The 55651-nt window shown below is 71.1% G+C and carries 56 protein-coding genes (1 of these 56 cut by a window edge); 27 read left to right on the plus strand and 29 right to left on the minus strand.

Annotated features, from left to right (window positions below; translation table 11 throughout):
* Positions 1–82: 82 nt before the first annotated feature.
* Both ABZT17_RS15395 and ABZT17_RS15400 read right to left on the minus strand, forming a co-directional pair.
* On the minus strand, positions 83–601 hold the full coding sequence (locus ABZT17_RS15395) for an RNA-binding S4 domain-containing protein (protein WP_356348616.1): 519 nt from the start codon (positions 599–601) through the stop codon (positions 83–85).
* A gap of 51 nt (positions 602–652) precedes the next feature.
* Entirely contained in the window at positions 653–892 is a 240-nt protein-coding gene (locus ABZT17_RS15400; protein WP_356348619.1) for a hypothetical protein, read from the minus strand.
* A 75-nt stretch (positions 893–967) separates the two neighbouring features.
* Between ABZT17_RS15400 and ABZT17_RS15405 the strand changes: the two genes are divergently transcribed.
* Entirely contained in the window at positions 968–1660 is a 693-nt protein-coding gene (locus tag ABZT17_RS15405) for a uracil-DNA glycosylase (RefSeq protein WP_356348621.1), read from the plus strand.
* Positions 1661–1739: 79 nt separating this feature from the next.
* Here the strand turns inward: ABZT17_RS15405 and ABZT17_RS15410 are convergent, their stop codons facing one another.
* Complete coding sequence (locus ABZT17_RS15410; protein WP_356348623.1) at positions 1740–2402, minus strand: GntR family transcriptional regulator; 663 nt, start codon at positions 2400–2402, stop codon at positions 1740–1742.
* A 163-nt stretch (positions 2403–2565) separates the two neighbouring features.
* Here ABZT17_RS15410 and ABZT17_RS15415 point away from each other — a divergent pair, with 163 nt between their 5' ends.
* The 3 genes from ABZT17_RS15415 to ABZT17_RS15425 all read left to right on the plus strand — a co-directional run bounded on the left by ABZT17_RS15415 (position 2566) and on the right by ABZT17_RS15425 (position 5867).
* Positions 2566–4026: an NCS1 family nucleobase:cation symporter-1 gene (locus tag ABZT17_RS15415; RefSeq protein ID WP_356348625.1), complete on the plus strand. Its 1461-nt coding sequence runs from the start codon at positions 2566–2568 to the stop codon at positions 4024–4026.
* Positions 4027–4031: 5 nt separating this feature from the next.
* Positions 4032–4778, plus strand: coding sequence for an aspartate/glutamate racemase family protein (locus ABZT17_RS15420; protein ID WP_356348627.1), 747 nt, complete (start codon positions 4032–4034; stop codon positions 4776–4778).
* 96 nt (positions 4779–4874) lie between these two features.
* Entirely contained in the window at positions 4875–5867 is a 993-nt protein-coding gene (locus ABZT17_RS15425) for an MBL fold metallo-hydrolase (RefSeq protein WP_356348630.1), read from the plus strand.
* Positions 5868–5933: 66 nt separating this feature from the next.
* Here ABZT17_RS15425 and ABZT17_RS15430 read toward each other — a convergent pair whose 3' ends face one another.
* The 3 genes from ABZT17_RS15430 to ABZT17_RS15440 all read right to left on the minus strand — a co-directional run bounded on the left by ABZT17_RS15430 (position 5934) and on the right by ABZT17_RS15440 (position 7267).
* Positions 5934–6419 (minus strand): GNAT family N-acetyltransferase, encoded by a 486-nt coding sequence (locus tag ABZT17_RS15430; RefSeq protein ID WP_356348632.1) that lies wholly within the window; start codon positions 6417–6419, stop codon positions 5934–5936.
* Positions 6416–6829 carry a RidA family protein gene (locus ABZT17_RS15435; protein ID WP_356348635.1) on the minus strand — a complete coding sequence of 138 codons (414 nt, stop codon included), beginning with the start codon at positions 6827–6829 and terminating at the stop codon, positions 6416–6418. The genes ABZT17_RS15430 and ABZT17_RS15435 overlap by 4 nt, the downstream gene beginning before the upstream one ends.
* Positions 6830–6904: 75 nt before the next feature.
* Positions 6905–7267 carry a hypothetical protein gene (locus tag ABZT17_RS15440; RefSeq protein WP_356348637.1) on the minus strand — a complete coding sequence of 121 codons (363 nt, stop codon included), beginning with the start codon at positions 7265–7267 and terminating at the stop codon, positions 6905–6907.
* A gap of 264 nt (positions 7268–7531) precedes the next feature.
* Here ABZT17_RS15440 and ABZT17_RS15445 point away from each other — a divergent pair, with 264 nt between their 5' ends.
* Positions 7532–9538, plus strand: a complete 2007-nt coding sequence (locus ABZT17_RS15445) for an FUSC family protein (RefSeq protein ID WP_356348639.1) — start codon at positions 7532–7534, stop codon at positions 9536–9538.
* A 139-nt stretch (positions 9539–9677) separates the two neighbouring features.
* Positions 9678–10649: a hypothetical protein gene (locus tag ABZT17_RS15450; protein ID WP_356348641.1), complete on the plus strand. Its 972-nt coding sequence runs from the start codon at positions 9678–9680 to the stop codon at positions 10647–10649.
* Between the two features lie 230 nt (positions 10650–10879).
* Here the strand turns inward: ABZT17_RS15450 and ABZT17_RS15455 are convergent, their stop codons facing one another.
* A complete protein-coding gene (locus tag ABZT17_RS15455; protein WP_356348644.1) occupies positions 10880–11836 on the minus strand; it encodes an endonuclease/exonuclease/phosphatase family protein in 957 nt (318 codons plus the stop codon).
* 487 nt (positions 11837–12323) lie between these two features.
* Between ABZT17_RS15455 and ABZT17_RS15460 the strand changes: the two genes are divergently transcribed.
* Together ABZT17_RS15460 and ABZT17_RS15465 are read left to right on the plus strand one after the other, a co-directional pair.
* Positions 12324–13505 (plus strand): cytochrome P450, encoded by a 1182-nt coding sequence (locus ABZT17_RS15460; RefSeq protein WP_356348822.1) that lies wholly within the window; start codon positions 12324–12326, stop codon positions 13503–13505.
* Between the two features lie 181 nt (positions 13506–13686).
* On the plus strand, positions 13687–13872 hold the full coding sequence (locus tag ABZT17_RS15465; protein ID WP_356348646.1) for a hypothetical protein: 186 nt from the start codon (positions 13687–13689) through the stop codon (positions 13870–13872).
* Between the two features lie 7 nt (positions 13873–13879).
* On the opposite strand, the gene ABZT17_RS15470 is transcribed toward ABZT17_RS15465, so the two are convergent.
* The 3 genes from ABZT17_RS15470 to ABZT17_RS15480 all read right to left on the minus strand — a co-directional run bounded on the left by ABZT17_RS15470 (position 13880) and on the right by ABZT17_RS15480 (position 17584).
* Positions 13880–15742 carry an ABC transporter ATP-binding protein gene (locus ABZT17_RS15470; protein WP_356348648.1) on the minus strand — a complete coding sequence of 621 codons (1863 nt, stop codon included), beginning with the start codon at positions 15740–15742 and terminating at the stop codon, positions 13880–13882.
* A gap of 661 nt (positions 15743–16403) precedes the next feature.
* Positions 16404–16811, minus strand: a complete 408-nt coding sequence (locus ABZT17_RS15475) for a hypothetical protein (RefSeq protein ID WP_356348824.1) — start codon at positions 16809–16811, stop codon at positions 16404–16406.
* Between the two features lie 23 nt (positions 16812–16834).
* The gene (locus tag ABZT17_RS15480) at positions 16835–17584 is read right to left on the minus strand and encodes an ATP-binding protein (RefSeq protein ID WP_356348650.1); all 750 of its coding nucleotides are present in this window, start codon (positions 17582–17584) and stop codon (positions 16835–16837) included.
* A gap of 238 nt (positions 17585–17822) precedes the next feature.
* Here ABZT17_RS15480 and ABZT17_RS15485 point away from each other — a divergent pair, with 238 nt between their 5' ends.
* Both ABZT17_RS15485 and ABZT17_RS15490 read left to right on the plus strand, forming a co-directional pair.
* Positions 17823–18683, plus strand: coding sequence for a helix-turn-helix transcriptional regulator (locus tag ABZT17_RS15485; protein ID WP_356348652.1), 861 nt, complete (start codon positions 17823–17825; stop codon positions 18681–18683).
* Positions 18684–18938, plus strand: coding sequence for a DUF397 domain-containing protein (locus ABZT17_RS15490; protein WP_356348655.1), 255 nt, complete (start codon positions 18684–18686; stop codon positions 18936–18938).
* 111 nt (positions 18939–19049) lie between these two features.
* On the opposite strand, the gene ABZT17_RS15495 is transcribed toward ABZT17_RS15490, so the two are convergent.
* Positions 19050–20516: a PLP-dependent aminotransferase family protein gene (locus ABZT17_RS15495; protein ID WP_356348657.1), complete on the minus strand. Its 1467-nt coding sequence runs from the start codon at positions 20514–20516 to the stop codon at positions 19050–19052.
* A gap of 47 nt (positions 20517–20563) precedes the next feature.
* Here ABZT17_RS15495 and ABZT17_RS15500 point away from each other — a divergent pair, with 47 nt between their 5' ends.
* Positions 20564–21058, plus strand: coding sequence for a carboxymuconolactone decarboxylase family protein (locus ABZT17_RS15500; protein ID WP_356348659.1), 495 nt, complete (start codon positions 20564–20566; stop codon positions 21056–21058).
* Between the two features lie 21 nt (positions 21059–21079).
* On the opposite strand, the gene ABZT17_RS15505 is transcribed toward ABZT17_RS15500, so the two are convergent.
* From ABZT17_RS15505 to ABZT17_RS15520, 4 genes are all read right to left on the minus strand, one after another.
* Positions 21080–22567 (minus strand): glutamate synthase subunit beta, encoded by a 1488-nt coding sequence (locus tag ABZT17_RS15505; protein ID WP_356348662.1) that lies wholly within the window; start codon positions 22565–22567, stop codon positions 21080–21082.
* Between the two features lie 126 nt (positions 22568–22693).
* Complete coding sequence (locus tag ABZT17_RS15510; RefSeq protein ID WP_356348826.1) at positions 22694–23173, minus strand: anthrone oxygenase family protein; 480 nt, start codon at positions 23171–23173, stop codon at positions 22694–22696.
* Positions 23174–23249: 76 nt separating this feature from the next.
* A complete protein-coding gene (locus ABZT17_RS15515) occupies positions 23250–23951 on the minus strand; it encodes a DUF2293 domain-containing protein (protein WP_356348664.1) in 702 nt (233 codons plus the stop codon).
* A 121-nt stretch (positions 23952–24072) separates the two neighbouring features.
* Positions 24073–24753: an NAD(P)H-binding protein gene (locus tag ABZT17_RS15520; RefSeq protein WP_356348666.1), complete on the minus strand. Its 681-nt coding sequence runs from the start codon at positions 24751–24753 to the stop codon at positions 24073–24075.
* 220 nt (positions 24754–24973) lie between these two features.
* Here ABZT17_RS15520 and ABZT17_RS15525 point away from each other — a divergent pair, with 220 nt between their 5' ends.
* The 4 genes from ABZT17_RS15525 to ABZT17_RS15540 all read left to right on the plus strand — a co-directional run bounded on the left by ABZT17_RS15525 (position 24974) and on the right by ABZT17_RS15540 (position 27063).
* Positions 24974–25333 (plus strand): helix-turn-helix domain-containing protein, encoded by a 360-nt coding sequence (locus ABZT17_RS15525; RefSeq protein ID WP_356348829.1) that lies wholly within the window; start codon positions 24974–24976, stop codon positions 25331–25333.
* A gap of 17 nt (positions 25334–25350) precedes the next feature.
* Positions 25351–25992, plus strand: a complete 642-nt coding sequence (locus ABZT17_RS15530; RefSeq protein WP_356348668.1) for a uridine kinase — start codon at positions 25351–25353, stop codon at positions 25990–25992.
* Between the two features lie 79 nt (positions 25993–26071).
* Positions 26072–26494, plus strand: a complete 423-nt coding sequence (locus ABZT17_RS15535) for a PPOX class F420-dependent oxidoreductase (protein WP_356348670.1) — start codon at positions 26072–26074, stop codon at positions 26492–26494.
* 140 nt (positions 26495–26634) lie between these two features.
* The gene (locus ABZT17_RS15540; RefSeq protein WP_356348673.1) at positions 26635–27063 is read left to right on the plus strand and encodes a CBS domain-containing protein; all 429 of its coding nucleotides are present in this window, start codon (positions 26635–26637) and stop codon (positions 27061–27063) included.
* A 10-nt stretch (positions 27064–27073) separates the two neighbouring features.
* Here ABZT17_RS15540 and corA read toward each other — a convergent pair whose 3' ends face one another.
* Positions 27074–28201 (minus strand): magnesium/cobalt transporter CorA, encoded by a 1128-nt coding sequence (gene corA, locus ABZT17_RS15545; RefSeq protein ID WP_356348675.1) that lies wholly within the window; start codon positions 28199–28201, stop codon positions 27074–27076.
* Between the two features lie 294 nt (positions 28202–28495).
* Here corA and ABZT17_RS15550 point away from each other — a divergent pair, with 294 nt between their 5' ends.
* Positions 28496–29290: a methyltransferase domain-containing protein gene (locus ABZT17_RS15550; protein WP_356348677.1), complete on the plus strand. Its 795-nt coding sequence runs from the start codon at positions 28496–28498 to the stop codon at positions 29288–29290.
* A gap of 295 nt (positions 29291–29585) precedes the next feature.
* Here the strand turns inward: ABZT17_RS15550 and ABZT17_RS15555 are convergent, their stop codons facing one another.
* A complete protein-coding gene (locus ABZT17_RS15555; RefSeq protein ID WP_356348679.1) occupies positions 29586–30509 on the minus strand; it encodes a sugar kinase in 924 nt (307 codons plus the stop codon).
* A 59-nt stretch (positions 30510–30568) separates the two neighbouring features.
* Positions 30569–31474, minus strand: a complete 906-nt coding sequence (locus ABZT17_RS15560; protein WP_356348831.1) for a pseudouridine-5'-phosphate glycosidase — start codon at positions 31472–31474, stop codon at positions 30569–30571.
* 102 nt (positions 31475–31576) lie between these two features.
* On the opposite strand from ABZT17_RS15560, the gene ABZT17_RS15565 reads away from it, so the two are divergent.
* Entirely contained in the window at positions 31577–32005 is a 429-nt protein-coding gene (locus tag ABZT17_RS15565) for a VOC family protein (RefSeq protein ID WP_356348682.1), read from the plus strand.
* A 67-nt stretch (positions 32006–32072) separates the two neighbouring features.
* On the opposite strand, the gene ABZT17_RS15570 is transcribed toward ABZT17_RS15565, so the two are convergent.
* Both ABZT17_RS15570 and ABZT17_RS15575 read right to left on the minus strand, forming a co-directional pair.
* Positions 32073–32627, minus strand: coding sequence for a methylated-DNA--[protein]-cysteine S-methyltransferase (locus ABZT17_RS15570; RefSeq protein WP_356348684.1), 555 nt, complete (start codon positions 32625–32627; stop codon positions 32073–32075).
* 72 nt (positions 32628–32699) lie between these two features.
* Positions 32700–33572, minus strand: coding sequence for a glycerophosphodiester phosphodiesterase family protein (locus ABZT17_RS15575; RefSeq protein ID WP_356348687.1), 873 nt, complete (start codon positions 33570–33572; stop codon positions 32700–32702).
* A gap of 280 nt (positions 33573–33852) precedes the next feature.
* On the opposite strand from ABZT17_RS15575, the gene ABZT17_RS15580 reads away from it, so the two are divergent.
* The 7 genes from ABZT17_RS15580 (at position 33853) to ABZT17_RS15610 (ending at position 42556) form a co-directional block, all read left to right on the plus strand.
* Complete coding sequence (locus ABZT17_RS15580; RefSeq protein ID WP_356348689.1) at positions 33853–34716, plus strand: MHYT domain-containing protein; 864 nt, start codon at positions 33853–33855, stop codon at positions 34714–34716.
* A 40-nt stretch (positions 34717–34756) separates the two neighbouring features.
* The gene (uvrB, locus tag ABZT17_RS15585; protein ID WP_356348691.1) at positions 34757–36892 is read left to right on the plus strand and encodes an excinuclease ABC subunit UvrB; all 2136 of its coding nucleotides are present in this window, start codon (positions 34757–34759) and stop codon (positions 36890–36892) included.
* Positions 36893–37054: 162 nt separating this feature from the next.
* Positions 37055–37633 carry a TerD family protein gene (locus tag ABZT17_RS15590; protein WP_356348693.1) on the plus strand — a complete coding sequence of 193 codons (579 nt, stop codon included), beginning with the start codon at positions 37055–37057 and terminating at the stop codon, positions 37631–37633.
* Positions 37634–37686: 53 nt separating this feature from the next.
* Positions 37687–39717 carry a TerD family protein gene (locus ABZT17_RS15595; RefSeq protein ID WP_356348695.1) on the plus strand — a complete coding sequence of 677 codons (2031 nt, stop codon included), beginning with the start codon at positions 37687–37689 and terminating at the stop codon, positions 39715–39717.
* 232 nt (positions 39718–39949) lie between these two features.
* A complete protein-coding gene (locus ABZT17_RS15600) occupies positions 39950–40951 on the plus strand; it encodes a TerC/Alx family metal homeostasis membrane protein (protein WP_356348697.1) in 1002 nt (333 codons plus the stop codon).
* Positions 40952–41079: 128 nt separating this feature from the next.
* Positions 41080–41394 carry a hypothetical protein gene (locus ABZT17_RS15605; protein ID WP_356348699.1) on the plus strand — a complete coding sequence of 105 codons (315 nt, stop codon included), beginning with the start codon at positions 41080–41082 and terminating at the stop codon, positions 41392–41394.
* Between the two features lie 61 nt (positions 41395–41455).
* Positions 41456–42556 carry a calcium:proton antiporter gene (locus ABZT17_RS15610; protein WP_356348701.1) on the plus strand — a complete coding sequence of 367 codons (1101 nt, stop codon included), beginning with the start codon at positions 41456–41458 and terminating at the stop codon, positions 42554–42556.
* Positions 42557–42583: 27 nt separating this feature from the next.
* On the opposite strand, the gene ABZT17_RS15615 is transcribed toward ABZT17_RS15610, so the two are convergent.
* Entirely contained in the window at positions 42584–43630 is a 1047-nt protein-coding gene (locus ABZT17_RS15615; RefSeq protein ID WP_356348703.1) for a S66 peptidase family protein, read from the minus strand.
* Between the two features lie 103 nt (positions 43631–43733).
* On the opposite strand from ABZT17_RS15615, the gene aroQ reads away from it, so the two are divergent.
* Positions 43734–44207 (plus strand): type II 3-dehydroquinate dehydratase, encoded by a 474-nt coding sequence (aroQ, locus tag ABZT17_RS15620; protein ID WP_356348705.1) that lies wholly within the window; start codon positions 43734–43736, stop codon positions 44205–44207.
* Between the two features lie 51 nt (positions 44208–44258).
* Here aroQ and ABZT17_RS15625 read toward each other — a convergent pair whose 3' ends face one another.
* The 5 genes from ABZT17_RS15625 to ABZT17_RS15645 form a co-directional block, all read right to left on the minus strand.
* Complete coding sequence (locus ABZT17_RS15625) at positions 44259–45011, minus strand: amino acid ABC transporter ATP-binding protein (protein WP_356348707.1); 753 nt, start codon at positions 45009–45011, stop codon at positions 44259–44261.
* The gene (locus tag ABZT17_RS15630) at positions 45008–45910 is read right to left on the minus strand and encodes an amino acid ABC transporter permease (protein ID WP_356348709.1); all 903 of its coding nucleotides are present in this window, start codon (positions 45908–45910) and stop codon (positions 45008–45010) included. Before ABZT17_RS15630 ends, ABZT17_RS15625 begins: the two co-directional genes overlap by 4 nt.
* Positions 45907–46791, minus strand: a complete 885-nt coding sequence (locus ABZT17_RS15635) for an ABC transporter substrate-binding protein (RefSeq protein ID WP_356348711.1) — start codon at positions 46789–46791, stop codon at positions 45907–45909. Before ABZT17_RS15635 ends, ABZT17_RS15630 begins: the two co-directional genes overlap by 4 nt.
* Before the next feature lie 348 nt (positions 46792–47139).
* On the minus strand, positions 47140–47796 hold the full coding sequence (locus ABZT17_RS15640; RefSeq protein WP_356348713.1) for an MBL fold metallo-hydrolase: 657 nt from the start codon (positions 47794–47796) through the stop codon (positions 47140–47142).
* Positions 47797–47806: 10 nt separating this feature from the next.
* Positions 47807–48529, minus strand: a complete 723-nt coding sequence (locus ABZT17_RS15645) for a maleylpyruvate isomerase family mycothiol-dependent enzyme (RefSeq protein ID WP_356348715.1) — start codon at positions 48527–48529, stop codon at positions 47807–47809.
* Between the two features lie 229 nt (positions 48530–48758).
* Between ABZT17_RS15645 and uvrA the strand changes: the two genes are divergently transcribed.
* Positions 48759–51791 (plus strand): excinuclease ABC subunit UvrA, encoded by a 3033-nt coding sequence (gene uvrA / locus ABZT17_RS15650; RefSeq protein WP_356348717.1) that lies wholly within the window; start codon positions 48759–48761, stop codon positions 51789–51791.
* Between the two features lie 84 nt (positions 51792–51875).
* Here the strand turns inward: uvrA and ABZT17_RS15655 are convergent, their stop codons facing one another.
* Positions 51876–52463 (minus strand): YceI family protein, encoded by a 588-nt coding sequence (locus ABZT17_RS15655; protein ID WP_356348719.1) that lies wholly within the window; start codon positions 52461–52463, stop codon positions 51876–51878.
* Positions 52464–52563: 100 nt separating this feature from the next.
* Here ABZT17_RS15655 and ABZT17_RS15660 point away from each other — a divergent pair, with 100 nt between their 5' ends.
* Entirely contained in the window at positions 52564–53418 is an 855-nt protein-coding gene (locus ABZT17_RS15660) for a helix-turn-helix domain-containing protein (protein ID WP_356348721.1), read from the plus strand.
* 58 nt (positions 53419–53476) lie between these two features.
* Here the strand turns inward: ABZT17_RS15660 and ABZT17_RS15665 are convergent, their stop codons facing one another.
* Positions 53477–54388 carry a carbohydrate kinase gene (locus tag ABZT17_RS15665; RefSeq protein WP_356348723.1) on the minus strand — a complete coding sequence of 304 codons (912 nt, stop codon included), beginning with the start codon at positions 54386–54388 and terminating at the stop codon, positions 53477–53479.
* Between the two features lie 423 nt (positions 54389–54811).
* A protein-coding gene (locus tag ABZT17_RS15670) for a hypothetical protein (RefSeq protein ID WP_356348725.1) crosses the window boundary here: on the minus strand, positions 54812–55651 show its 3' portion. 117 nt of this gene lie beyond the right edge of the window; the window shows 840 of its 957 coding nt (coding positions 118–957); its start codon lies off the right edge, out of view — the gene reads right to left on this strand; the stop codon is at positions 54812–54814.

Raw genomic sequence — 55651 nt, forward strand, 5'->3', positions numbered from 1 at the left:
GTTCTTTGCAAGGTGCGTGCCGGACCGGACGCCACCTCCGTATGCCCCGTGCATATGTCATCGGCCGCCGTGGCGGCTGTGGTCAGCGTCCGCTCGGTCGCGGCTTGCCGCTGCCCTCCGCGAGAGCCCTCAGCCGCTCCAACTCGCGCCGGTCGCGCTTGGTCGGCCGGCCGGCGCCGCGGTCGCGGATGCCGATCGGGGCGACGGCCTCGCGCGGGGGCGGGGGCGGCGAGTTGTCGACGTAGCACTGGGCCGCCACCGGGGCGCCGACGCGCTTGCGGATCAGACGCTTGACGATCACGATCCGCTCCCGGCCCTCGTGCCGAAGGCGCACCTCGTCGCCCACCCGGACGGTGTGGGAGGGCTTCACGTTCTGGCCGTTCACCCGCACATGCCCGCCCTTGCAGGCGGTGGAGCCGAGCGAGCGCGTCTTGATCAGGCGCACGGCCCAGATCCAGCTGTCGACGCGCACGGGTTCGCCGTTCGCCGGGCCGGCCGCCTCGGCGGCGGCGACCGCGGCGGCGACCGCGGGGTCCACGGCCTGTGGCGCGCCGGAGCCCCGCCCGTTCTCGTCCTCGTCCTCGTCAGCCTCGGAAACCATGTCCTCGACCTTAGCCCTCTCGGGGCGGGTGCTTCGCGCGGATTTCGAACGCTACGGTGCGCCGTCCGGCTGGTCCGGTCCGCCGTTCCACTCGTACGGTCCGCCGCCGCGCCACTCGATCAGCTCGGGGTCGTCGACGGCGTGGTCCTCGGCGGGGAGGCCCGCCTGGTGCACGAAATCGAGCACGTCGAAGAGGCTGTACGCGGTACCCGTGCGCTCGCCATTGATCGTCACCGCCCGTCCGCCGTCCGCGTCCGGCGGGAGCACGACCACCGTGGCCTGCGTATCCATACCCCCAGCATGCGCCGGAACGGGAGCGTCGGCAGTTCGCTGCCGCGAGGAGTTCCCCGGCCCTACGGTGGACGCATGGACAGCCTCGCCGGGCTCGACGCCCGTGTCACCGGATGCCGGGCGTGCCCTCGGCTCGTGCAGTGGCGTGAGGAGGTCGGCAGGGAGAAACGGGCGGCCTTCCGGGACTGGACGTACTGGGCGCGGCCCGTGCCGGGCTTCGGGCCGCCGGATGCCTCGCTGCTGGTCATCGGGCTTGCCCCGGCCGCGCACGGCGGCAACCGCACCGGCCGTATGTTCACCGGGGACCGCTCCGGGGACGTGCTGTACCGAGCCATGTACGACGTCGGACTCGCCTCGCAGCCCACTTCCGTCAGCGCCGACGACGGCCTGGAACTGCGCGGCGTCCGCGTCACGTCGCCGGTGCACTGCGCACCGCCCGAGAACAAGCCCACACCGGGGGAGCGGGACACCTGCCGGCCCTGGCTGGTGCAGGAGCTGAAGCTGCTGCGGCCCACCCTGCGTGCGGTGGTCGTGCTCGGCGCCTTCGGCTGGCAGGCCGCGCTGCCCGCGTTCGCCGAGGCGGGCTGGGCGGTGCCCCGGCCCCGGCCCGTCTTCGGCCACGGCACGCGCGTACCGCTCGACGGCCTCGACCTCTTCGGCTGCTTCCATGTGAGCCAGCGCAACACCTTCACCGGCAAACTCACTCCCGAGATGCTGCGCGACGTGCTGCGCACGGCGGCGAAGACGGCGGGCCTGCCCGCGAGATGAGCGGCCGTCGGACGATCCGGGCCGCCGCGACCGGGCGCACCGATGGAGCGTCGACTCCTCGAACAGGACGGTCTCGTCGTCACATCCCGGCGTCACCGAACAGATGCCGCACGGTGGAACGGTAGTTGGCCTGGACGTGGTTCAGCGCGTGGGCGCGGGCGCGGTCCGGGTCGCCGGAGGCGATGGCCTCGTACAACTCGCGGTGCTCGGTGAGGAGTTGGGGCCACTCCTCGTTCTGCCGGGTGAGCCAGCGCAGCCGGCCGTCGACCGGTTCCATGACGGAGATCAGCAGGCTGTTGCCGGCCAGGGCGAGGATGCTGTCGTGGAAGCGGGTGTTGACGTCGGTGATCGTCTCGCCGTCCCCGGCCCGGGTGGCGGCTGCCGCGGTCTCCAGCAGCTCGCGCAGCTCGGCCAGGGCCTCGGGGGTCGCCCGGGACGCGGCCAGCCCGGCCGCGTAGACCTCCAGCGCCTCCCGCAGCTCGAAGAGCTCCTTGACGTCGGTCGGCGTCAGTCGTCGTACGACCGTGCGGCGCGCGGACTCGAAGAGGACGAAGCCCTCCGCGACCAGCGCCCGGATCGCCTCCCTGACCGGTACCCGGGAGACCCCGAACCGCTCGGCCAGCTCGCGCTCCACCAGCCGGTCGCCCGGCAGCAGCCGACCGGCGATGATGTCCTGCCGGAGGGTCGCCAGGACGCGCTCGCGGACCGCGCCGAGGGGTTCGATCTTCGTCGGGGAACTCATGAGCCCATCTTCGCCGACCCCGGGAGTGTTTTACGGAGCGTTAACGGCAACGACATCGGTCGGAACGGTTGACGGGGGGACCATGACCGCAGTTTGGTATACCAAACGCATTCGCACTCCGGCCCGTAGTCCTCCTCCTCCGTCCCGTCGCCCTGGAGGCACTGTGTCCCTCGCCGATCGCGCCGAAGCCACCGGCGCCCCAGCGTTCGTCCCCGACCCCCGCCTCACCAACGAAGACCTGGCACCCGCCGAGAAGCGGAACTGGAAGGTCTTCGACCTCTTCGCCATGTGGATGTCCGACGTCCACAACCTCGGCAACTACACCTTCGCCGCCGGCCTGCTGGTCCTCGGCATGAACGTGTGGCAGGTCTTCACCTCGCTCCTCGTCGGCTTCGTGCTGATCTACATCGGCATGAACTGGATGGGCAGGATCGGCCAGCGCCACGGCGTGCCCTTCCCGGTCGTCAGCCGCATCAGCTTCGGCGTCTGGGGCGCCAACATCCCGGCCCTGATCCGGGCCGTGATCGCCATCATGTGGTACGGCATCCAGACCTACCTCGCCTCGGTCGCGGTGAACGTGATGCTGCTGGCCGCCTGGCCGGGGCTGAAGTCCTGGACCACCCACTCCTTCCTGGGGCTCGACGCCCTCGGCTGGGTCTCCTTCGTCTCGCTGTGGCTGATCCAGGCCGTGATCATCAGCCAGGGCATGGAATCGGTACGCAAGTTCCAGGACTTCTGCGGCCCCGCGATCTGGCTCGTGATGATCGCGCTCGCCGTCTGGGTCCTGTGGAAGGCCGACTGGAGCATCTCGCTCACCTCCACCCCGCACCCGGTCTCCGTCGGCGAGCAGTGGCGGCAGTGGTTCGGCGCGATCGGCCTGATCCTGGCCACGTACGGCACGCTGATGCTGAACTTCTGCGACTTCTCCCGCTTCGCGCCGGACTACCGGACGGTCCGCCGCGGCAACTTCTGGGGCCTGCCCATCAACTCCACGGCGTTCGTGGTGGTTTCGGTGATCGTGACGGCGGGCTCGCTGGAGGTGTTCGGTACGGCGATCACCGACCCGGCGGAACTCGTCGCGAAGATCGGCAACACCTGGGTCCTGGTCGTCGCGGCGTTCACCTTCGCCGTCGCCACCATGGGCGTCAACATCGTCGCCAACTTCGTCTCACCTGCGTACGACCTGGCGAACGTCTGGCCGCAGAAGATCACCTTCAGGGTCGGCGGCATGATCAGCACGGTCGCCGCGCTGCTCGTCACCCCCTGGAACCTCTTCTCCAACCCCACGGTCGTCAACTACTTCCTCGGCGGCCTCGGCGCCTTCCTGGGCCCGCTGTTCGGTGTGATCATGGTCGACTACCACCTGATCAAGCGCGGTCGGGTCAACGTGGACGAGCTCTTCGACGCCCGCCCGGGCTCCCGCTACTACTACCGCAAGGGCGTCAACCCCAAGGCCCTGGCGGCGTTCCTGCCCTCGGCGGCGGTCGCGGCGGTGCTGGCGCTGGTGAAGACCTTCAGCGACGTGGCCCCGTACTCCTGGTTCATCGGCACGGCGCTGGCGGCCGGCCTCTATCTGGTGATCTGCCGCTCCGAGCGCAGCGCTCCCGCTCCGGTGGAGGTCTGACGGACGTGCGGATCGTCGTCACCAACTGCAACACCACGCAGGAGATGACCGAGGAGATCGTACGAGGTGCCCGGGCCGCCGCAGGCCCGGGCACCACCGTGCTCGGCCTCACCCCCGCCTGGGGACCGGAGTCGGCGGAGGGCTGGCTCGACAGCTACCTTTCCGCCGCCGCCGTCATCGACCTGCTGCGGACGTACGACGGCCCGGCCTACGACGCCGTGGTCATGGCCGGCTTCGGAGAACACGGGCGGGAAGGCGTACGGGAGTTGGTGGACGTCCCGGTGGTCGACATCACGGAGGCCGCCGCCCATCTCGCCTGTCTGCTCGGGCGGCGGTACGGCGTCGTCACCACCCTGGAACGGTCGTGCGGCCAGATCGAGGACAGCCTGGAGCTGGCCGGGGTCGGCCGCAACTGCGCCGCGGTCGTCGGCACGGGGCTCGGAGTCCTGGATCTGGGCGACCCGGACCGCACGGAAGCGGCCTTCCTGTCGGCGGCCGAGCGGGCGCGGGAGGCCGGGGCCGAGGTACTGGTGCTCGGGTGCGCCGGGATGACGGGGCTGCAACGGGTGGTGGGGGAGAAGCTGGGGATGCCGGTGGTGGACGGAGTGGGAGCCGCGGTGAAGCTGGCGGAGGGGCTGGTGGGCCTGGGGCTCGGGACCAGCAGGGTCGGGGCGTACGCGCGGCCGGTGCCGAAGCGGAGGATCTGGGGAGCGGGCGCGGGAGCGGTGGTGGAGCCTGGAGCGGACGGCTGAGAAGGACCCGGGCGCCGGGGCCGACCTGTGGCGGAACCGGGGAAGTTGTGGGGGCGCCCGCCGAGTGGACCGCGGTCCTCACCCACAATGATCCGCATGAACCTTCCCGACGGACTCACCCCGGTGGCCGACGGCCTCCACCTGTGGGCCCCGCAGCACACCGGCACCTGGGGCTTCGCCAACTGTCTGCTGATCACCTCCGGCGAGCGGGCGGCCCTGGTCGACACGCCCTACGACCGACCGATGACCGAGGCCCTGATCAGCGCCGCCCGCCCGGTCCTGCCGACCGGAGCCGCGGGGGTCGGGACGATCGTCAACACCCACGTCAACGGCGACCACACCTTCGGCAACGCCTGCTTCCCCGGCGCCGAGATCATCGCCACCAAGGCCGGCGCCGAGCACCTGTGCCACGAGCCGTCCCCGCAGCAGATGCACTTCCTCACCACCCGGACGCCGGCCGACGAGCCGCTGGGCTGGTACGCCCGCGAACACTTCGGCCGCTACTCCTACGAGGGCGTCGAGGCCGTGCCTCCCACGGTCACCTTCTCCGGCCGCCACGACCTCCGCGTGGGCGGGATCGAGGCCGAGCTGATCGAGGTGGGCCCCGCACACTCGGCCGGTGACCTGATCGTCCACTTCCCCGCCCAGCGGGTCGTCTGCGCCGGTGACGTCCTGTTCGCCGACGACCACCCCGTCCACTGGAACGGTCCGCTGGCCCGTGTCACCGCGGCCTGCGAGACGATCCTCGCCCTGGAGCCGGAGGTCGTCGTCCCCGGGCACGGGCCGGTGATGGACTTCGAGGACGTCCGGGACCAGATCGCCTATCTACGGCAGCTCGAAGCGCTGATCCACAGCAGGCACGCGGCCGGTGTCCCGGCGGGTGAGGCGGCCGCGGACATCCTGGACACCGGGTTCTACGACCACCTCGGCCTGCGGGAACGGATCGTGATCCTCACGGCGGTGGAGTACCGACACCTGGAGGGCGACACGGAGGACCCGGATCTGGTGGGTCTCGCCGCGCAGGCGGCGGGCTGGGCGTTCACCCACCGCGAGGAGAGCACGACCGGCACCTCCGCGACGACGGACTGAGGCACGCACCGGGCGACGACCGGTTGCCACGGCCGCCCCGTCCACCGGATACACCGGCGATCCGGGCTACGGCCGCCACACGTACCGCACATCCGGCTCCCGCTCCTCGTTCCCGCTGCCGTCCGTGTACTCGACGGCGACGAAGCCGTGGCGCTCGTAGAACCGGTGGGCGGGCTTGTTGACCTGGAAGGTCCACAGGTCCAGCCCCTCCGGACCGCGCTCCTTGGCCAGCCGGACGAACCGGTCGCCGATCCCGCGGCCCCGCCAGTCGGGGTCGAGATAGAGCTGGGAGAGTTCATGGAGCCGGGAGAGCTCGTCGTCACGCAGCACCATCACCCCCACGATCCCGCCCCCGCCCCCGGCATCCGCCACCCAGGTCTCCCGAAACGGCACCACCACGTCCCGGAAGTACTGCCTTACGTCGTCACCGGAGCGCGGGCTGACGACGGTCGGCAGGGCGGCGGCGAAGGAGCGCAGCCAGACGTCGGCGGCGGCGAGAGCGTCCGGCGCACCCGCCCGCCGCAGCACGACTTCGACGGACCCGGCGGTCATCCGGACACCTCCTCCGGAACGACCGCGGTGGCCGTGATCTCCACCAACTGCCCGCCGTAGCCGAGACACGCCACGCCGATGAGTGTCGACGAGTGCGGTCCGGCACTGAGCCCGGACGCCTCGACGACGTCCCAGACGGCGGACAGGTCGGCGGTGTGACCGCTCACGACATACACATCGGTGGCCACGACATGCGCCAAGTCGCTGCCTACGGCGCGCAGTTGCTCCTCCAGATTCAGCAGCGCCCGCTCGGCCTGGCGCACGGGGTCCCCGGGACCCACCAGCTTCCCCTCGGCGTCGAGCGGCACGGAACCGGCGAGAAACGCGAGCTTGGTGCCGGCCTCGACGACGGAGGCGTGGGAGTAGCGGGGTGGTGGGAAGAGGGCGGGAGAGGTGACGCGTCGGATCACGGGGGGCGGCTCCTTGGTCTGGTGGCGGCATGCGACCGGCCGTCGGCGGGAGACCGGGGGCCGGACGTGGACAACTCACCGATGGTCCGCCCCGCCGCCCGCTTCCGCATCCACATTTCCCCCGGCTCCCCGTCGCCTGCGCCGCACAGCGGCCCGCACCACGGCGGACCGCACCGCACCGATCCGCCGGGCGGCGGCAGCCGTCGCGGCTCTGAACTCCTCACTTCGCTCGGCGGCTTCGACGCGCTCGATGCGATAGAGGCGGAGCGGTGGCCCTGAGCGGTGCGGCCCCAGGCCCAGCAGCAGATCGGGCTCGCCGAGCAACCGCCGGACCAGCCCCGCCGGCCAGCCACGGGCCCGCAGCCGGCCCGCGGAGACATGCGTCCGGCGCGCCTCCCCCTCCCGCTCTCCCTGTTCCTTGTCGAAAGACGCCATCATGACCCCCGTCGTTACACTGAGTGACGACTCCATTGATAGCGCGCACCACTGACAATCACCCGGGCCGGACGCCCGGCACACGCGTCACTGCATTGATTGCGTTCATAAAGAACGTGGTCCATCCATGCGTCGTCATGCCCCGGTAATACGACCGCCCTCTACGCTGCAAGCCCGCGACCTACCGTGGGGACACACCCGAAGCCCGGCCGCCGTCGCCCGAAGGCTCACCCCCGCCCTCGACGAGACGACAGGAGCCCACTCCTCGTGTCCCGCACCGCCGCCCGCACCGGCCACCGGAACCGCACCCACGTCCTGCCCCCCTGGCTCGCCCACGCCCTGCGCGCCCAACGCGGTCCCGTGCCCTGGAGCGCCGTCACCCGGGGGGCGCTGTCCGCGGGGCCCCTTCTCCTCACCGCCGTCCTGCTCGACCGCACCTCTCTCGGTGTCGTGGCCGCCATCGCCGCCATGCTCGCCGGGATCAACGACCGGCCGGGGAGCCGGCGGACGGCCGTGAAGCGGCTCGGGGTGCCCGCGCTCGCCGGGGCGGCCGGGTTGTCGGTGGGGACGTATGCCGGGGCCCGTCTCGACGCCGTGGTGCTCACCCTGGTGCTCACCGGTGTCGGTCTGGTCGCCGGAGGTATCAGCGCGATCGGGCCCGTCGCCTCCGGTGCCGGGACGCAGTTGCTCGTCGCGTCCGCGATCGGGGCCGGGATGCCGTTGGCGGAGGAGGGGTGGTTGCGGGCCCTCGCGTTTCTCGCCGGAGCGGGGTGGCTGCTCGGGCTGCGGCTCGTACTGCCCACCCCGGGCGCCCTCGCCGGTGACTTCCGGTTCGACGGGGAGCGGGACGCCGTAGCCGCCGTGTACGACGCCATCGGTGACCTGCTCGACGCGGTCGGGTCCGAGGACGCGACCTCCCGGCGTGCCGCCCTGACGGCCGCGCTCGATCACGCGCAGGACGCCCTCGCCGGGCCCCGACTGCGGCGCTACGCCTCCTCGTCCGCCGAGCGGCGGCTGCACGCGCAGTACGCCGCCGCGCTGCCGCTCGCCGAGGCGGCCACCGCGCTGGCGTGGATCGGGGAGGCCGTCGGCGGGCGGGCGTCGGAGGGGCCTCGGCGGCTCGCCACCGCCGTACGGGAGAACACGCCCACCGGGCCGTTGCCCGCGCCGCGTCGCTCGGGCCCCGCGCTACGGGCGCTCGACGACGCCCTGTTGCGGGCCGCCGAGGCCTTCGACCGGGGCAAGGGCGGTGATCTGCACACCCGTAGGACGACCGTACGGAGTCTGCTGCACCGGGCCTTCGGGGCCGGCGGGCGGGAGTACGGGCTGCGGGTCGCCCTGTGCTTCGGGGCCAGCGCGGGCGTGGCACAGGCCCTGCACCACGCCCGTTGGTACGGGCAGCACGAGCACTGGTACTGGCTGCCCGCCACCGCCGTCTTCCTCGTCAAACCCGACCTCGGGCCGCTTGTCTCACGGGTGTTGTGCCGGGCCGCCGGAACGGTCCTCGGCGCGCTGCTCTTCGCCGGGTTCGCGGCCTTTCTGCCCCGGCCCGAGGGGCTCATCGCGCTGGTGGCCGTGAGCGGTGCGCTGATACCCGTCGCCACGCGGCACTTCGCCGCGCAGACCGCCGTCGTGACCGTGCTCGTGCTGGCGCTGGTGATGGTCGGCGGAGAGGCACAGGCCTCCGCCGGGCGGATCGGCGAGACGCTGCTGGCCTGCGCCATCGTCATCGTCGTCGGACATCTCCCGATGCCGGGGCAGCGGGGCGGGGGAGTACGGGCCCGGGTGGTGGCGGCGGGCGCCGCCGCGCACGCCTACCTCGCACACGTCCTGCGCGAGTCCCGGAGCGGTGGTGGCGTCGGCTCCGCGGATTCCGGCCTCGCCCCCGGGCGGCGCTCGCTCGCCGCCCCGGACTCCCGTGCCGCCCGCTGGACCCTGCGCCGTGAGGCCTACCGGACACTTGCCGAGGCCCGTACCGCCATCGCCCTCGCCGCTGCCGAACTCCCGCCGCTCGCCCGCCACTCGGAGGGGGCGGACGACGTCGTCTCCACGCTGGAGCGGCTGGTCGACGCGACGACCGCGTGCGCGGTGCATCTCGATGACGCGGGTCGGATCCTGCCGCGGGATCGCGAGCAGCTCGCCGAGTTGCTGGGGGAACTGGAGGAGGAGCGGGCGCAGACTGGGCTGCGACTGCCCGAGCCTCGGGCGCCGTTCATGGAAGACTGGCCGGAACTTCCGCACGGGCAGTCGAGGCTTCGAGGCAGCGCGGGCTGAACCCTGGGACAACCGGCCCACAGGACGTCGGCCGGTCGGGCGAACTCCCGGCCACGACGGTCACCCTCGCCGGCCGGCACGCCGCAGGCTGCCTCTGGCGCCGCACCCGGTGTCCTGTGCCCCGTCCAAGGAGACGCCCATGCCCAGACTTCCCCATCTGGCCCACCTCGCCACGGCCGCCGTCGCCCTCGGCGCGCTCGCCGCGGCCCCCGCACCCGGCGACGGGCCCGCCCTGTCCCGGCCCCACATCGTCGCCCACTTCGACCTGGCCGCCGGGCAGACACCGGAGAACATCGCCCTGGAACCCGACGGTTCCGCCGACCTGACCTTCGCCCAAGCCCGCCAGGTCGCCAACGTCCCGCTCCACGGGCCGACCCGCATCCTCGCGACCCTGCCCGCCGAGGCGAACCCGAACACCCCCCTCGTGCACGCCGCCATCGTCCTCGGCATCGCCCGCGCCCACGACGGCACGCTCTACGTCGCCTACGCCACCGGCACGAGCAAGACCGGCATCTGGCGTGTCGCACCCGGTGACCGGCCCCGCCAGATCGCGAAGCTGCCCGCCGACGGGCTGCCCAACGGCCTCGCGCTCGACGAGCGCCACGGTGTGCTCTACACCGCCGACTCCGTGCGCGGCACCGTCTGGCGGATCCCGCAGGAGGGCGGGACGCCGGTCGCCTGGGCGAGCGGAACGGCTCTCGACCCGGTGCCCTCCGGCAGCGGGTTCGGCGTCAACGGCATCAAGGTGCACCACGGCGACGTCTGGGTCTCCAACACCGACCAGGGAACGCTGCTGCGCATCCCCGTACGCCAGGACGGCTCCGCCGGCCCGATCGAGACGCGGGCGACCGGGCTCGGCGGGATCGACGACTTCGGCTTCGTGGGACGCCACGGCGACACCGTCCTCGCCGCCCTGAACAGCAGCAGCGAGGTCGCCCTGGTGCGGCCGGACGGCAGCCACACCGTCGTGCTCACCGCGGCCGCCGGGCTCTCCAACCCGACCTCCGTCGCCGTACGCGACCGGACCGTCTACGTGCCCAGCGCCGCGTACTTCACCCTGAAGGACCCGAACCTCCTCCTCGCCCGCCTCCACCACCGCTTCAGCGACTGACCCCACCCCCAACGGTGCGGACTTGGGGGCGGGTCTGGCGGGGGGCCTGACGGTGAGTCGGGCGGCGGGGCTTGGTGGTGGGGTCGGGCGTGTGGCGGCGGTCCGGCTGGATTCTGGGCGCGGGCCTGGCGGTGAGTCCGTCGTGGCCTGGCCGCGCGCCTTGCGGTGAGGTCGGCCGTGGGCCTTGTGGTGGGGCCGGGGCAGGTCCCACCACAAGGTCTGCGGTGTCTTTACGGGCCGACCCGTACCCACACCGGGGCGTGGTCCGAGCCCGGCTTGCCGTGGCGGTCCTTCGGGTCCGGGCCGACCGAGGGCAGGTGCGGGGTGCCGGTGCCGGGCGCTCCCGTTCCGGCCGCGGTCAGCCGGTGGACCAGACGGTGGCTCACCAGGATGTGGTCGATGAGCTCGCGCCGACCCGAGTTGATGCGGGAGTACCGCTGCTCGGGCGGTATCAGCGGAGCCACGTCCCACAGCCGCTCGGCGTCGCCCCCGTCGGGGCGGTCGTAACCCGGTGTGCCGATCTCGGAGCCGGGAGGGCCGAGCAGGATCTGGGTGGTGGCGGCCTGCACCTCGTCGTTCATGTCACCGACCACGGCGACATCCCGCGCCCGGCCGTCCCCGGCCAGCAGCTCGTCGGCGAGGGCCCGCAGGCTCGCGGCCTCGGCGGCGCGGCGGTAGAGGGCATAGGCGCCGTAGCGGGCGCGTTCGCCCTCGTCCTCGGGGAAGAAACGATTTCCCGGTGGATACTCCAGCAGCTTGGACTTCAGATGGGCCACCGCCACCCGCAGCGGACCGGCGTCCGTCGTCGTCTCGACGGCCAGGAAACCCCGCCCCGCGGCCGAGATCTCCGTGCCCGTGTCGTTCACCTGCACGGGCCGCAGCTTCGGCGGGAACGTGTTGGTGTCGGCGAGCACCTGAAGGGGCGTACGGCTGATGACGCCGACCCTGATGTGCCGGCCGTCCTCGTGTTTCGAGAGCGCGATGTGCCAGTCGCCGCCGACCAGGTCCACCAGGTCCTGCAGGGCGTCCGGATTCCCGACCTCCTGCACGCCGAGCAGCGCCGGATCGAGCTCCGTGACGACGGCCGCGAGAGAGGCGAGCTTGGTCCGGTACGTCGCCTCGTCGGGGGGCCCGCCGGGGTCGCCGGGCCGGAACAGGTTCTCCAGATTCCACGTGCCGAGGATCATGACAGGCCCCTTTCCAGAGCCGTCGGACGAGCGTGGGTGAAGCCCAGCGTCCTCGTCCGGCCATTTCCGCGATACAGCGATGACAGGATGCGCGGTCCGGCTCACCCGAGCCGACGACCGCGGCATACGTTGGCGGGATGACCGAGGCCCCCGCCAATCTCATCATCACCGGATGAACCGTCCTCGTGCACGACGATCAAGAACGGATCGGGTTCGAGGAGGACGCGGCGGTCTCGTACGGCACGGCCTCGTCGAGTCCCTCACGACGGCGTCCGCGGTGGCGGGCGCGGCCACGGCGGAGCGCCTCGACACCCGCGGCCGGATCGCCGAAAACCCGCCCACCGACGCCTGGTTCAACGACGCGCCACGGCACCGGGGCGCGGCCGCCGCCCAACTCGCCCATGAGCACGGCCTGTCGGTCCGGGCGCCGCACCCACGCGCGCAGCCGGAACGCCAACTCGCCCAAGGATCTCCTAGGGTGGCCCTCATGGATCCCGCCGACGGCCTCCTCGAGCACCCCTACGACGTCTACCGGCGCCTGCGCGACAGCGCGCCGGTGCACCGCATCACCGGCCCCGACGGCACACCCGCCTGGCTCGTCACGCGGTACGACGACGTGCGGGCCGCGCTCGCCGACCCCCGGCTGTCGCTGGACAAGCGGCACGCCACCGCCGGCACCTACAAGGGCTTCCAGCTGCCGGCCGCGCTGGAGGCCAACCTGCTCAACATGGACCCGCCGGACCACACCCGCATCCGGCGCCTGGTCGGCCGCGCCTTCACCCCGCGCCGGATCCAGCAACTGCGCGCGCCGATCCGCCGTACCGCCGACGGCCTGCTCGACGCTCTCGGCCCCAGCGGCACCACCGACCTGGTCGCCTCCTATGCCGCGCCGCTGCCCATCACCGTCATCTGCGACCTGCTCGGCATTCCGGAGGAGCACCGGCTGGACTTCCGGATCTGGACCGACACCCTCATCGCACCGGATCCGGCGGCCGGGCCCGAGGCGGCCAGGGACGCGGTGGTGGCCATGTTCGGCTACTTCACCCGGCTGCTCGCGGACAAGCGCAGGAGCCCCGCCGACGACCTGCTCTCCGACATGATCGCCGTGCGTGAGGAGGGCGACCGGCTCAGCGAGGACGAGCTGATGTCGATGACCTTCCTCATCCTCTTCGCCGGCTACGAGAACTCGGTCCAGCTCATCGGCAACGCGGTGCTCGCCCTGCTCCAGCACCCGGACCAGCTCGCCGCCCTGCGCCGCGACCCCTCGCGCCTCCCGACCGCCGTGGAGGAGTTCGCCCGCTACGAGAGCCCCGCCCTGTTCGCCCTCCGGCGCTTCCCGGTCGAGGACGTCACCCTCAGCGGCGTGACCATCCCCGCCGGCGAGACCGTCTGGGTCTCCCTGGCCGCCGCCAACCGCGACCCCTCCCGCTTCGCCGACCCCGACCGCCTCGACCTCGGCCGCGACGCCTCCGGCCATCTCACCCTCGGCCACGGCATCCACTACTGCCTCGGCGCGCCCCTCGCCCGCGCCGAGACCGAGGTCGCCGTAACGGCCCTGCTGGAGCGGTTCCCGGCCCTCTCGCTCGCGGACGAGGACCTGCGGTGGCGCCACTCCCTGCGTGCCCGCGGCCTGCTCGCGCTCCCGGTGACGTACGGGCAGAAGGGCTGAGAGCTGTACGCCCAGTGCGCGGACTGACACATTCCGTAAAGGAAATGATCGTACGGTTACGAGAACCTCACACTCCGCAGTGAACGAGTGTCAACTACGTCTCAGTCCCGCAACTGAGCGAGGCTTTCCGGCTCCCGAGGGCGTTAACTCCTACAAGCACAACGCTTTCTGGAGGTGCGAGATGGTGAACGGGCGAACCGTGCTCGAACGCTTTCCCGCAGGTGGGCCGCGAGGGTCGTGGCCGGCGGAGGAGTTCGCGCACGCGCGACGGCAGGAAGGACTGCCCGCCGAGGTCGTCATGGACCTCGCGACGGACACGTTCCTCGTCATCGTACGCGGCGACACGGCCGCGGACGCGGTCGCTTGAGGTGACGTCAGCCCGCCTTCGGGGCGGGCACCGGCGCCGTGAACTGTTCCGCCTGGAGCGAGTACAGCTCCGCGTAGATACCACCGCTGGCCAGCAGCTCGTCCGGGGTACCGGTCTCCGCCAGCCGGCCCTGGTCGAGGACGTGGACGAGGTCCGCGTGGCGCACCGACGCCAGCCGGTGGGTGATGAGGATCACCGTCTGACCGGTCGAGGCCAGGGCGCGGATCTTCTCGAAGACCTCCAGCTCGGCCCGTGCGTCCAGCGCAGCCGTCGGCTCGTCCACCACCAGGATGCGGCCGCGCCGATAGGCCGCCCGCGCGATGCCGAGCCGCTGCCACTGGCCACCGGACAGCTCGTGTCCACCGCTGAACTGGCGGGCCAGCAGGGTGTCCAGGCCGCGCGGCAGATCCGCCACCACGTCCTCGGCGCCGGCCTCGGCCAGTGAGCCGACCATCCGCTCCTCGGTCAGCGGCGCGGAGGAGCGGCCGATCGCCACATTGACCCGGGCCGTGAACGGCCAGCGCTTGAAGTCCTGCGCCACCATCGCGACCCGCTCCGCGAGTTGGTACCGGTCGGCGGTGGCCGTGTCCACGTCGTCCCACAGGATGCGGCCGCTGTCCGGCGTGTACAGGCCCGCCAGCAGTTTGACCAGGGTCGTCTTCCCGGAGCCGTTCTCGCCCACCAGCGCCACGATCCGCCCGAGGGGGACGGTCAGGGAGACGTCGTCGAGGGCGGGGCGGGTCGACTCACCCGGATAGCTGAAGGAGACGTGCTCGAAGCGGATCTCCCTCGGCTCCTCGGGGAGCGCCTCGCCGCCGACCGGGATGGCCCGTTCGGCCGCCTCCACGTACAGCCGTTGCAGATCGCCCACGAACAGGGCGTCCTCGTGCAGCGAGTTCACCGCCACGACCAGGTTGTCCAGGCTCGACGAGCCCGTGCGGATCGCGATGACGGCCGTACCCGCCACCGACAGGGCCATCGCGCCGGTGAGCAGCAGTCCGGCGAGCGTCGCGTACGTCGCCGCGGTCGCGATCCCCGTCCACGCCGACGCGATCACCACGGTGCGCGCCGCCAGCCGGGCCAGCCGCGCCTGCTCGGTCTCGGCGGTCTCCGCCATCGCGTGGTAGTGCCGCAGCAGGAAGGGGCCGACGCCGTGCACCCGGATCTCGGGCGCCGCGTCCGGTTCGGTGAGCAGACTGCTGAGGAGGTGGCTGGCGCGTACGTGCTGCACCCAGGTGTGCCACGACTCGTAGTGCCGTCGCGCGTTCGTCAGCGCGCCCCACGCGGTCGGGAGGGTCATCGTCGCCAGCAGCGGGAGCAGCACCGGATGCAGCACGGTCAGCACGCTCGCCGCCGCGACCAGGGAGATCAGCGCGCTCACCACCCGGGTGGCGTACGAGATCATCCGCCGCGCCGATCCGGCGCCGTACTGGGCGGTGTCCAGCAGCTTGTGGAAGGCGTGGTCCTCGATCGCGGCCAGTTCCACGGCCGCCGCCCGCTCCAGATACAGCTCGGTGGCCACCCGCTCCACCTTGGGCTCCAGGCGTCCGGTCGCATACGTCGACGCGGCCCGCAGCAGAGCCCCGACCAGCGCTACGACGGCCAGCACGGCCAGCACCGGTACGGCGCCGCGCAGCCGGTCGCCGATCGCGCCGCCGCCGATCAGCCGGCCCAGCACGCTGTTCATGGCGAGCAGACTCACCGCCTGCGCCGCGCCCCGGCCCACCTCGGCCGCCAGCACGACCCGAGCCGCCCGCCGGTCCGCCTGCCAGGCCAGCCGGCAGCTCGCCCCCAGCAGGGCCGGCAGCCGCGTCACCATGGCCCGGAAGCTCAGCTCCAGAAACGCGTCGGTGTGCTGATTCCACCCCATGTCATAACGTAACGGCCCCCCGAACAGCAGCTCCTCCGACTCGGACACCCCGACCCGCTCACCCCGCCGTCCCCGCCTCTTCAGCCATCCCAGCCCCCGCCGGCCCGAGCTCCGTGTCTCCCGCGGGCCGGTGGAGGGGCCGGGGCCCGGGCCCGGGATCGGGATTTCTTCGGGTTCTTCCGAGTCGCGCGGTGCCCTGCGCGGGTCCGGGTTCCGCGGCTCTTCCAGGTGGTCCACGCCCCCCGCCGTTTTCCGCGGGGCCGGGCTTCCGGTCTCCTCCGGCTCACCCGCGTCCCGCGCTGCTTCCCGCCGGTCCGAGGCCGAGTCCGAGGCCGAGTTCCGTGTGTTCTCCCGGCCGCCGGAGGCCTGCGGCTTTCCCCGGGCGCGCCGGCCCCGCGATATCCCCACCCCTGACCCCCGGGTCCTCCTCGCCATGGAGAGCCACTATCGCGGGACCCGGCCGCGGCAGGCAGGGCGCAGGCGGGAAGTGGGGCGAGCGCGCGGGCGTACGCCTTGGAAGGGGCGGTCGCCGAGGGCGGAAAGCCGGAGCCTCGGCGCCGGATGCACGCCCGCGGGTGGCGCCGGATGCACGCCCTTGGGTGGAGCCGGGCGGCACCCGTCCGGTACCCCCGATGTTTACGCAACCATCATGGCCGTACGGCTATGCGATGACAGGTCGCGACCACGTCGGTGTCGTGCCCGTCACCCGGCACAGGGCCAGGTAGAGCGGGATCGGCGGGGTGTACGGAAGGGTGCCGTCCGGCTTGTGGATCAGGCCGGGGACCGCCGGGGCGTCCGGAACAATCGCCCCGGCGGCGTACTGGGCGGGGGCCGGCCACTCGAGGGCGTAGTCGGAGTCGGACGGGACGAGCCACCACCAGTGCGCCTCATCGGCGTAGACGCACCCCACACGTGGCAGCCTGGGCATGACCAGCGGGCCGAAGCGGGCGGGTACCGCCACCGCGTCGATCCCCAGCGGGGCCGTCATCCCGTCGGGCACGGCCAGCCTCCGGGGCCTGCCCGCGCCGTGCAGCCCGCGCTTGAGGCGGACCAACGTGTCCAGGTGCATGACCTGGCCGCCGGACGCGGCTCTCACCCCCGCCCCCCGTCCCGGGTCGGCTCGGCGGGCGAGACCCCCACGGCCCCCGCGCCTCGCGTCCCGTGCTGTCCGTCCGCCTCGTCGCCGTCCTCCGGGCCGTCGGCCGGTCCCGGCTTGGGACGGGCTCCCCACCCCAGGTCGTTTCGGGGCCCCCAGCCCAGCACATTGGGCGGCGTGTCCACCTTCGCGGGCGCCGCCGCCGACGGTGCCGGGAGCCCGACCGTGCAAGGTCCGCAGACGTGCCGGGGCTCGTCCGCCTGACGTGGCAGCTCCGCCCAGACCAGCAGTCCGGGGCCGTGTTCATGAGCGCCCCACGCGTGACAGAGCGCGTCGATGAGAAGCAACCCCCTCCCGTGCTCCTCCTCGGGCCGGGCCCGCGACGGGTGGGGCGCACCCGGCGCACATCCCTCGTCACGCACGGCTATCCGCACCAGGTCCGCGCCGTCGTGCAGCTCGCAGACGATGAGGCTGCTCGCGGTGTGCACGAGGGCGTTGGTGACCAGCTCGGTGACCACGAGAACCGCCGTGTCGCAGATGTCCTCGCACACCGACCAGCCGTTCAACCGGGCTCGCGTCAGGCGTCTGGCCTGCGCGGGAGAGCCCGGATGTGCGGCCAGCTCGAACCGGAACCGGCGCTCGGCAGCGGCCCCGACGGGGCCTGCTCCCGCGGCGGCACCGTGGCCGTGGTGGCGGCCTCCGGCGGCGTCTGTTCCTAAGGGCGCGGACGGAATCACGCTTGCCACTATCGCCCCGGCGTGAACACTTGGCAAGTGTCACTCTGAAAATTGCAGAGTGCGGTGTGACGAAGTGGATGGCCATGGCACACTGCTCGCAACAGCACGTCGAGCGGCGCCAGTTGAGATCAGCGCAGATCCGGTACGGAACCGTACAGATCTTCGAATAGGTCTTCGAATGGCGCCGTATGGCTGTCAGCATGCATTCGGGATTTTCCGTGTACGGACGGTCAGTGGGAGGTGGAGGGTGAGCGAGCCGCGGTCCGCGCCGACGGTCGGTCAGGTCGTCCTCGGTCGGCGCCTGCTGGACCTGCGGGAACGCGCGGGGCTCAAACGCGAGGAGGCCGCCAAGGTCCTGCGGGTCGCCCCCGCCACCGTCCGCCGTATGGAGATGGCCGAGGTCGCCCTCAAAATCCCTTATCTGCAACTGCTGTTGAAGTCCTACGGCGTCTCCGACGAGGAGGCCGAGACCTTCGTGCGGCTGGCCGAGGAGGCCAACCGGCCCGGCTGGTGGCAGCGGTTCCACGACATCCTGCCCGGCTGGTTCTCCATGTACGTCAGCCTGGAGGGCGCCGCCTCCCTCATCCGCTCCTACGATCCGCACTTCCTCCCCGGCCTGCTGCAGACCGAGGACTACGCGCGCGGAGTGCTGAACTCGGGCGCCATCGGCCAGACCCGGCCGGAGGACATCGAGCGCCATGTCGCCCTGCGCATACAACGCCAGGAACTGCTCACCCGTCCCGACGCGCCCCGGTTCTGGGCCGTGTTCGACGAGACCGCGCTGCGCCGCCCCGTCGGCGGCCCGGAGGTGATGCGTGCCCAGATCGACAGACTGCTCGAGGCGACGAAGCTGCCCAACGTGACGCTGCAGGTCGCGCCGTTCCTCAACGGCCCGCACCCCGGTACGTTCGGGCCCTTCGTGCTGTTCCGATTTGCCATGTCAGAACTGCCGGACATGGTCTACAGCGAGTACCTGACCGGCGCCGTCTACCTGGACGCGCGCGCCGAGGTGGCGACCCACCTCGAGGTCATGGACCGCATGGCGGCGCAGGCCGCTACGGCACAACGCACGAAGGAGATCCTCCTGGATCTCCGCAAGGAGCTGTGAATGGATCGCATCAAGGCGCGCAAACACGTCTACAACGGCATGCCCGCACGGGAGTTGGGCAGCGAGGGCTGGCACAAGCCCTGGAGCGGTGGCAACGGCGGCAACTGCCTGGAGGCCATGAAGCTCGCCGACGGCCGGATCGCCGTCCGGCAGTCCACCGACCCGGACGGTCCCGCGCTGATCTACACCACCGACGAGATGACGGCGTTCATCGAGGGCGCCAAGGCGGGGGAGGCCGACTTCCTGCTGTCCTGAGCCACTGAACCGACGTGGCGCTGTGTTGTTGGTGCTGAATTGATTGGGTGCGTTAATCATGGTTGAGATCGACACAGGCAAGCCGCATCAGGCCCGGACGGGCCGCAGACCCTAGCTTTTCGAGGGTCGGGTGCCGGGCGCGTGCGGTGGCAGCGCCCGGCACAGTGCTTCCAGGGCCGCCGTGTACGCGTGTTCCGAGGGTGTCGCACAGCCCACGACCAGCCCGTCCCCGGCGTCCATGTCCGCTTCCGGATGCCGGAACGCGGCCAGTCCGTCCAGGGCGACACCCTGCCGGGCCGCCGCCTTGACGGCGGAGCGTTCGGTGCCGGGCGGCAGCCGCAGCACCGCGTGCAGGCCCGCCGCGACACCGGTGACCTCGATGTGCGGCGCGTGCTCGGCGAGCGCGGCCACGAGGCGGTCACGGCGGCTCCGGTACCGCTGCCGCATACGCCGTACATGACGGTCGTACGCCCCGCCGGTGATGAACTCGGCCAGGCTCAGCTGGTCCAGGACGCTCGCCCATGCCTCGCGCTCGCCCTTGGCCGCGAGCACGCCGCCGACGAACCGCTCCGGGAGCACCAGCCAGCCGAGCCGCACGGCCGGTGACAGGCTCTTGCTGACCGAGCCCAGCAGGATCACCCGGTCGGGGTCGAGCCCCTGAAGGGCGCCGACGGGCCTGCGGTCGTAGCGGAACTCCCCGTCGTAGTCGTCCTCCAGCACCACACCGTCACGCGCGCGTGCCCAGTCGACGACGGCGGCCCGCCGCTCGGCGTGCAGCGGCCCACCGGTCGGGAACTGGTGCGCGGGCGTGAGCAGTACGGCCCGCTCCCGCCCCAACCGGTCCACCCGCGCCCCGTGCCGGTCCAGCGGCAACGGCAGGGTCCGTACGCCCGCGCCCGCGAGCAACTCCCGGTGGAACGGCAGCCCGTACGCCTCCACGGCCAGCGGCCCGCGCAGCACACCCCCGGCGAACAGGAGCCGCAGGCCGTGCGCGAACCCGGAGCAGACCACGATCCGGCCCGGCTCGGTCCGCACTCCACGCGCGCGTGCCAGATACTCCGTGAGCGCCTCGCGCAACTCGACGCGTCCGGCGGGATCGCCGGGCCCGAACACCTCGTTGGGCGCCTGCTGCAGAGCCCGCCGGTAGGAGGTCAGCCAGGCCGCGCGGGGGAAGGCGGAGGCGTCCGGGGTGCCCTGACGCAGATCGTGGCGGGGGGCGGGCGTCGGGCGGTCCGCCGGGTCGGCCTTCGGGGATGTTCCGCCGTTCACGGCGCCCCGGGCGGGGTGCCGCAGCGGCTCTGCCCGTTCGGCGACCCTCGTCCCCGACCCCTGCCGCGCGGTCAGCCACCCCTCCGCGACCAGCTCCGCGTACGCGTCGGCCACCGTGTTGCGGGCGACACCGAGGTCGGCGGCGAGCGAGCGGTACGGCGGCAGCCGGGTGCCCGGAGCGAGCCGCCCACCGCGCACGGCCTCCCGCAGCGCCGCGATGAGCGCGGCCCGCCGCCCGCCCGTCCCGGCCAGCTCCAGATGGAGGTCGGCCCCGATCCGCTCCGCGGAATTGACCCACGATCTCGCCATGGAAATGCACCCTACAAGGGGTCTTTCACCCTCGTAGCGTGGACCACATGAACGCGAACCCGCATGTGAACACGACGCTCCCGGCACCGCGCACCCGCCTCGACCTCGCCAAGGCCGCACCGAAGGTCTTCCGCGCCCTCATCGGCTTCGACGCCGCCGCCCGCGAGGGCCTCGACCCCTCCCTGGTCGAACTGATCCAGATCCGTGCCTCGCACCTCAACCACTGCGCGTACTGCCTTCACATGCACACGAACGACGCCCGCAAGGCCGGCGAGAGCGAGGACCGGCTGCACATGGTCGCCGTCTGGCGCGAGGCCCGCCACTTCTTCACCGAGCGGGAACAGGCGGCCCTCGCCCTGACGGAGGCGGTGACATCGGTCGCCGACGCGGGCGTCCCCGACGACGTCTACACCGAGGCTGCCACCCACTTCACCGAGGAGGAACTGGCCCATGTCCTCGCCCTGATCCTCACGATCAACACCTGGAACAGGGTGGCTCTCTCGACCGGCAAGGTGGCGGGCACGGACGAACGCCGCCGGTGACCGACGGCCGCCGCGCCCGCCCTACACGGTCATCGGCCGGTCGTACGGCCCGATCGGCGCCGGCAGCCTCGAACTCCCCGTGAGATGACGGTCGACGGCCGCCGCCACCGCCCGCCCCTCCGCGATCGCCCACACGATCAGCGACTGCCCGCGCGCCGCGTCCCCGGCGGCGAACACCCCGGGGACGTTCGTCGCGAACCCGGCGTCCCGTGCGACCGTGCCGCGTGCCTCCATCGCCAACCCCAGCTGGTCCACGAGCCCGTCCTCGCGGTCCGGCCCGGAGAACCCCAGCGCGAGCAGCACGAGATCGGCGGGCAGCGTCCGCCCGGTTCCCTGCACCACCCGCCGGGCGGCGTCCACCTCGACCAGGTGCAACGACCGGACATGCCCGCTCTCGTCGCCCTCGAAGCGCAGCGTCGACGCCGCGAACAGCCGCGCGTCCGCGTCCGCGGCCGGCGCCGTCCGAAGATCACGCGCCTCCTCGTGCGCGGCGGACAACCGGTAGATCTTCGGGTACGTCGGCCAGGGCTCCATGTCCTCGTCCCGCTCCGCCTCCGGCTGCGCGTAGATGTCCAACTGGGTGACGGACGCGGCCCGTTCACGCACGGCCGTGCCCAGGCAGTCCGCCCCCGTGTCACCACCGCCCACGATCACGACATGCTTCCCGGCCGCCGACATCGGCGAACTCTCCAGATCCCCCTCGCGCACCCGGTTGGCCAGCGGCAGATACTCCATCGCCTGATGTATCCCGGCCAACTCCCGCCCGGGTACGGGCAGTTCCCGCCACGCCGTCGCCCCGGTCGCGATCACCACCGCGTCGTACCGGGCCCGCAACTCGCCGGCCCCGACATCCCGCCCGACCGCCGTGGACGTACGGAACTTCGTCCCCTCGGCCCGCATCTGCTCGATCCGCCGCTCCAGATGGTGCTTCTCCATCTTGAACTCGGGGATCCCGTACCGCATCAGCCCCCCGAGCCGGTCGTCCTTCTCGTACACCGCGACGGTGTGCCCCGCCCGCGTCAACTGCTGTGCCGCCGCGAGCCCGGTCGGCCCCGACCCGATCACCGCGACCGTCCGCCCGGACAGCCGGTCCGGCGGGCGCGGCGGCGCGAAGCCCAGCTCCCAGGCCTGGTCGGCGATGGCGACCTCGACGTTCTTGATGGTCACCGCGGGCTGGTTGATGGCCAGCACACACCCCGACTCGCACGGCGCCGGGCACAACCGCCCGGTGAATTCAGGGAAGTTGTTCGTGGCGTGCAGCCGGTCCGCCGCCTGCCGCCAGTCGTCCCGGCTGACCAGGTCGTTCCACTCGGGGATCAGATTGCCGAGCGGACAGGCGTCGTGGCAGAACGGTATGCCGCAGTCCATACAGCGGTCGGCCTGCTTCTCGACGATGGGCAGCAGCGCCCCCGGGACATAGACCTCGTTCCAGTCCCGCACCCGCTCCTCGACCGGCCGGCGCGGCCAGTCCTGGCGAGGCGTGGTCATGAATCCCTTGGGATCGGCCATGGGCGTCTTCCTTGCGTACGCGTGGGACAGGCCGAGCGTCATCGGGCGGCACTCTTTCGGCCACGATACGACGTACCGGCCACCGGCGCAGAGGGGACGGACAGCGCTTTCGGCCCCGGGGGAGCGTCAGGTGATCGCCAGCACGTACGCCACCGCCGAACCGGCCGAGGCGACCATCCGGACGTGGTTCCAGAACGTCCACTCGCGCACATACGTCGGCCAGTACGCGGCCGCCTCCGCGGTGCCCGGGTCCAGCCTGAGCAGCGCGTCGTTGCGGGGCACGTTCCAGACCATGGTCACGCCGAAGCAGCCCACGAGGTACAGCACACTGCCCAGCAGCAGCTCCACCTTCCCGTCGCCGGGCCACAGCACGAACGTCACCACGCCGATCACCGCGCACAGCACCGCCGACCCCACGAACAGGATCATGAACGCCGGCATCACCGCCGTCACATTGATCGCGTTCATCGCCGCCACGCCCTGCGCGGGCGGCAGCGCGGCCAGCCCTCTCATCACGAACGTGGAGAACCCGTAGAACACCCCGGCCACCAGCCCGGTCCCGAGCACCCCCAACACGGTCAACCACAGGTACGGCCCATCGATCACGCCCACACCAACTCCCCGTACGCACTCCGAGCGCCCCTGATCCAGGCCGTCGCCAACCCGACTGCCCCGCCGCCCCTCACCCTCGGTCGGCGTCCGATCCCTCGTGCCGCCACTCCCGCAGCACCGCCTCCACCCCCGCCCTGATCCGCCGTCGGGCCTCATGCCGAGGCACCCCGCCCATCAGCAACCGGTCGTACGGCGTCTCCAGATGCCGTACGGACGCCGCCACCGCCGACACCACCGCCCCCTCCGACAACGCCCGCCCCGCCGCACTCCGCCCCACCCGTCCACTGCCCCGCACCGACGCATGCGCCGCGACCTGCCGCGCCCGCTCCTCGGGACAACCCGGAAACAGCCGTCGTATCTCCGCCGCGAACGCCTCCGAGAACCGCACATCCTCCGCGGCCCGCCGCTTGGCGTCCCGCGACCGCCGTCTCCTGCGCGCCTCCGCGTCCTCGAGGCACCGTGCCTCGGCCCGCACCAGCGCCGCCTCCTCGACCAGGACGCCCTGCCGCTCATAGCGTCCCTTGCGCCGGTTGAACCGCACCACGACCGCCGACAGCGCGCTCTCCTCCCGCGAGCGGCGCGTCAGCGCCGTGTCGCCGCGCGAAAGGAACACCAGATGCCCCAGGTCGGCACAGTCGAGACACCGCGGCGCCCCCTCCTCGGGCACGAGCAGCGCGAGCGGCCCCGAGTGACACTCCCCGCAGTACCGCCTCCGCAACGGCTGGATCACGAGAAGGCCGGTGCGGGCCGAGGGCGTTGCGAGCTGTGCCATACGTGATTCCTTCCCCCGCCCGGTCCACCGGACCACCCGAATTCACGCCCTTCGCACCGCACCCGTCTCCGCCGCGGACTCCTGCGTTCCGATCACCTCACCTCACAGCCGTTCACCTCCGTCACCTCTCCGCCCGCACCACCGACACCCGCCTGCGGTGCCGCGTCGGTGTCCGGATCTCGTCGACCACGGCCACCGCGAGATCCGCGTACGACACCACGGAGCCGCCCTCCGGCACCCGCTCGTCCCCCAACCGGTACCGCCCGGTGCGTGGCGCGCCCTCCTCCAGCCCACCGCCCGGGGTGAGCATCACCCAGTCGACGAAACCGCCCTCTCCCGCCTCCCGCAGCCGCCGCAGCCCCGCCGTGTGCGCCAGCGCGAACGGCCGTATCTCCGGCGGGAACACCGCCGGATCGTCCATCAACGGTCGCCCGTCCGCCCCGAGCAGGTTGGCGAACAGCCCCACCACGACGAGCCGCCGCACCCCCGCCTTCGCCAGCCCGTCCAGCAACGCGTCCGCCGCCTTGACGAAGAACTCCGGATCCAGCGAGTCGAACCCCTGCTCCGGCCCGCTGAACGGCGACACCGCGTGCACCGCGGCCCTATGCCCGACCGCGACCGCCCGCACCGACTCGGCGTCGGTCACATCGCCCCGTACGACCGTCGCCCCCTCCTTCCCGAGCGCCGGATACCGGTCCGGCTCCCGCACCACGGCCGTCACATCCAGCCCGCGCCCGAGCGCTTCGGCCGTCACCGCCCGCCCGGCCCGGCCGCCTGCTCCGAGGACCACGATCCCGCCCATGCCCAACCTCCCTGCCCGGCACCGCGTTTCGATGCCTGCTGGACGTTAGGAGCGCGGACCCCGGTTACTTCAACGGAACCGGCGCTAACCTCGACCGATGACCGACTCGACGGCCCGCACCGACTCGACGGCCCGCACCGACGCGACCGGCTCGACGAATTCGGCGGGCTCGATCGATTCCCCGGCTGTCACCGGGCGATCCGCCCCGCTGGACCCCGACATGTTCGATCCCGTCTGTCCCTCCTCCGTCATGCCCTTTCGGGTCGGCGACAAATGGACCGGTATGGTCATCCGCTGCCTCGAGGGCGGCCCCCGCCGCTTCACCGAACTCCGCGTCCCGCTCACGGCCGTCACCCCCAAGGTCCTCAGTGAGACCCTGCGCGCGATGGAACGCGACGGACTGCTGACCCGCACCTCCTACGACGAGAACCCACCCCGCGTCGAATACGCCCTCACCCCTCTCGGCCGCTCTCTGATCCCCCTCTTGGACGCCGCCCGCGTCTGGAGCGAGACCCATCTCCCGCACCTCCTCGCCGCCCGCCGAGCCCACGAGGAGTCTCTGGGCCGGTACGCGTCCTGACCGGCGGCTGACGCATCATGGGCCCTGTGCGACTCGAAGCGATCACCTGGGACCGGCTCGGCGACCTCCTGGCCGAGCGACTGCTCGACCTCCAGCCCGCCGACGGCAGTCCCTGGCCCCGTATCGCCTTCGACGGCGCCCCCGCGGCCCACCCCGGAGACCTCGCCGAACGGGTGGCCGAGTCCCTGCGCCTACACGGCCGCCCCTCGCTGGTCGTCGGCGCGGAGGGCTTCCTGCGCCCCGCCTCGGTCCGCCTGGAGTACGGCCACCAGGACGTGGAGGCGTATTACAACGGCTGGTTCGACACCAACGCCTTGTGGCGCGAGGTCTTCGGCCCCCTCGAACCCGGCGCCGACGGACGCGTCCTGCCCGACCTGTGGGACCCGGCCACGGACCGCGCCACCCGCAGCCCCTACGTCCAACTCCCGCCCGGCGGATTCCTGTTGCTGCACGGCCCCCTCCTGCTGCGCCACTGGTTCCCCTTCGACCTGACCGTCCACGTCCTCCTCTCGCCCGGCGCCCTCCGCCGCCGCACCCCCGAAGCCGACCACTGGACGCTCCCCGCCTACGAGCGCTACGAGGCCGAGACCGACCCGGCCGGCACCGCCGACGTCCTGGTACGCGCCGACGACCCCCGACACCCCGCGTGGAGCGGCTGACCGACCGAGGGGACGCCCGCCCACGGAGACGATCAACAATTGCCTTTTGCATGTATGTGCATGTAGTTAGTGTGGCTCCATGACGATCTCCTCGAACGCCTCCGCCGGACCCGTCCCCCTCACCGACTCGGTCCGCGCCCTCCTCGACAGCAGGAACTTCGCCAGTGTCGCCACCCTCGGTCCCGGTGGCGCCCCGCAGAACTCGGTGGTGTGGATCAAGCGCGAGGGCGACACCGTGCTCTTCTCCTCCACCGACGGGCGTCAGAAGGTGCGCAACCTCCGCCGCGACCCCCGCGTCAGCCTCACCGTCTTCGACCTCGCCGACCCCTACACCTCGGTCGAGATCCGCGGCACCGCCGAGATCCTCCCCGACGAGGCCAAGCGGCTCCCGTACGAGCTCTCCCACAAGTACCTCGGCATCGACCCGCCCGCCGAGAAGGACGACGAGGTCCGGGTGATCGTCCGGGTGGTGCCGCGGAAGATCGTCGGGTTCTCCGCCTGAGGCCTCCGGCCCGGACGGAAACTCCGCTGTTACCGCCCGGTTCCGGGTGCGGCCCAGGCGCCGGGCGGCCAGAATGTAGGGCGCCGGTTTCAGCGGCGCGTCCCGTGCCGTGCCGGCCGCCCGGCACCGGGAGGTACTCCATGACCACCGCCTCAGACATCATGCACCGGGGCGCCCAGTGGATCCCCGCCCACGAGACACTCGACCGCGCGGCCCAGTTGATGCGTGAGCTCAACGTCGGAGCCCTGCCCATCAGCGACGAGAACGAGCGGCTCTGCGGCATCCTCACCGACCGTGACATCGTCGTCGGTTGCGTGGCCATGGGCCACGACCCGGCCAGGGTGACCGCCGGCGAGATGGCTCAGGGCACCCCGCGCTGGATCGACGCGGGCGCCGACGTCGGCGATGTGCTCCGGGAGATGCAGGACCACCGGATCCGCAGGCTCCCCGTCATCGAGAACAAGCGGCTGGTCGGCATGATCAGCGAGGCCGACCTGGCCCGGCATCTGACGGAGGACCAGATCGCCGACTTCGCCCACAGCGTCTACGCCAGGACCGCGACGGGCTGACCGCCGTATCTCAGAGCCAGCCGTTGCGCCGGAAGCCACGGTGGAGCGCCAGGCATATCGCCGATATCACCACCAGGACCAGGGGGTATCCGAACTTCCAGTGCAGTTCCGGCATGTACTGGAAGTTCATGCCGTACAGCCCGCAGATCATCGTCGGCACGGCGATGATGGCGGCCCACGCCGTCATCTTGCGCATGTCCTCGTTCTGCGCGACCGTGACCTGCGCGAGGTAGGCCTGCAGGATCGAGTTGAGCAGTTCGTCGAACGACGCGATCTGCTCCTTCACCCGCATGAGATGGTCGAGGACATCCCTGAAGTAGGCCTGTATCTCCGGGGCGACCACCCGGATCGGCCGGGTCGCGAGATCCTCGACCGGGCGGGCGAGCGGCACCACGGCCCGCTTCAGTTCGAGCAGTTCACGCTTCATCTGGTAGATCCGCCCCGGGTCGGTCCGCGCGCCGTTCTCCGCGAACACATCCGACTCGACCTGGTCGATGTCCGCCTGGACGGCGTCCGTGACGTTCAGATAGTCGTCGACCACGTGGTCCGCGATCGCGTGGAGCACCGCCGCCGGCCCCTTGGCCAGTTGCCGGTGGTCGGACTCCAGCTCCTCGCGCAGCGGGCCCAGCGAGCCGTGCATCCCGTGCCGGACCGTGATCACGAAGTCCTCGCCGACGAACACCATGATCTCGCCGGTGTTCACCACCTCGCTGGTCGCCGTCAGCTGCTCGTGCTCGACGTAGCAGACCGTCTTGAACACCGCGAACAGCGTGTCGTCGTACCGCTCCAGCTTCGGACGCTGGTGGGCCTCGACCGCGTCCTCCACCGCCAGCGGATGCAGGTCGAACAGCTCGGCGATACCCGCGAACTCCTGGTCCGTGGGCTCGTGCAGACCGAGCCACACGAAGCCGTCCCGGTTCTTGCGCACCCGCTCCACCGCGTCGACCAGATCACCGCTGCCGGGCACCCGCACACCGTCCCGGTACGTCACGCAGTTCACCACGGAGGAGCCCAGCGGGGACCGGGCCGGGTGGCTCAGGTCGACGCGTGGGCGCCGTCGGGCCAGCCGTGCCACCTTGCGCAGGCCACCGACCCTGCCGAGGCTCGTGACCTTCCGCAGATTCCCTGCCATGGACATATGGATCTCCTCGCGTGGATCTCCCCGGATCAGACGCGTGACCCGGCCTCGGGTACCGGGTTCCTGCGTCGTGGCGCGTCAGTCTGCCAGGTCTTCGTAAGCGCCGGGTGAGGCTGTGGAAACGGGGGATTCCGCTTTGTTCCCGCCTGTGGACAGCGCGATCGCCTGCGGCAGGCCCGGTCATACCGTCATAAAACTCACAGGACTTGCCCAGGACTCACAGGACTTGTAGGAGAAGTCACAGGCGCCGCGTCGCCCACTCCCGGCAAGCCGGGCAACTGGGATGATCGCGGCATGACGCGATCCGACGGGTATCTCCTCGACAACCGGCAGCGCGAGGCGGGCGAGCGTTTCGACGCCTTCGCCACTCTCTTCGACCCCACGACCTTCCGGCATCTCGCAGGGTTCGGCATCGGCCCCGGCTGGCGCTGCTGGGAGGTCGGCGCCGGGGGCACCTCCGTGGTGTCCTGGCTGGCCAAGAAGGTCGGCCCCACCGGAAAGGTCGTCGCCACCGACATCGACACCTCGCTGCTGGCCTCCGCCGCACGTCCGCCGGTGGACGTCCGAGTCCACGACGTGGGCGCCGACGAGCCGCCGGGGGAGGGCTTCGACCTGGTGCACGCCCGGCTCGTGCTCGTCCATGTCCCGGACCGGGAACGGGCGTTGCGGTCGATGATCAAGTCGCTGCGCCCGGGAGGCCGCCTCCTCGTCGAGGACGCCGACCCCGCCCTCCAGCCCCTGACCTGTCCTGACGAACACGGCCCCGAACAACGCCTCGCCAACCGCCTGCGGCACGGCTTCCGCCAACTCCTGGCCGACCGCGGCGCGGACCTCTCCTACGGGCGCCGCCTTCCTCGACTCCTCCGCGAGGCCGGCCTGCGCCGGGTGGAGGCCGACGCGTACTTCCCCCTCACCTCCCCGGCCTGCGCCGCCCTCGAGTCCGCCACGGTCCGCCAGATCGGCCGCCAGCTCGTCGAGGCCGGCCTGGCCACGGCCGAGGACATCGAGACCCACCTCGCGAACGTGGCATCCGGGACGATGGACCTGGCAACCGCCCCGATGATCTCGGCTTGGGGGAGGAAGGCGTAGGGCCTTGGGGGCGGAGGGCGGAAGGCGGAAGGCTGTGACGGGGGCGGGGGAGCGCGCGACCGCTGCGCGGCGTGTCGGGGCCGGCCGCCGCGCGGGTCGGGATCCCGACCAGCCCTCTCGGCTCGCCGCCCCCGCGTCGGTCACCTTGAGCTGCCCCGGGGGCCGTCTCAGTTGCCTTGAGTCGCCGCGAAGGCCGTCAACCCCACGTCCGGTGGCGATCCCCCCGGGGGGAGTTCTGAAGGACCCGACTGGGCTGTGCCGAACCTCGCCGCTCGCCACTCGCCACCGCGTCCGCTCAGCCCGGCCTCCGTGGTCGCCCGCCCACCTGCTCGACGGCCTCCGCGCCCGCCCGGCACCCCTCCCGCGCCGCTTCCTCCGGCTCCGCCCCGGCGAGCAGGGCGGCGAGGACGGCACCCGTGAAGGCGTCGCCGGCCCCCGTGGTGTCCGTGGGGTTCGCCGGTACGGCGGGGATGTGGGCGGACACCGCCCCGGAACGGGCCACCGACGCCCCGTCCCTGCCCTGTTTGGCGATCACCAGTGGGACATGCCGGCTCAGCTTCGCCGCGGCGTCCGCCGCGTCGTGCAAACCGGTGAGCAGACACGCCTCGTCCCGGCTCGGCAGCAGCAGATCCACCCCTTCGACGAGCTCCAGGAAGCGGTCGACGCCCAGCCGTGCGAGGAACCCGGCCGACGCGGGGTCCAGACTCACCGGCACGTCACGCGCGCGTGACGCCTTCAGAGCCACTGCCACCAGCGCCCGGCTCGACTCCGAGAACAGCAGGTACCCGGAGAGATGCAGCCGGGCCACGCCGTCCAGCAGCGCGTCCGACCAGTCATCGGGTTCCAGCCGCACCGCCGCACCGCTGTCGGTCAGAAACGTCCGCTCGGCCGCGTCGTCCGCGTCGACGAGACAGATCACCGTCCCGGTGGTCGCCTCCGGATCGACCACCAGCCGCGGCCGTACTCCGCACGCGGCCAGTTCCCGCTCGTGCCAGTCCGCCGAGTCGGCCCCGACCCGCCCGAGCAGCCGCACCTCCGGACAGCCCCGATGAGCAGCCCAGCAGGCCACATTGGCGCCTGCCCCACCAGGCACCGTCCGGATCGCGGCGGCCGTGTCCGTCCCCGAGGCCAGTGGCCCACGATGCCGGGCGACGACATCCGTGATCACGTCCCCGACGACCAACAAGGCCCCGGTCCGTGAGCCCTGGGGGCCCGTCACCCCGCGGGACCCCGGCCGGCCCGACGTGCCGCCGGACCCCGCCCCGCCCGACCCTGTCGTCACGCCCCGGCCCAGGCCGCCGCGATCCGTGCGGCCAGCCGTACATTGCCGCGCACCGCCGCCAGGTTGGCGGTCAGTGAGGCCCCGTCGGTGTGCCGTACCAGGTAGTCGAGCAGGAACGGTGTGACGGCCTGCCCGCTGACTCCCTCCGCCTCACACGCGTGCAGCGCGTCGGCGAGTACGCGCGCGTGCAGCTCGGGATCCAGCTGCTCCTGCTCGGGCACCGGGTTGGCGACGATCAGCGACGACTCGGGCCCGTCGAGCGCGTCCTGCGCGCGCATGACGCCCGCCACCTGCTCCGGGCTCTCCAGCGTCCACTCCACCGGATGCCCCGAGTCGGACAGATAGAAGCCGGGGAAGCGGTCCGTGCCGTATCCGGCCACCGCGACACCCAAGGTCTCCAGCCGCTGCAGGGTGGCCGGCACGTCCAGGATCGACTTCACTCCCGCGCACACCACGGTGATCCGGGTCCGGGCGAGGAGCCCCAGGTCGGCCGACTCGTCCTGCGTCACCGTCCACTCCCGGTGCACCCCGCCGAGCCCGCCCGTCGCGAACACCCGCACGCCGGCCAGCGCCGCCAGCGCCGCCGTGGCCGACACCGTGGTCGCCCCGCTCGCGCCCGACGCCACCGCGAGCGGCAGGTCCCGGTGCCCCAGCTTGCGGATCCCGTCCTCGTTGGCGACCCGCTCCAACTGCTCCTTGTCCAGGCCGACATGGGGCCGCCCGTCCAGCACCGCGATCGTCGCCGGAACGGCGCCCTCCCGCCGTACGACGTCCTCCAGCTCCAGCGCCACCTGCAGATTCCGCGGGCGCGGAAGCCCGTGCGCGATGATCGTGGACTCCAGGGCCACCACGGGTCGACGCGCGTCGACCGCCTCGCGTACTTCTTCGGAAACCACCAGCACCACGGCCCTGCCTCCTGTCGTTCGTTCTCGCCTCATCCTTGGCGAACGGCGTGCCTGATCAAACCCTTGCGGTGTGTGGGGGATGACACCAACCTGGGGTGCATGACGGACAACACGGCACGTCTCGACCACGTCGTCCTCTGGGTGAGCGACCCGGTGGCGTCGGCCGACTTCTACGAGAAGACCGTCGGCATGCAACCCCTGCGGCTCACCGACTTCGCCGCGGGCAGGGTGTCCTTTCCCTCCGTACGGCTCAACGACGAGACCATCCTCGACCTCATGCCCCTCACCACCGCGGAGCGCATGAGGATGCTCCCCGGCGCCGCCGACAGCTCGGGTCATCCGGTCAACCACGTCTGCCTGGCCCTGCCCGCTCAGGACTTCGAGGAACTGCGCGGCAGGCTCGAGGAGAGCTCGGTACCCGTCTCGGCCATCGGGTACGACTCCTTCGGCGCCCGCGGCACCGCCAAGCGCAACTTCTACTTCCGCGACCCGGACGGAAACGTCTTCGAGGCCCGGCACTACGACTGAGGCCGCGGGGGCCACACGCGCGTGGCCCCCGTCCGACCACCGTTCGCGCAGCGGTCACGGAACGACGTCAGAAGAGCGGCTCGGGCAGCACGCCCTCCAGGGCGAGCAGCTTCCGCTTCGTCTCCAGCCCGCCACCGAATCCGCCGATTCCCCCGTGGCTCTCGACGACCCGGTGGCAGGGCACGACGACCGGCAGCGGATTGGAGCCCATCGCCGTCCCCACGGCCTGGGCCGCGCCCGGCTGCCCCACCCGCCCGGCCAGGTCGCCGTAGCCCACCACCGCGCCGTACGGCACGCCGGACGCCAGCTCGCGCAGCACCTGCCGGTTGAAACCGGAGATCAGCGACCAGTCCAGGGGCAGCTCGAAGTCGCGGCGCTCCCCCGCGAAGTAGGCCTCGAACTGTCGTATCGCCTCGGCCAGCAACGGCGAGTCGGGTGCCTCGACGGGCTCGCCACCCAGCCGGGACGCCAGTCGCTCCAGCGCCCTGTCGCGCACCGCGTCCGTGGCGTGGAACACGACGTTGACCAGGCCCTCGCGGGTCGCGGCCAGCAGCAGCGGACCGATGCCCGTGTCCGTCACCGCCCACACGACCTGCTGCTCGTACTGCCCATGGCTGTCCATGCGCCCACCGTACGACCCGCCACTGACAACGCCCGGAGGAGCGGGCAGGAGCTTGCGTCTCGGGCATCCGGCTCAGGGCGACTGCAGGGCCGCCCCGATCACGTCGGGCCTGTTGGTGATGACGCCGTCGACGCCGTACCGCGCGGCCCGGCGGGCCGTGGGGGCGTCGTCGACGGTCCAGGTGAAGACGGACAGGGGCTTGCCGTGCGGTCCCCTGAAGGCGTGCACGGCAGAGACGTAACCCGTCGAGATCGAAGGGAAGGAGGGGTTGATTCCGTCTGTGAAGGTCGCGAGCTCCGGGAGATGCGCCATCGTCGGCGTCCCGAGGAGGGCCGTCCTGATCGCCGGCTTCAGCTCGTGGACGATCTTCAGACTGTCCGCGCTGAAGCTCTGCACGATCAGCCGGCCGTACAGATGTCGCTGGTCGAGCCAGCCCTCGTTGGTGAGGAGCTTCAGGATCTGCTGCTCGATGCCCGGGTACAGCTCCGGGTTCTTGATCTCCAGGAGCAGGCTCTGACGGTTGTGCTCGACCTCGCGCATGTACTGATCGAGCGTCGGCACGCGCGTGCCCGTGTACCGCGGCCCGTACCAGCTCCCCGCGTCGAGGCGAGCGATCTCGGCCGCCGTGAAGTCTTTCACCTTCCAGGGGGAACGGTGTGGGTAGAGCTGCTTGACGTCGGTCGTGCGCGGCAGGCTGTCGTCGTGGATGACGACGAGTTCGCCGTCCTTGGTGCGCTGGACGTCGTTCTCCACCCAGCGGACGCCCAGCCGGGCCGCCTCGTCGATGGAGGCCAGCGTGTTCTCGGGTGCGTAGGCGGAGGCGCCCCGGTGACCGAACACCAGCGGCGCGCCGACATCGCCCGCCCGGGCGTCGGACCCGGGCAGCAGGAAGGCGGCGACCCCCAGCAGCGCGGTGGTGAGGGCGACAACTGCGCGCGCGTACATACGCACTCCTCGCGTCGGATGATCACGTACAGCTCAACTGTGACAGCAGAGAGTAAACGGCGACGCGGTGCAGAATGGCCACACATTGAATGGAGTTGCCCGAGTCCGCTCACCGGTGCCGCACAACTGGGGCAACGACGTGTTTCTTTGCCGGAAAATCGTTCGACCATTCCGGTGGGGGTCATACTCTCTGCCTCAACCCTGACCGCTCGGGCGGTCCTGGGAGGGGGCGTATTTCAGGGATTTCCGGGACGCAAGAGGGCGGGAAGGGCAGCCGCGCATGCAAGGCACGGTCGACGGATTCAGCTACGGACTCGTCACACCCCTGGTGGCCTACCTGATGGCTTGCCTGGGCGGTGCGCTCGGACTGCGCTGCACCACGAGAGCCCTGCTCGTCGCCCAGCCCTCGCGGCCCGCCTGGCTCGCCCTGGGCGCGGCGGCGATCGGCTCCGGCATATGGACCATGCACTTCGTCGCCATGATGGGGTTCACCGTCAGACAGGCGCCCATCCACTACGACAAGCCGACGACGTTCGCGAGCCTCGGCCTCGCCGTGGTGATGGTCGGCGTCGGCATCTTCATCGTCGGCTACAAGGGCGCGAGGGGTACGGCCCTGTTCACCGGGGGCACCATCACCGGCCTGGGCATCGCCTCCATGCACTATCTCGGCATGGCAGGAATGCGCCTGAACGGAAAGCTGGAGTACAACACGCTCACGGTCGGCGCCTCCGTCGTCATCGCGATGGTCGCCGCCACCGCCGCCCTGTGGGCCGCCGGACAGGTCCGCGGCTTCCTGTGGAGCGTCGGCGCGAGCCTCGTCATGGGTCTCGCGGTCAGCGGTATGCACTACACCGGCATGGCGGCCCTCACCGTGCATCTGCACGGCACCTCCGCCCCGACCTCGGGCGCGTCGCCGGCCGAGCTGCTGTGGCCCATGCTGGTCGGTCCGCTCGCCTTCCTCCTCATCGCCGCCGTGGTCGTGATGTTCGACCCCCTGATGGTCATGGGCAACCCCGACTGGACCCCCGTCCAGCAGAAGCCCGGCGTCCCGGCCCATCCCGACGTCCACCACCCGGCCCAGCGTCCCCTCCGCCCGGTCCACCAGGTCGCCCGGCGCGGCTCCCGCACCCCGCAGAACCGCTGATCGGACCGCATTGTCAGTGGCGGGTCGTACGGTGGAGTTCATGCGGCCCGTTTCCAACATCGAACGCACGGTGGCGCCCTTCGAGGTCGTCAGCCCCTACCAGCCCAGCGGCGACCAGCCGGCGGCCATCGCCGAGCTGGCCAGACGCATCGAGGCAGGCGAGAAGGACGTCGTCCTGCTCGGCGCGACCGGCACCGGCAAGTCCGCCACCACCGCCTGGATGATCGAGAAGCTCCAGCGCCCCACCCTCGTGATGGCGCCGAACAAGACGCTGGCCGCCCAGCTGGCGAACGAGTTCCGCGAGCTGCTGCCGAACAACGCGGTCGAATACTTCGTCTCGTACTACGACTACTACCAGCCCGAGGCCTACGTCCCGCAGTCGGACACCTACATCGAGAAGGACTCCTCGATCAACGAGGAGGTGGAGCGCCTGCGCCACTCCGCCACCAACTCGCTGCTCACCCGCCGCGACGTCGTCGTGGTCGCCTCGGTCTCCTGCATCTACGGCCTCGGTACTCCCCAGGAGTACGTGGACCGCATGGTCCCCCTGAGGGTCGGCGACGAGATCGACCGCGACCAGCTGCTGCGCCGCTTCGTCGACATCCAGTACACGCGCAACGACCTGGCCTTCACCAGGGGCACCTTCCGGGTCCGCGGCGACACCATCGAGATCTTCCCGGTCTACGAGGAGCTGGCCGTCCGCATCGAGATGTTCGGCGACGAAATCGAGGCCCTCTCCACCCTGCACCCGCTCACCGGCGAGATCATCAGCGACGACCAGCACCTGTACGTCTTCCCTGCCTCCCACTACGTCGCGGGCCCCGAGCGCATGGAGCGGGCCGTCAACGACATCGAGAAGGAGCTCGGCGAGCGCCTGGCCGAGCTGGAGAAGCAGGGCAAGCTCCTGGAGGCCCAGCGCCTTCGGATGCGTACGACGTACGACCTGGAGATGCTCCGCCAGATCGGCTCCTGCTCGGGTGTGGAGAACTACTCGATGCACTTCGACGGCCGTCTGCCCGGCTCCCCGCCGAACACCCTCCTGGACTACTTCCCGGACGACTTCCTGCTGGTCATCGACGAGTCGCACAACACGGTCCCGCAGATCGGCGCCATGTACGAGGGCGACGCCTCCCGCAAGCGGACTCTCGTCGACCATGGCTTCCGCCTCCCGTCCGCCCTCGACAACCGTCCGCTGAAGTGGGAGGAGTTCCAGGAGCGCATCGGGCAGACGGTGTACCTGTCGGCGACCCCAGGCAAGTACGAGCTCTCGCGCGCGAACGGCACGGTCGAGCAGATCATCCGTCCCACCGGCCTGGTCGACCCGGAGGTCGTGGTCAAGCCCACCGTGGGCCAGATCGACGACCTGGTGCACGAGATCCGGCAGCGCACCGAGAAGGACGAGCGTGTCCTGGTCACCACACTCACCAAGAAGATGGCCGAGGACCTCACGGACTACTTCCTGGAACTCGGTATCCAGGTCCGCTATCTGCACAGCGACGTCGACACCCTGCGCCGCGTCGAGCTGCTGCGCGAGCTGCGCTCCGGCGAGTTCGACGTCCTGGTCGGCATCAACCTGCTGCGTGAGGGCCTCGACCTGCCCGAGGTGTCCCTGGTGGCGATCCTCGACGCCGACAAGGAGGGCTTCCTGCGCTCCGGCACCTCCCTGATCCAGACCATCGGCCGCGCGGCGCGCAATGTCTCCGGCCAGGTCCATATGTACGCCGACAAGATCACCCCGGCGATGGAGAAGGCCATCGAGGAGACCAACCGCCGCCGGGAGAAGCAGGTCGCGTACAACACGGAGCGCGGCATCGACCCACAGCCGCTCCGCAAGAAGATCAACGACATCGTGGCCCAGATCGCCCGCGAGGACGTGGACACGGAACAGCTCCTCGGCTCCGGCTACCGCAAGTCGAAGGACGGCAAGGGCGCCAAGGCCCCCGTGCCCGCCCTCGGCGGTAAGACTGCCGGCGGAAAGGCGGCCAAGGGCAAGGGCAAGGAGACGGTCCCCACCGACCGCCCCGCGGCCGAACTCGCCGACCAGATCGAGGAGATGACGGCGCGGATGCGTGCCGCCGCCGCCGACCTCCAGTTCGAGATCGCGGCGCGACTGCGGGACGAGGTCTCCGAGATGAAGAAGGAACTGCGTCAGATGAGAGAGGCCGGATTGGCCTGAGGCCCGCCGAACCACCGCCGTACCTCGGTATACGCGGCACTGTGTTGCAAGACCGACACAAAGCTCGAGCCGGGGTACGGCACTGTCGGTGCCCCTGCGTAGGGTTCTGGACAACCGCGGAGTCCGCGGCAACAGGGGACAGTTCGAGAGGGGAATCGGCGCGTGACCGTCAACATGACCAAGGGTCAGGCCATCAGTCTGCAGAAGAACGACGGCGGCAGCCTGACCGCGGTGCGCATGGGTCTCGGCTGGCAGGCGGCTCCCCGGCGCGGCCTGTTCGGCTCACGCACCCGGGAGATCGACCTGGACGCCTCCGCCGTCCTGTTCGCGGACAAGCAGCCCGTCGACGTCGTCTTCTTCCGCCACCTGGTGAGCGACGACGGCTCCGTCCGCCACACCGGTGACAACCTCGTCGGCGGCGTCGGCCAGGGCGGTGACGACGAGGCGATCCTCGTCGACCTCGCACGCGTCCCGGTCCACATCGACCAGATCGTCTTCACCGTGAACTCGTTCACGGGCCAGACCTTCCAGGAAGTCCAGAACGCGTTCTGCCGCCTGGTCGACGAGACCAACGGCCAGGAACTCGCCCGCTACACGCTGGCGGGCGGCGGACAGTACACGGCCCAGATCATGGCGAAGGTCCACCGCTCGGGCCCGGGCTGGACGATGACGGCCATCGGCAGCCCCGCCAACGGCCGTACCTTCCAGGACCTGATGCCGGCGATCCTGCCGGTCCTGTAGGACCACCTGACGAGCAGCACACGACAGACCGGCGACACAGGGGGACGAGCGCGATGACGGCCGAGCTGGTGCGGGGGCAGAACCACCCGCTCTCCCAGGTCCGTCTCGAGATCCGGGTCGCGGCCGGCACACCGGTCGTGGCCTCGGCCTCGCTCAGCGACGAGCACGGCAAGGCCCGGGGTGCCGAATGGGTGGCGCACCCCGGCACGCCCACCCTGCCCGGCCTGGAGGTCTCCCGGCAGGCGGCCGCCGACCACCGGCTCGCGGTGGATCTGGGCGCCATGCCGGAGGCCGTGCACCGGGTGAACGTGCTGCTCGCCCTGCCCACCGGCGCCGGTGGCCCGGCTCGCTTCGGCGCCGTGGCCGCGCCGCTCGTGGCGGTCACCGGCCTTGACGGCACCGAGGTCGCCACGTACACGATCACCGGTCTGGACGCCGAGTCCGCCGTCGTCGCCCTGGAGCTCTATCGCCGGCAGGGCGCCTGGAAGGTGCGCGCCGTCGGCCAGGGTTACGCGGGTGGCCTCGCCGAGCTCTTCACCGACCAGGGCCTGTCCGAGGCCCACCGGCTCGCCGGCCAGATCGACGAAGCGGTCGCCCGGAGCCTCGCCCGCGCCGTCCCCGCGCCCCCGCAGCGCACCGCCGACGGCGACCGTGCCCGCCAGACGGCGGCACCGACGACGGGGCCCGCTCCCCAGGGCGCCCCCGGCCCCGTATCACCGGAACAGATGTCCCCGTACGCTCCCCAGGCCTCCGACACGCCCGGGCAACCCACCTCTCCGTACGGTGCTCCGGGCGCACCCGGGCTCGGAACCCCGCAGGTCCCTTCCGTCGCCGACCCGTCCGCGGCCACCCCGTCCACCCACACCCCGGTCGACTACAGCCACCCCGGCCGACAGGCCGCAGCCCCGCCTCCGCCGCCGCCGACCGCGCCTGTGGCCCCGCCCGGGCAGCCCGCACAGCCCGTCGCGGGCGACGCGACCGGCTGGTCCATGGACGAACGTCTCTACAACCAGATCTGGGGCATGTTCGAGGACCTGGCCCGCACCACGGCCGCATACCGCAGCGCCGTCGACTTCGCGGAGTCGCGGATGGAGAAGGAGATCGACCAGGCCCTGGCCGACCCGCGCAGCAGGCTGGGCGGGCAGGGCGACGCGGCACGCGAGGCCGCCCAGGCCAAACACGCCCAACTCGTCGACCAGGCCCGGGCGGCCCTGGACCGGGATCTCGCCCAGCTCTCCGCCGAGGCCGAGGTCGTCGAGCCCGCACTGCCGCCCGCTTACGCGCGCTGGGACAACCCCGTGTGGCACGGCTACCGGGTGCCGATGGAGATCCCCATGGCCGTACGGCTGGGCGACCTCCACCTGCCCGAGAGCGAGCCGCTGCGCATCCCGATGCTCGTCCGGCTGCCGCTGGAGCGCGGCCTGTGGATCGACAGCGGCCCCTCCGGTTCGTTCGACGAGTCCTTCGCCGACGGCGCGGAACTGGGGCGCCTGGCACTGGACACGGCGGTGGCGCTCGCGGCCCGGCTGCTCGCGGTCTACCCGGCGGGCGAGTTCGGCGTACATGTCATCGACCCCGCCGGGGCGGGCGCGCAGGCGCTCGCCCCGCTGGTGCGGGCCGGGGTGCTCGCGGCCCCGCCCGCGCTGGGAGCGGCCGGGGTGACGGACGTCCTGACCCGGCTGACCCAGCGTGTCGACCTGATGCAGATGGCGGTCCGCGGCGGCGCGGCCGACTCGCTGCCGCCCGGTCTGGACCCGGCCGAACAGCTGCTGATCATCCATGACTTCCCGCACGGCTTCGACGACCGGGCCGTGACCCAGCTGCGCTATCTGGCCGACGAGGGTCCGGCCGTCGGTGTCCATCTGATGATGGTCGCGGACCGCGAGGACGCCTCCGGCTACGGTCCTCTGCTCGACCCCTTGTGGCGTTCGCTGCTGCGACTCACCCCGCTGCCGGACGATCATCTCGCGGACCCCTGGGTCGGCCACGCCTGGACCTACGAGCCGGCGCTGGTGCCGCCCGGCAGCCAGGTGCTCCAGCAGGTGCTCAACCAAGTGGCAGCCGCTCGTACCAAGTACACGTAAAGTCGCCTGACCTGCACCTTTGGCTTTTTCTTTGCCAATCACTTTACCTTTCCTTGGTGATTGGGGTACTGTTGTCCACACGGAGGGGAGTACTCCCTGTCGACTGCGGCGTACCCGTCAATACGGATCAGGTCAGGTCCTGGTCCCGGGGCGTCGGCCCACCGTGGGTGGAAGAGACCTCCGGCAGCGCGACGACGCTGGTTATTTGCCGTTCCGTCCTGCCGGAGGCGCAGTGGATGTTTCCGTGACCCTGTGGGTCCTCACCATCGTGGGCCTTGCCGCCCTCATCGCGGTCGACTTCTTCATCGGCCGCAAACCGCACGACGTCTCGATCAAGGAAGCCGGGATCTGGACCGTCGTCTGGATCGCCCTCGCCGGACTCTTCGGACTCGGCCTGCTCGTCTTCGGCGGCGGCCAGGCGGGCGGCGAGTTCTTCGCCGGCTTCATCACCGAGAAGTCCCTGAGTGTCGACAACCTCTTCGTCTTCGTCCTGATCATGGCGAAGTTCGCCGTGCCCTCGCAGTACCAGCAGCGGGTGCTCCTCGTCGGTGTGCTCATAGCCCTGGTCCTGCGGGCGATCTTCATCGCCGCCGGCGCCGCGATCCTCGCCAGCTTCGCCTGGGTCTTCTACATCTTCGGCGCCTTCCTCATCTGGACCGCCTGGAAGCTCATCCAGGAGGCCCGGGCCGACGACGAGGACGAGGAGTTCGAGGAGAACAAGCTGCTCAAGGCCGTCGAGCGCAGGTTCGGCGTGGCCGACCGCTACCACGGCACCAAGCTGTGGATCGAGCAGAACGGCAAGCGGGTCATGACCCCGATGCTGGTCGTGATGCTGGCGATCGGCACCACGGACGTCCTGTTCGCGCTCGACTCGATCCCCGCGATCTTCGGCCTGACCCAGGACCCGTACATCGTGTTCACCGCCAACGCCTTCGCGCTGATGGGTCTGAGGCAGCTCTACTTCCTCATCGGCGGCCTGCTGAAGAAGCTGGTCCACCTCAGTTACGGTCTGTCGATCATCCTGGGCTTCATCGGCGTCAAGCTCGTGCTCCACGCGTTGCACGAGTCCGGTGTCCACGTCCCGGAGATCTCCATCCCGGTCTCCCTCGGCGTGATCTGCTCGGTCCTGGTCGTCACGACGATCACCAGCCTGCGGGCGTCCAAGAAGCAGGCGGCGGCCGAGGCGGCGCAGGCGCGGAGCGAAGGCGCTCCGAAGGACAGCATCCAGGCCTGACCACGACCGACGTAGGAACAACCAGCACCGGGAGCGACGCAGGATGAATTGCCGCATATCGCTCCCGGTGCTTCGTTGGGTGCTGAGCACTCCCGCCCCGGGAGAGCCACGGCCCGGTGGAGGAATCCATGGACGCACCCAAGAGGTTCGTACAGATCATCGACTTCGAGACCGATCGCTTCGAGGAGATGCGGCAGCTGTCGCAGGAGATGGACCAGCACTTCGCGGGCCGCGGCGGTGGTCCCACGCACCGTCTGGTCCTCCAGGACCGCGACCAGCCGAACCGCTATCTGGTGGTGGTCGAGTTCGACTCGTACGAGGAGGCCATGGCCAACAGCGACAGCCCCGAGACCGCCAAGTTCGCCGAGCAGATGGGCGCGTTGTGCACCCGGCCGCCGTCCTTCACCGACTGCGACGTCGAGGGGCTCACCCAGTTCAAGTGACGGGCTCAGGGCCCCGTACGACCGGAGTGCGGGGCCCGGTCGGCTCTGCGAGGATCGCTCCATGATCGCTCGGCTCAGGTCGCTCACGACTCGGTGGACGTCTCTCGTGCCGGTTCTGGCGGTCGTCCTGCTGCTCTTCACCTGGGGCCGTGACCTCCCCGGCGTGGTGGTGGCGCTGGTCACGCTGGTGCTCGCGGGAGCCGTGCTGGCCGCGGTCCATCACGCCGAGGTGGTCGCCCACCGGGTGGGGGAGCCGTTCGGCTCCCTCGTGCTCGCGGTCGCCGTCACGATCATCGAGGTGGCCCTGATCGTCACCTTGATGGCGGACGGCGGCGACAAGAGCTCCACCCTGGCCAGGGACACGGTCTTCGCGGCCGTGATGATCACCTGCAACGGCATCGTCGGCATCTGCCTCCTCGTGGCCTCCCTGCGCCACCGCACCGCGGTGTTCAACCCCGAGGGCACCGGCGCCGCCCTCGCGACCGTCGCCCCCCTGGCCACGCTCAGCCTGGTGCTCCCGACCTTCACCACCAGCAAGCCGGGCCCGGAGTTCTCCGGCGTACAGCTCACCTTCGCGGCGATCTCGTCCTTGATTCTCTACGGCCTGTTCGTCACGACCCAGACCGTGCGGCACCGTGACTACTTCCTCCCCGTCACCCGGCAGGGCGAGGTGATCACCATCGACGACCATGCCCATGCGCCTTCGGTCCGCACCGCCTGGATCAGCCTGGGCATGCTGGGCCTCGCGCTGGTCGGTGTCGTCGGCCTGGCCAAGGGCGTCTCGCCGACCATCGAGTCCGGCGTGGAGGCGGCCGGTCTGCCGCATGCCGTGGTCGGCGTGGTCATCGCTCTGCTGGTGCTGCTGCCGGAGACCATCGCCGCGCTGCGCTCGGCCCGCCGCGACCGCGTCCAGACCAGTCTGAACCTCGCGCTCGGCTCGGCCATGGCCAGCATCGGCCTGACCATCCCGGCCGTCGCCCTGGCGTCCATCTGGCTCTCCGGACCCCTCGTCCTGGGTCTCGGCTCCACCCATATGGTGCTCCTCGCCCTGACGGTCGTCGTCGCGTCGCTCACGGTGGTGCCCGGCCGGGCCACGCCGTTGCAGGGAGGCGTGCATCTGGTGCTGTTCGCGGCATACCTGGAGCTGGCGATCAACCCGTAGCGCCCCTACGGAGCGGTCGTCGTGCGGTCAGTAGGTGACCGTGACGCGCCGGGCGGGGCCGTCGACGCGGACGAGGCCGCCGTAGGGGATGACGAGTTGTGGATCGGTGTGGCCGAAGTCCACGTCGAAGACGATCGTGGTGTTGGGCGCATATATACGCATGGCGCGCAGCACCGCCTCGCGCTGTTCGGTGGCGTAACGCGCGCCCTCCTCCGGGCTGTTGGGCCGCTCGAAGGACCAGGTCTTGGCACGGCCCATCAGGAGCGCGGGAAAGCGCTGGAGGAGTCCGCGCTCGCCCAGGTTGCGCAGGGTGCGGAAGACCTCCGTGGCGCTCGGCATCTCCTCCGAGGTCTCCAGGAGCAGCACTCCGCCGTCGTACTCGCTCTCGTCGTGCGCGATTTCGCGGTCGGCCATCAGCAGCCAGCTGAGGATCTCCAGACAGCCGCCCCAGCTGCGGCCCTCGATCACCCGGTCGGGATTCACCCAGGTCCATCCGCCGCCGGGCCTGGTCTCCGCCTCCGTCTCGTAGGTCGCCGGGTCCGCCCAGTCGCGGTTGACGTCGTTCCAGCGGTCGGCGGGCCGCAGTTCGTACGCGCCCGAGGTGAACAGGGCCGCCCGCAGGGAATCGGCCGTCAGCGGGCTCATGGCGACCGGCCGGCCCAGCGCGCTCATCACGGTCGCGCCGTGGTAGCCGACGACGCCGGTGTTGTACAGGAAGGCGAGCAGGTTGGTGTTGTCGCTCATCCCGAAGAACGGCTTCGGGTTCGCCCGGATCAACTCCCGGTCCAGATACGGCAGCACGGTGATCTGGTCGTCACCGCCGATCGACGCCATGACCGCCTTGATGTCCGGGTCGGCGAAGGCGGCATGGATGTCGTCGGCGCGCTCCTGGGGTGTCGAGCCCATCTTGCGGGTCGCGGGGTACTCGACAGGTTCCAGCCCGAACTCCTTGCGCAGCCGCTTCAGGCCCAGTTCGTGGGGGCGGGGAAAGAGGCCGGGCAGCCCGGAGCCGGGCGAGATGACCGCCAGGCGGTCGCCGGGGGAGGGCTTGGGCGGGTACACGATCGTCGTCATGCGGGGAGGGTACGGGCCGTCGCTCTCGCGGCGCACCGTGATAAACCGGGGTCCGAACAGCGGTCCCGTACGGATCGCCGCACCTGACCGGACCGGAGGAACCGTGCCCCGCACCCTGGCCAACGCCCCGATCATGATTCTCAACGGGCCCAACCTGAACCTGCTCGGCCGGCGCCAGCCGGAGATCTACGGCAAGGACACCCTCGCCGACGTCGAGGCCCTGTGCGCCAAGACGGCGGCCGCGCACGGCGGCACGGTGGACTGCCGGCAGTCCAACCACGAGGGCGAGTTGGTCGACTGGATCCACGAGGCGCGGCTGAACCACTGCGGGATCGTGATCAACCCCGGTGCCTACTCGCACACGTCGGTGGCGATCCTGGATGCGCTCAACACCTGTGACGGACTGCCCGTGTTGGAGGTCCACATCTCCAACATCCACCAGCGCGAGTCCTTCCGGCACCACTCCTACGTCTCGTTGCGCGCCGACGGCGTGATCGCGGGGTGTGGTGTGCAGGGGTACGCGTTCGGGGTGGAGCGGGTCGTGGCTCTGGTGGGGGCGGCCCAGGCGGACGCGTAAGTCCCGTCCACCCGGCGGGCACCCCTTACCGGCGCCCTTGTACGACGGCTCTCACAGCCGGCCCGCCTCCACGATCCGCCGCAGGAAGCGCTGTGTGCGTTCCTGCTGCGGGTCGCCGAAGACCTGCTCGGCGCTTCCACGCTCCAGGACCACGCCCGCGTCCAGGAAGCAGACCTGGTCGGCCACGTCCCGCGCGAAGCCCATCTCGTGCGTGGCCAGCACCATGGTCATGCCGTCCTCCTTGAGGTCGCGGACGACCGAGAGGACCTCGCCGACGAGTTCCGGGTCGAGGGCGGCCGTGACCTCGTCGAGCAGCAGCAGCCGGGGTCGTACGGCGAGGGCGCGCACGATCGCCACACGCTGCTGCTGGCCGCCGCTCAGCCGGTCCGGGTACTCGCCCGCCTTGCCGCCGAGCCCGAGCCGCTCCAGGAGCTCCCTGGCATGCTCCTCGGCCTCTTCCCGGGAGGCACCGTGCACCCGCCGCGGGGCGAGGGTGATGTTGTCCAGGACGGTCATGTGCGGGAACAGGTTGTACGCCTGGAAGACCACGCCGATACGGCGCCGAACCGCGTCCTGGTCGGCACGCGGGTCGGTGATCTCCTCGCCGTCCAGCCAGATCGCGCCGTCGTCGATCTCCTCCAGGAGGTTCGCGCACCGCAGCAGGGTCGACTTGCCGGAGCCGGAGGCGCCGATCAGCGCGGTCACCGTGTGCGAGTCGACCTCCAGGTCGACGTCCCGCAGCACGACCGAGTCGCCGAAGGTCTTGCGCACGGACTCCATGCGCAGCACGGGCGCGTCGCTCATATCGCTCCTCCCTGGGCCCGCCGGCGGTCCATCCGGGCCGTCACCCAGTCCGTGAACCGGGTCATCGGGATGGTCAGCGCCACGAACACCAGACCCGCGACGATGTACGGCGTGTAGTTGAGGCTGCGCTGGGCGATGATGTCGGACGCCCGGACGGCGTCGATCGCACCGCCGATCGACACCAGCCCGGTGTCCTTCTGCAGGGACACCAGGTCGTTGAGCAGGGGCGGCACCTGGCGGCGCACCGCCTGGGGCAGCACCACGTGCCTCAGCGCCTGCCGGTTGGTCAGGCCCAGCGAGCGCGCCGCGGCGCGCTGCGACGGATGCACCGACTCGATGCCGGCGCGGAACACCTCGGCGACGTACGCCGAGTACGTCAGGGTCAGCGCCGTACCGCCCAGCCACACGGGGTCGACGGTCACGCCCTGGAGACGCAGCGCGGGCACCCCGAAGACGACGATCATCAGGTTGATGATCAGCGGCAGACCGCGGAAGAAGTCGGTGTACGCGGCCGCGAGCGCTCGCAGGGGGAAGAACACCGGCCCCGGCAGGGTGCGGGCGACGGCGATCAGCATGCCCAGGACGAGCACCAGCACACCGCAGATCAGCAGCAGCCGGATGTTGAGCCAGAGCCCTTCGAGGACCTTGGGGAACGCCTCGCGCGCGTAGCCCGCGTCGAAGAAGGTCTCCTTGGTGCGCTCCCAGCCGGGAGCGCTGACGACGACCAGGTAGAGGACGACAGCGGTGACGAGGGTCGAGACGGCGGCGATGGCCGTCGCGCGGCGGGCACGCGCGCGCTTGTAGCGCTCGCGCTCCAGCCGCCGCTCGGACGGGGTGTACCCGCCGGGCATGTCGCCCTTGCCCGCGTCCTCCCCGGACTCCTCCTTGGTGACCGTCACTTGAGCACCGGAGCGTCGACGGCGTCGGACAGCCACTGCTTCTCCAGCTTCGCCAGCGTCCCGTCCTTGCGCAGCGCGTCCACGGCCGACGACACGCACGAGGTGAGGGCGCTGCCCTTGTCGAGGACGAGCCCGAACTGCTCGGGTGTGCCGCCCTGGTTCTCGAACTGGCCGACGATCTTGGCGTTGGTCACCTGGGCGGCGGTGACGTAGAAGGCGGTCGGCAGGTCGGTGACGATCGCGTCCACCTGGCCGTTCTTGAGCGCGGAGATGGCCTGGTCGTTCTTGGAGTACGCGGCCGCCTCCTTGGAGGGCTTCACCACGTCGCTGATGTAGTTCAGGCTCGTGGTGCCGACCTGGGCGCCCAGCTTGAGGTTCTTCAGGTCCGCGACACTGGTCGCCTTCGCGGCCTTGCTGCCCTTCAGCGCGATGACGGCCTGGCGGACGTCGTAGTAGCCGGAGGAGAAGTCCACGGCCTTCCTGCGCTCGGTGCTGATCGAGACCTGGTTGATGTCGAAGTCGAAGGTCTTCACACCGGGCGCGAAGGCCTTGTTGAAGGGCACGCGCTGCCAGACGACGGCGCTCTGGCCGTAGCCGAGCCGTTGGGCCACGGCGTAGGCGACCGCGGACTCGAAGCCCTTGCCGTTGGCGGGCTTGTCGTCCTTGAACCACGGTTCGTACGCCGGCTCGTCGGTGGCGATGGTCAGCTTGCCGGAGGTCTTGGTGGCCAGCTTGCCCTTGGCGCAGGTCGTGCCGGTCGATGCCGAGGCGTTGTCGCTCGCCTTGTCCTCCGGCTGCGGCGCGCAGCCGACGGCCGTGGCGAGCAGGGCGATGGTTGCCGCGGCGACGGCGCGGCGCAGTGCGCGAGGGGCGAGGTGCATGGCGGGAGATTGACAGTCCGACGTCCCGTTTGTCGAGGTCACGACGGCATTTGTCCGCATACTGGGAACGGGTGTTGCATTTCTGTGAACACTTTCCGGCCAGTCGGCGACAGAGCCGGGGCCGCCGGCCGAGGGCGGGGATCGAAAGACCGGCGGCCCGTACCGCGCAGGAGCCGTCATCCTGTGCGGGGCTGCTCCCAGTTGACTGCGCAACAACGTACGCGGGGAGCGCGTGCATGACTCCGGCTCGTGTGAATGCTTCACACGGGGCGCATGAACCGAGTTGGCGCGGGGCGCGCGCTCAATCCCTTCGCGCCCCGCGTGTGCATCTGCTCCGCGCGCCGGTGTTCACCACCCGCGTGCGTGCCACTCCGGAAGCTGCGGGCGCTCCGCGCCCAGGGTCGTGTCGTTGCCGTGGCCGGGGTAGACCCAGGTCTCGTCCGGGAGCACGTCGAAGATCTTGGTCTCGACGTCGTGGATGAGACTGGCGAACGCCTCGGGGTCCTTACGGGTGTTGCCGACGCCTCCGGGGAAGAGGCAGTCCCCCGTGAAGACGTGGGGGTGGCCGTGCGGGTCGTCGTAGACGAGCACGATCGAACCCGGTGTGTGCCCGACCAGGTGGCGCGCGGTGAGCTCCACGCGCCCCAGCCGGATGGTGTCTCCGTCGTCGACGAGGACGTCCGTCGGCACGGGGATGCCGCTCGCGTCCTCCCGACCCGCGTAGGTGCGGGCGCCGGTGGCGTCGACGACCTGGGCGAGCGCCTGCCAGTGGTCACCGTGCTGGTGCGTGGTGACGACGGAGGTGATGCCGTCGTCACCGATGCTGCCCAGCAGGGTCTCGGCGTCGTTCGCCGCGTCGATCAGCAGCTGCTCGTCCGTGGCCCGGCAGCGCAGCAGATAGGCGTTGTTGTTCATCGGGCCCACCGCGATCTTGGTGATCATCAGGTCCTTGAGCTCGTGCACGTCCGCCCGACCGCCGACCGTCACCTGTCCGCTGTACGTCATGACCGTCAGCCTATAGCGGGGCCAGCGACGGCAGGGTGCCTCCGTGCACCGTCAGCGCCGAGCCGTCCCGGCGGCCGGCGAGCCAGCCGAGCAGATCGGCCGGACGGCCGCGGACGACCAGCGGGGTCCCCGCGGCACCCCCGCCGGTGGTCCAGTTGCCGGTGCCGAAGCCGTCGCCGGAGGTCCACACCCGTCCCGACTCCGTGACCAGCGCCGTCGACGGCACGCTCGCGTGCCCCGCGAATCGCTCGGCCAGGAAGTCGATCTCACGGTAGGTGAACTCCTCGGGAAGGTCCTCCAGCTCGTACCCGATCCCGAGGTCCACGTGATGCAGCTCCACCTCCACCCACCTCCGGAACGGCACCCGGGACGCCGAGTCGGTGACTCCGTTGCGCAGCTCCACCATGCGTGACCAGTCGGCCGGTACGGTCCCCGCCGCCTGGAAGCGGGCCGCGCTCTCCCGGAGATCGGTGAGCTGTGCTTCGAGGGAGCGCTTGGCGTCGCGCTCGATCTCGGCGTCGCGGGCCTCCCCGGACGCGTACATGGGACGGCCCCCCAAGACGTTGACGAGAGCGTCCGCGTTGCGGGCGAGATGGGCGAGGACGTGGCCGCGGGTCCAGCCGGGGAGCCGTGACGGCTCGGCCACCGACGCGTTGTCCAGCTTGGCGGCTGCGGTGAGCAGTCGGTCGGTCGCGTCACGTACAGACGCCAGGTCATGCGCGTGATCAATCATGGTGCTGACACTAGCCCCGCCACACCTTTGGGTGAAGGTGGTGAAGCCGTGCCGTAAATCGAATGCGCGTGCTATATGGTCGGGAGTGGCGTCGGGCATGCTGGATGGCCGGGGATTGTTATGCCTCCGGGGAATCCGACCGGCGTTGTCAGTGGCTCCCCCTAGTCTGAGAAAGCACGGGGGCCCCGCCCCTGTCACTCCTCTCAAGCCAAGAAAGGTGCGGACCGGCGTGGCCGACCGTCTCATCGTCCGTGGCGCGCGCGAGCACAACCTCAAGAATGTCTCGCTCGACCTGCCGCGCGACTCGCTCATCGTCTTCACGGGCCTGTCGGGGTCGGGCAAGTCCTCGCTGGCCTTCGACACCATTTTCGCCGAGGGACAGCGGCGCTACGTGGAGTCGCTCTCCTCGTACGCCCGCCAGTTCCTCGGGCAGATGGACAAGCCGGACGTCGACTTCATCGAGGGTCTGTCGCCCGCCGTCTCCATCGACCAGAAGTCGACCTCGCGCAACCCGCGCTCGACGGTCGGCACCATCACCGAGGTCTACGACTATCTGCGTCTGCTCTTCGCGCGCATCGGCAAGCCGCACTGTCCCGAGTGCGGCCGCCCGATCTCTCGCCAGTCGCCGCAGGCCATCGTCGACAAGGTCCTCGAGCTGCCCGAGGGCAGCCGCTTCCAGGTGCTCTCGCCGCTGGTGCGCGAGCGCAAGGGTGAGTTCGTCGACCTCTTCGCCGACCTCCAGACCAAGGGCTACAGCCGCGCGCGCGTGGATGGCGAGACCATCCAGCTCTCCGACCCGCCCACGCTGAAGAAGCAGGAGAAGCACACCATCGAGGTGGTCGTCGACCGTCTCACGGTGAAGGACACCGCCAAGCGCCGCCTCACCGACTCCGTGGAGACCGCCCTCGGCCTCTCCGGCGGCATGGTCGTGCTCGACTTCGTCGACCTCCCCGAGGACGACTCCGAGCGCGAGCGCATGTACTCGGAACATCTGTACTGCCCGTACGACGACCTGTCCTTCGAGGAGCTCGAGCCCCGCTCCTTCTCCTTCAACTCGCCCTTCGGCGCCTGTCCCGAGTGCACCGGCATCGGCACCCGCATGGAGGTCGACCCGGAGCTGATCGTCCCGGACGAGGACAAGTCCCTCGACGAGGGCGCCATCCACCCCTGGTCGCACGGACACACCAAGGACTACTTCGGCCGGCTGATCGGCGCCCTCGCGGACGCGCTCGGCTTCCGGACGGACATCCCCTTCGCGGGCCTGCCGCAGCGCGCCAAGAAGGCCCTGCTCTACGGCCACAAGACCCAGATCGAGGTCCGCTACCGCAACCGGTACGGCCGCGAGCGCGTGTACACCACGCCCTTCGAAGGCGCCGTCCCCTTCGTGAAGCGCCGGCACAGCGAGTCCGAGAGCGACGCCAGCCGTGAGCGCTTCGAGGGCTATATGCGCGAGGTGCCCTGCCCCACCTGTGAGGGCACGCGCCTGAAGCCGATCGTCCTCGCGGTCACCATCATGGGGAAGTCGATCGCCGAGGTCTCCAGCATGTCCATCAGCGACTGCGCGGACTTCCTGGGCGAGATGAAGCTCAACGCCCGCGACAAGAAGATCGCCGAGCGCGTGCTCAAGGAGGTCAACGAGCGGCTGCGCTTCCTGGTCGACGTCGGCCTCGACTACCTCTCGCTCAACCGCGCGTCCGGCACACTCTCCGGCGGCGAGGCTCAGCGCATCCGGCTGGCCACCCAGATCGGCTCCGGCCTCGTCGGCGTCCTCTACGTCCTCGACGAGCCGTCCATCGGTCTGCACCAGCGTGACAACCACCGGCTGATCGAGACCCTGGTGCGGCTGCGCGACATGGGCAACACGCTCATCGTCGTCGAGCACGACGAGGACACCATCAAGGTCGCCGACTGGATCGTCGACATCGGCCCCGGCGCGGGCGAGCACGGCGGCAAGGTCGTGCACAGCGGCTCCCTGAAGGAGCTGCTCGCCAACGCCGAGTCGCAGACCGGCCAGTACCTGTCCGGCAAGAAGTCGATCCCGCTGCCCGACATCCGGCGCCCCCAGGACCCGTCCCGCCGGCTCACGGTGCACGGTGCCCGCGAGAACAATCTGCAGGACATCGACGTCTCGTTCCCGCTGGGCGTGTTCACCGCGGTCACAGGTGTGTCGGGCTCCGGCAAGTCGACGCTGGTCAACGACATCCTGTACACCCACCTGGCCCGCGAGCTGAACGGCGCGAGGAGCGTGCCCGGCCGGCACACCCGCGTCGACGGCGACGACCTCGTCGACAAGGTCGTGCACGTCGACCAGTCGCCCATCGGACGCACCCCGCGCTCCAACCCGGCGACGTACACCGGCGTCTTCGACCACGTCCGCAAGCTGTTCGCCGAGACGACCGAGGCGAAGGTCCGCGGCTACCAGCCCGGCCGCTTCTCCTTCAACGTCAAGGGCGGCCGCTGCGAGAACTGCGCGGGCGACGGCACCATCAAGATCGAGATGAACTTCCTCCCGGACGTCTATGTCCCGTGCGAGGTCTGCCACGGCGCCCGCTACAACCGGGAGACCCTGGAGGTCCACTACAAGGGCAAGTCCATCTCCGAGGTCCTGAACATGCCCATCGAGGAAGCGATGAACTTCTTCGAGGCCGTCCCCGCGATCAACCGTCACCTCAGGACGCTCAACGACGTCGGCCTCGGCTATGTCCGCCTGGGCCAGTCCGCGACCACCCTGTCCGGCGGTGAGGCGCAGCGCGTCAAGCTCGCCAGCGAGCTGCAGAAGCGCTCCACCGGCCGCACCGTCTACGTCCTGGACGAGCCGACCACCGGTCTGCACTTCGAGGACATCAGCAAGCTGCTGAAGGTGCTCTCCGGCCTGGTGGACAAGGGCAACACGGTCATCGTCATCGAGCACAACCTCGATGTGATCAAGACCGCCGACTGGGTCGTCGACATGGGCCCGGAGGGCGGCGCGGGCGGTGGACTCGTTGTCGCCGAGGGCACACCCGAGGAGGTCGCCGGGGTTCCGGCCAGCCACACCGGCAAGTTCCTGCGGGAGATCCTCGGCGCCGACCGGATCAGCGACGCGGCCTCCGTCAGGGCCCCGCGCAGGACCGCGGCCAAGAAGACGGTCGCGGCCAAGTCGGCGGCGAAGAAGACGGCGGCGACCGCCAGGACCGCCGACGACACCGCCACGAAGAAGACGGCCGCGGCCACGAAGAAGACGGCTCCCGCGAAGAAGACGACGCGGGCACGGAAGGCCTGACCGACCGGCGGACTTGGCCGAACAAATCCAGAAAAAGGTGGGCGCCCCGCGGGAACTTCCCGCGGGGCGCCGCTCGTTCATCGATCAGCCACCCTGGCCCTGCGGTTCAGCCGGTTCCACGAACTGCATGTCCAGCTGCACCTTGACAACATCACCGAGGAACCCGGCGCCGAAATCGAGCCCGAAGTCGCTGCGCCGGATCTCACCCGTCGCCTCGAACCCGGCGTGCTTCCGCTGATCCACAGGGGAGTCCACCGCCCCGCCGAACTCCACGGCGAGCGTCACCGGGCGCGTCACGTCCCCGACGGTCAAGTCCCCTTCCATCGACCAGTCCTCGCCCCGACCGGACACGCGCGTCGAGCGGAACGACATCGTCGGACGCTTCTCCACGTCGAGCAGCTCGGCCGACAGGGTGTGCGCGTCCCGGTCGGGATTCCCGGTGTCGATGGAGGCGAGAGCGATGTCGGCGCTCACCCGCACCTCGTCGGCCGTCCCGCCGACGTACAACCCGGCCGAGTACTGGGTGAACCGACCGCGCACCTTGGCGATCCCGAGGTGGCGGATGGTGAAGTTGACGGCCGAGTGAAGGGGGTCGAGCACCCACTCACCGGGGGCGAGCGGCAGAGCGGCGACGGAGGCGGCAGCGGTGGTCGTGGGGTTGTCGATAGTCATGTCCCCACCCTGCGAGACCCGCGAGCGAGAAGGGAGGCCGGGCCAATAGTGGTAGTGACAGGGACACCCTCCGCGCCGGCACGCGCTGTACGTTCGACGGGTGAGCGACAACGAGTTGGGCAGCTTCCTGCGCACCCGCCGCGAAGGCGTCACCCCCGCCGAGGTGGGCCTGCCCACGGGCTCCCGCCGCCGCACACCGGGCCTGCGCCGCGCCGAACTCGCCACCCTCGCCGGCATCAGCGTCGAGTACCTCACCCGGCTCGAACAGGGGCGTGACCGCAACCCCTCGCCCCAGGTGCTCGGGGCGCTCGGAGAGGCCCTGCGCCTGTCGTCGGCGGACCTTGTGCTCCTGGGCCGGCTGGCCAGGGAGCAGGGCGCGGGGGCGATCTGCAGGACGGCCACCGCATCGCCCGCCCGGACGGTGCGCGCCACCCTCCAGGCGCTCCTCGACCGCCTGGAGCCCACACCGGCCGTTCTGCTCAACTGGATCGGCGACATCGTGGGGTACACCGAGGGCTATGAGCGATACGCCCGCCCGCTCGGCCTGCTCGACGGCAGCCCGCCCAATGTCGTCCGGTACGTGTTCACCGACGAGCGGGCCCGCACCGTCTACCCGGGATGGGAGCGGCTCGCCGACGAGCAGATCGCCCATCTGCGCAACGAGGCCCCGCGCCACGACCCCCGTGTCACCGCTCTCGAAAAGGAGCTGACGGTGACGGCGGGGGCACCCTTCAGCGACCGGCTCGCCGCCGTGCCGAGCCTGCCCGCCCGGTCCGGCACCGACCTGGTCGAACATCCGGAGGTGGGGCGCCTGCGGTTGTCGTACGAGACGCTCTCCCTTCCGGAGGAGGGCCGGCGTCTGGTGGTGCACATCCCGGCCGACGAGGCGACGGCCTCGGCGCTCGACCGCCTCAACGGACGCAGGCCGGGAGCCCTGCGCGCGGTGAGCGGCTGATCCGCCGCGAGGACGGGTGCCGTAGTCGAGCCGTCTCCCGGCCGGTGAACAACAGCGCCTAGAAATCGCCCAGTTCAGAGGCGTACGGCGGCTCCGCGCCCGCTCGGGAGCAGGTGATCGCGGCTGCCCGTGCCGCGAAACGCAGCAGCCGTGTCCAGCCGTCGGCGCCCAGTTCCGCCAGCGCCTCGCCGGAGAGGGCGTCCTGGGTGGCGAGACCGTGCAGGAGAGCCGCGTTCACCGTGTCGCCGGCACCGATCGTGTCGACGACGTCGACCTTCTCCACCGGCACGGGGTGCACGGCGCCGTCCGCGGTGAACGCGGTCAGACCGTCGCCGCCATGGGTGATCACGACCGCCGAGGGCCCGGCGGCCAGCCACTCGCGCGGGGTGCCGCCCAGCCAGAGGGCGTCCTCCTCGGAGAGCTTGAGCAGGGACACCGAGGGCAGCCAGCTCTTGAACCGTGCCCGGTAGGCGTCCGCGTCGGGGATCAGCCCCGCCCGGATGTTGGGGTCCAGGGCGGTGAAGACACCCTGTGCGGACGCGGTCCGCAGCAGCGTCTCGTAGGCGGTCGCGCCCGGCTCCAGGACGAGTGAGCAGGTGCCGAAGGACACGGCCCGCGTCCCCGCGGGAAGCGCCTCGGGGGCGGTGAACAACCGGTCGGCGGTGCCCTCGACGTAGAACGAGTAGGCGGCCGAGCCGTTCCCGTCGATCGTCGCGACCGCGAGCGTGGTCGGCTCCGGGCCGCGCTGCACGGCGGAGACGCCGACGCCCGCCTCCCGGAGCCCGTCGAGCAGGGCCTCGCCGAAGGCGTCCAGCGAGGTGCGGGAGCAGAAGGCCGTCGGGGAGCCGAGGCGGCCCAGGGCCACGGCCGTGTTGTACGGGCCGCCGCCGAGCGCGGGTCGCAGATCCGCGAGGGCACCGGCGCCCTGCGGTACCAGGTCGATCAGGGCCTCACCGGCGACGACGATCACGAGACGGTTCCTTCCTCGAACTCCGTGGGGTGCGGGTGGTGTGCGGCTGAGGAGACGCGACCGCGGTCCTGCGTCTCGGGCCCGTCCGTCCGGCCCGTGCCACGTCCTCGTCGGGCCGGGCGAACGCGGTCAGTCGGGGGAGAGGGGGCGATCGTGTCCAGGACGGCCTGGCGGGTGCGGGGGAGGACCGGTCGCGTGCCGTTCAGGAGGTGCGAGACGGTCGCCACGGACGCCCAGGCGCTGCGCGCGCCACAGGCCGTGGTCGCCCATGTTCCCTCCCCGAGCGGGCCCTGCTGAGGTCAGCCGTACCGAGCGGACCTTCGGGCCGGGAGTGGCGCGGCAGCTCGTCGTGCGTCCCGAACGTATCCCATCCGGAGGTGTGCGTGAACGCGTGCGCAAGCGTTCACGTCCGCTGCGCCCGCCTCACTCCCAGTCCCATCCGATCCCCACGACCCCCGTCCGCACCCGCGGTTCGACGAGATGGACGGAGTGGTGGTGGCCGCTGAGGACGAGTTCCTGGCGTCCGCTGCGTGGGGCCGCCGCCGAGTGCTGGGCGAACCGGTGGCAGCGCAGCGGCAGGGCTCGTTCGTCGAAGCGCACCTGGAGCGCGTACTGTCCGCCCGCCGGCCCGAATCCGCGGACGTACTCACGGCATACGCCGGCGGTGCCGTCCTCGACGGCGTAGCGGAAGAGGAAGGTGTCCCCGGCCCGCAGCCGTGTGTCGAAGAGCAGTTCGGCCACGAGCACGCCGGTGTCGTGGTGCGCGCGCACGCGTCCCGTGCGGCAGTTCTCCAGGGCGTGCACGCCCATACGCTCGGGCGCGCATCCCGGGTCGCCGTGGTGGACCGCGACGAAGCGGTCGACGCCGTCCTTGTGGGCGCGCACGATGTGGTGCGACTCGCGCCCCGCCAGCTCGCGGTGCGCGCCGATGCGGACCCGCTCGTGGTGCCCGAGGGTGTGCAGCCCGCCGTCCGGCGGCAGATTCAGCTCGGCCAGCATCCGCTCCAGGACGTCCGAGGCCGCGACCAGCGAGCGGTACGAGCGGCCGGCGGGCCGCTCGGCGCCTGGGCGTTCGTCGGCCTCGGCGAGCAGCCGGATCAGGGACTCCTCCGGCAGTTGGAGGATCTCCTCCAGCGCGCGTACGGCCCTCAGGGATTCCGGGCGCTGCGGGCGGCGGGCGCCCTGCTGCCAGTAACTGAGGCTGGTGACGCCGACCTTGACCCCGTAGCGCGACAGATGGTGCTGCACACGCTGCAGCGGCAG

Source organism: Streptomyces sp. NPDC005648 (genome assembly GCF_040605395.1).
Lineage (GTDB): Bacteria > Actinomycetota > Actinomycetes > Streptomycetales > Streptomycetaceae > Streptomyces.

Bases quoted from the DNA above. Each gene is read 5' to 3' on its own strand.
- ABZT17_RS15395 (WP_356348616.1), bottom strand. From the start codon at position 601: ATGGTTTCCGAGGCTGACGAGGACGAGGACGAGAACGGGCGGGGCTCC.
- ABZT17_RS15400 (WP_356348619.1), bottom strand. From the start codon at position 892: ATGGATACGCAGGCCACGGTGGTCGTGCTCCCGCCGGACGCGGACGGC.
- ABZT17_RS15405 (WP_356348621.1), top strand. From the start codon at position 968: ATGGACAGCCTCGCCGGGCTCGACGCCCGTGTCACCGGATGCCGGGCG.
- ABZT17_RS15410 (WP_356348623.1), bottom strand. From the start codon at position 2,402: ATGAGTTCCCCGACGAAGATCGAACCCCTCGGCGCGGTCCGCGAGCGC.
- ABZT17_RS15425 (WP_356348630.1), top strand. From the start codon at position 4,875: ATGAACCTTCCCGACGGACTCACCCCGGTGGCCGACGGCCTCCACCTG.
- ABZT17_RS15430 (WP_356348632.1), bottom strand. From the start codon at position 6,419: ATGACCGCCGGGTCCGTCGAAGTCGTGCTGCGGCGGGCGGGTGCGCCG.
- ABZT17_RS15440 (WP_356348637.1), bottom strand. From the start codon at position 7,267: ATGATGGCGTCTTTCGACAAGGAACAGGGAGAGCGGGAGGGGGAGGCG.
- ABZT17_RS15450 (WP_356348641.1), top strand. From the start codon at position 9,678: ATGCCCAGACTTCCCCATCTGGCCCACCTCGCCACGGCCGCCGTCGCC.
- ABZT17_RS15455 (WP_356348644.1), bottom strand. From the start codon at position 11,836: ATGATCCTCGGCACGTGGAATCTGGAGAACCTGTTCCGGCCCGGCGAC.
- ABZT17_RS15460 (WP_356348822.1), top strand. From the start codon at position 12,324: ATGGATCCCGCCGACGGCCTCCTCGAGCACCCCTACGACGTCTACCGG.
- ABZT17_RS15465 (WP_356348646.1), top strand. From the start codon at position 13,687: ATGGTGAACGGGCGAACCGTGCTCGAACGCTTTCCCGCAGGTGGGCCG.
- ABZT17_RS15470 (WP_356348648.1), bottom strand. From the start codon at position 15,742: ATGGGGTGGAATCAGCACACCGACGCGTTTCTGGAGCTGAGCTTCCGG.
- ABZT17_RS15475 (WP_356348824.1), bottom strand. From the start codon at position 16,811: ATGCACCTGGACACGTTGGTCCGCCTCAAGCGCGGGCTGCACGGCGCG.
- ABZT17_RS15490 (WP_356348655.1), top strand. From the start codon at position 18,684: ATGGATCGCATCAAGGCGCGCAAACACGTCTACAACGGCATGCCCGCA.
- ABZT17_RS15495 (WP_356348657.1), bottom strand. From the start codon at position 20,516: ATGGCGAGATCGTGGGTCAATTCCGCGGAGCGGATCGGGGCCGACCTC.
- ABZT17_RS15500 (WP_356348659.1), top strand. From the start codon at position 20,564: ATGAACGCGAACCCGCATGTGAACACGACGCTCCCGGCACCGCGCACC.
- ABZT17_RS15505 (WP_356348662.1), bottom strand. From the start codon at position 22,567: ATGGCCGATCCCAAGGGATTCATGACCACGCCTCGCCAGGACTGGCCG.
- ABZT17_RS15515 (WP_356348664.1), bottom strand. From the start codon at position 23,951: ATGGCACAGCTCGCAACGCCCTCGGCCCGCACCGGCCTTCTCGTGATC.
- ABZT17_RS15520 (WP_356348666.1), bottom strand. From the start codon at position 24,753: ATGGGCGGGATCGTGGTCCTCGGAGCAGGCGGCCGGGCCGGGCGGGCG.
- ABZT17_RS15525 (WP_356348829.1), top strand. From the start codon at position 24,974: ATGTTCGATCCCGTCTGTCCCTCCTCCGTCATGCCCTTTCGGGTCGGC.
- ABZT17_RS15530 (WP_356348668.1), top strand. From the start codon at position 25,351: ATGGGCCCTGTGCGACTCGAAGCGATCACCTGGGACCGGCTCGGCGAC.
- ABZT17_RS15535 (WP_356348670.1), top strand. From the start codon at position 26,072: ATGACGATCTCCTCGAACGCCTCCGCCGGACCCGTCCCCCTCACCGAC.
- ABZT17_RS15540 (WP_356348673.1), top strand. From the start codon at position 26,635: ATGACCACCGCCTCAGACATCATGCACCGGGGCGCCCAGTGGATCCCC.
- corA (WP_356348675.1), bottom strand. From the start codon at position 28,201: ATGTCCATGGCAGGGAATCTGCGGAAGGTCACGAGCCTCGGCAGGGTC.
- ABZT17_RS15550 (WP_356348677.1), top strand. From the start codon at position 28,496: ATGACGCGATCCGACGGGTATCTCCTCGACAACCGGCAGCGCGAGGCG.
- ABZT17_RS15565 (WP_356348682.1), top strand. From the start codon at position 31,577: ATGACGGACAACACGGCACGTCTCGACCACGTCGTCCTCTGGGTGAGC.
- ABZT17_RS15570 (WP_356348684.1), bottom strand. From the start codon at position 32,627: ATGGACAGCCATGGGCAGTACGAGCAGCAGGTCGTGTGGGCGGTGACG.
- ABZT17_RS15575 (WP_356348687.1), bottom strand. From the start codon at position 33,572: ATGTACGCGCGCGCAGTTGTCGCCCTCACCACCGCGCTGCTGGGGGTC.
- ABZT17_RS15580 (WP_356348689.1), top strand. From the start codon at position 33,853: ATGCAAGGCACGGTCGACGGATTCAGCTACGGACTCGTCACACCCCTG.
- uvrB (WP_356348691.1), top strand. From the start codon at position 34,757: ATGCGGCCCGTTTCCAACATCGAACGCACGGTGGCGCCCTTCGAGGTC.
- ABZT17_RS15595 (WP_356348695.1), top strand. From the start codon at position 37,687: ATGACGGCCGAGCTGGTGCGGGGGCAGAACCACCCGCTCTCCCAGGTC.
- ABZT17_RS15605 (WP_356348699.1), top strand. From the start codon at position 41,080: ATGGACGCACCCAAGAGGTTCGTACAGATCATCGACTTCGAGACCGAT.
- ABZT17_RS15610 (WP_356348701.1), top strand. From the start codon at position 41,456: ATGATCGCTCGGCTCAGGTCGCTCACGACTCGGTGGACGTCTCTCGTG.
- ABZT17_RS15615 (WP_356348703.1), bottom strand. From the start codon at position 43,630: ATGACGACGATCGTGTACCCGCCCAAGCCCTCCCCCGGCGACCGCCTG.
- ABZT17_RS15625 (WP_356348707.1), bottom strand. From the start codon at position 45,011: ATGAGCGACGCGCCCGTGCTGCGCATGGAGTCCGTGCGCAAGACCTTC.
- ABZT17_RS15635 (WP_356348711.1), bottom strand. From the start codon at position 46,791: ATGCACCTCGCCCCTCGCGCACTGCGCCGCGCCGTCGCCGCGGCAACC.
- ABZT17_RS15640 (WP_356348713.1), bottom strand. From the start codon at position 47,796: ATGACGTACAGCGGACAGGTGACGGTCGGCGGTCGGGCGGACGTGCAC.
- ABZT17_RS15645 (WP_356348715.1), bottom strand. From the start codon at position 48,529: ATGATTGATCACGCGCATGACCTGGCGTCTGTACGTGACGCGACCGAC.
- ABZT17_RS15655 (WP_356348719.1), bottom strand. From the start codon at position 52,463: ATGACTATCGACAACCCCACGACCACCGCTGCCGCCTCCGTCGCCGCT.